At 33.7% G+C, this 56,424-nt stretch carries 62 protein-coding genes, 2 tRNA genes, 1 other RNA gene and 3 pseudogenes (1 of these 68 only partly in view); 51 read left to right on the top strand and 17 right to left on the bottom strand.

The genetic code is table 11. The features are described 5' to 3' along the window. From HFD15_RS11620 to HFD15_RS11610, 3 genes are all read left to right on the top strand, one after another. Positions 1 to 123 carry the final stretch of a cytidine deaminase gene (locus HFD15_RS11620; RefSeq protein ID WP_003130469.1) on the top strand. It extends 270 nt beyond the left edge of the window, so 123 of the gene's 393 nt are visible here — the last part of the coding sequence; the start codon falls outside the window, past its left edge; the stop codon is at positions 121 to 123. Between the two features lie 258 nt (positions 124 to 381). Beyond that, positions 382 to 1,434, top strand: a complete 1,053-nt coding sequence (locus HFD15_RS11615) for a BMP family protein (RefSeq protein ID WP_012898057.1) — start codon at positions 382 to 384, stop codon at positions 1,432 to 1,434. A 191-nt stretch (positions 1,435 to 1,625) separates the two neighbouring features. Then, positions 1,626 to 2,333 (top strand): GntR family transcriptional regulator, encoded by a 708-nt coding sequence (locus tag HFD15_RS11610; protein ID WP_058208171.1) that lies wholly within the window; start codon positions 1,626 to 1,628, stop codon positions 2,331 to 2,333. Between the two features lie 7 nt (positions 2,334 to 2,340). On the opposite strand, the gene HFD15_RS11605 is transcribed toward HFD15_RS11610, so the two are convergent. The 3 genes from HFD15_RS11605 to HFD15_RS11595 form a co-directional block, all read right to left on the bottom strand. Then, positions 2,341 to 2,781 carry a DUF4395 domain-containing protein gene (locus HFD15_RS11605; protein WP_025017129.1) on the bottom strand — a complete coding sequence of 147 codons (441 nt, stop codon included), beginning with the start codon at positions 2,779 to 2,781 and terminating at the stop codon, positions 2,341 to 2,343. Between the two features lie 99 nt (positions 2,782 to 2,880). Further along, positions 2,881 to 4,434: a cell wall metabolism sensor histidine kinase WalK gene (locus tag HFD15_RS11600; RefSeq protein WP_017864667.1), complete on the bottom strand. Its 1,554-nt coding sequence runs from the start codon at positions 4,432 to 4,434 to the stop codon at positions 2,881 to 2,883. Beyond that, on the bottom strand, positions 4,424 to 5,134 hold the full coding sequence (locus HFD15_RS11595; protein ID WP_167593171.1) for a response regulator transcription factor: 711 nt from the start codon (positions 5,132 to 5,134) through the stop codon (positions 4,424 to 4,426). Before HFD15_RS11595 ends, HFD15_RS11600 begins: the two co-directional genes overlap by 11 nt. A gap of 184 nt (positions 5,135 to 5,318) precedes the next feature. Between HFD15_RS11595 and HFD15_RS11590 the strand changes: the two genes are divergently transcribed. Together HFD15_RS11590 and ssrA are read left to right on the top strand one after the other, a co-directional pair. Beyond that, positions 5,319 to 5,654, top strand: coding sequence for a putative DNA-binding protein (locus HFD15_RS11590; protein ID WP_003130477.1), 336 nt, complete (start codon positions 5,319 to 5,321; stop codon positions 5,652 to 5,654). A 96-nt stretch (positions 5,655 to 5,750) separates the two neighbouring features. Then, positions 5,751 to 6,109: a transfer-messenger RNA gene (gene ssrA, locus HFD15_RS11585) on the top strand. A gap of 147 nt (positions 6,110 to 6,256) precedes the next feature. Here the strand turns inward: ssrA and HFD15_RS14595 are convergent. After that, a pseudogene (locus tag HFD15_RS14595) lies at positions 6,257 to 6,373 on the bottom strand (site-specific integrase); the annotation flags it as partial. Between the two features lie 14 nt (positions 6,374 to 6,387). Here HFD15_RS14595 and HFD15_RS11580 point away from each other — a divergent pair. From HFD15_RS11580 to HFD15_RS11535, 10 genes are all read left to right on the top strand, one after another. After that, on the top strand, positions 6,388 to 6,561 hold the full coding sequence (locus HFD15_RS11580) for a hypothetical protein (protein WP_225210360.1): 174 nt from the start codon (positions 6,388 to 6,390) through the stop codon (positions 6,559 to 6,561). A 235-nt stretch (positions 6,562 to 6,796) separates the two neighbouring features. Continuing rightward, positions 6,797 to 7,150 carry a YxeA family protein gene (locus tag HFD15_RS11575; protein WP_029344033.1) on the top strand — a complete coding sequence of 118 codons (354 nt, stop codon included), beginning with the start codon at positions 6,797 to 6,799 and terminating at the stop codon, positions 7,148 to 7,150. Positions 7,151 to 7,393: 243 nt separating this feature from the next. Further along, entirely contained in the window at positions 7,394 to 7,903 is a 510-nt protein-coding gene (locus tag HFD15_RS11570; protein ID WP_058208026.1) for a hypothetical protein, read from the top strand. A gap of 128 nt (positions 7,904 to 8,031) precedes the next feature. Next, the gene (locus tag HFD15_RS11565; RefSeq protein WP_032941784.1) at positions 8,032 to 8,481 is read left to right on the top strand and encodes a hypothetical protein; all 450 of its coding nucleotides are present in this window, start codon (positions 8,032 to 8,034) and stop codon (positions 8,479 to 8,481) included. A gap of 114 nt (positions 8,482 to 8,595) precedes the next feature. Next, positions 8,596 to 8,871 carry a DUF2089 family protein gene (locus HFD15_RS11560; RefSeq protein ID WP_029344031.1) on the top strand — a complete coding sequence of 92 codons (276 nt, stop codon included), beginning with the start codon at positions 8,596 to 8,598 and terminating at the stop codon, positions 8,869 to 8,871. Continuing rightward, complete coding sequence (locus tag HFD15_RS11555; protein ID WP_029344030.1) at positions 8,864 to 9,157, top strand: hypothetical protein; 294 nt, start codon at positions 8,864 to 8,866, stop codon at positions 9,155 to 9,157. The genes HFD15_RS11560 and HFD15_RS11555 overlap by 8 nt, the downstream gene beginning before the upstream one ends. A gap of 144 nt (positions 9,158 to 9,301) precedes the next feature. Next, the gene (locus HFD15_RS11550; protein ID WP_155266163.1) at positions 9,302 to 9,439 is read left to right on the top strand and encodes a hypothetical protein; all 138 of its coding nucleotides are present in this window, start codon (positions 9,302 to 9,304) and stop codon (positions 9,437 to 9,439) included. A gap of 302 nt (positions 9,440 to 9,741) precedes the next feature. Next, positions 9,742 to 10,509 carry a DUF1828 domain-containing protein gene (locus tag HFD15_RS11545; protein ID WP_167593170.1) on the top strand — a complete coding sequence of 256 codons (768 nt, stop codon included), beginning with the start codon at positions 9,742 to 9,744 and terminating at the stop codon, positions 10,507 to 10,509. Positions 10,510 to 11,186: 677 nt separating this feature from the next. Beyond that, positions 11,187 to 11,978, top strand: a complete 792-nt coding sequence (locus HFD15_RS11540) for a hypothetical protein (RefSeq protein WP_029344028.1) — start codon at positions 11,187 to 11,189, stop codon at positions 11,976 to 11,978. 53 nt (positions 11,979 to 12,031) lie between these two features. Continuing rightward, positions 12,032 to 12,111 (top strand) — tRNA-Ile (locus HFD15_RS11535). Positions 12,112 to 12,347: 236 nt separating this feature from the next. Here HFD15_RS11535 and HFD15_RS14395 read toward each other — a convergent pair. Next, a pseudogene (locus tag HFD15_RS14395) lies at positions 12,348 to 12,530 on the bottom strand (site-specific integrase); the annotation flags it as partial. Positions 12,531 to 12,886: 356 nt separating this feature from the next. Here HFD15_RS14395 and HFD15_RS11525 point away from each other — a divergent pair. The 6 genes from HFD15_RS11525 (at position 12,887) to HFD15_RS11500 (ending at position 16,976) form a co-directional block, all read left to right on the top strand. Beyond that, positions 12,887 to 13,417: a hypothetical protein gene (locus tag HFD15_RS11525; RefSeq protein WP_029344027.1), complete on the top strand. Its 531-nt coding sequence runs from the start codon at positions 12,887 to 12,889 to the stop codon at positions 13,415 to 13,417. A gap of 1,675 nt (positions 13,418 to 15,092) precedes the next feature. Further along, positions 15,093 to 15,182, top strand: a tRNA-Ser gene (locus HFD15_RS11520). 203 nt (positions 15,183 to 15,385) lie between these two features. Beyond that, entirely contained in the window at positions 15,386 to 15,787 is a 402-nt protein-coding gene (gene arsC / locus HFD15_RS11515; RefSeq protein ID WP_021722800.1) for an arsenate reductase (thioredoxin), read from the top strand. A 29-nt stretch (positions 15,788 to 15,816) separates the two neighbouring features. After that, a complete protein-coding gene (locus tag HFD15_RS11510) occupies positions 15,817 to 15,978 on the top strand; it encodes a hypothetical protein (protein ID WP_167593169.1) in 162 nt (53 codons plus the stop codon). Positions 15,979 to 16,097: 119 nt separating this feature from the next. After that, complete coding sequence (locus HFD15_RS11505) at positions 16,098 to 16,526, top strand: universal stress protein (protein ID WP_003130484.1); 429 nt, start codon at positions 16,098 to 16,100, stop codon at positions 16,524 to 16,526. A 96-nt stretch (positions 16,527 to 16,622) separates the two neighbouring features. Beyond that, positions 16,623 to 16,976, top strand: coding sequence for a DUF1304 domain-containing protein (locus HFD15_RS11500; protein WP_058208024.1), 354 nt, complete (start codon positions 16,623 to 16,625; stop codon positions 16,974 to 16,976). Between the two features lie 66 nt (positions 16,977 to 17,042). Here the strand turns inward: HFD15_RS11500 and HFD15_RS11495 are convergent, their stop codons facing one another. Further along, positions 17,043 to 17,801 carry a TraX family protein gene (locus HFD15_RS11495; RefSeq protein WP_058208023.1) on the bottom strand — a complete coding sequence of 253 codons (759 nt, stop codon included), beginning with the start codon at positions 17,799 to 17,801 and terminating at the stop codon, positions 17,043 to 17,045. Between the two features lie 308 nt (positions 17,802 to 18,109). Further along, the gene (locus tag HFD15_RS11490; RefSeq protein WP_225210361.1) at positions 18,110 to 18,538 is read right to left on the bottom strand and encodes a TMEM175 family protein; all 429 of its coding nucleotides are present in this window, start codon (positions 18,536 to 18,538) and stop codon (positions 18,110 to 18,112) included. A gap of 510 nt (positions 18,539 to 19,048) precedes the next feature. Between HFD15_RS11490 and HFD15_RS11485 the strand changes: the two genes are divergently transcribed. The 4 genes from HFD15_RS11485 to yoaB all read left to right on the top strand — a co-directional run bounded on the left by HFD15_RS11485 (position 19,049) and on the right by yoaB (position 24,451). Next, positions 19,049 to 19,903 (top strand): hypothetical protein, encoded by an 855-nt coding sequence (locus HFD15_RS11485; RefSeq protein WP_058208022.1) that lies wholly within the window; start codon positions 19,049 to 19,051, stop codon positions 19,901 to 19,903. Between the two features lie 140 nt (positions 19,904 to 20,043). Beyond that, positions 20,044 to 20,613, top strand: a complete 570-nt coding sequence (locus HFD15_RS11480) for a hypothetical protein (RefSeq protein WP_167593168.1) — start codon at positions 20,044 to 20,046, stop codon at positions 20,611 to 20,613. Between the two features lie 220 nt (positions 20,614 to 20,833). Next, positions 20,834 to 21,556 carry an epoxyqueuosine reductase QueH gene (locus tag HFD15_RS11475; protein WP_167593167.1) on the top strand — a complete coding sequence of 241 codons (723 nt, stop codon included), beginning with the start codon at positions 20,834 to 20,836 and terminating at the stop codon, positions 21,554 to 21,556. A gap of 258 nt (positions 21,557 to 21,814) precedes the next feature. Continuing rightward, positions 21,815 to 24,451, top strand: coding sequence for a cation-translocating P-type ATPase (gene yoaB / locus HFD15_RS11470; RefSeq protein ID WP_058208019.1), 2,637 nt, complete (start codon positions 21,815 to 21,817; stop codon positions 24,449 to 24,451). A 41-nt stretch (positions 24,452 to 24,492) separates the two neighbouring features. Here the strand turns inward: yoaB and HFD15_RS11465 are convergent, their stop codons facing one another. Continuing rightward, on the bottom strand, positions 24,493 to 25,122 hold the full coding sequence (locus HFD15_RS11465) for a glycoside hydrolase family 73 protein (protein ID WP_012897981.1): 630 nt from the start codon (positions 25,120 to 25,122) through the stop codon (positions 24,493 to 24,495). Between the two features lie 182 nt (positions 25,123 to 25,304). On the opposite strand from HFD15_RS11465, the gene HFD15_RS11460 reads away from it, so the two are divergent. From HFD15_RS11460 to HFD15_RS11450, 3 genes are all read left to right on the top strand, one after another. Continuing rightward, the gene (locus tag HFD15_RS11460; RefSeq protein ID WP_023189147.1) at positions 25,305 to 25,778 is read left to right on the top strand and encodes a glutathione peroxidase; all 474 of its coding nucleotides are present in this window, start codon (positions 25,305 to 25,307) and stop codon (positions 25,776 to 25,778) included. Positions 25,779 to 26,089: 311 nt separating this feature from the next. Next, a complete protein-coding gene (gene carB / locus HFD15_RS11455; protein WP_058208018.1) occupies positions 26,090 to 29,284 on the top strand; it encodes a carbamoyl-phosphate synthase large subunit in 3,195 nt (1,064 codons plus the stop codon). A gap of 434 nt (positions 29,285 to 29,718) precedes the next feature. After that, entirely contained in the window at positions 29,719 to 30,255 is a 537-nt protein-coding gene (locus HFD15_RS11450) for an rRNA large subunit pseudouridine synthase E (RefSeq protein WP_025017118.1), read from the top strand. A 29-nt stretch (positions 30,256 to 30,284) separates the two neighbouring features. On the opposite strand, the gene HFD15_RS11445 is transcribed toward HFD15_RS11450, so the two are convergent. From HFD15_RS11445 to HFD15_RS11430, 4 genes are all read right to left on the bottom strand, one after another. Next, positions 30,285 to 31,070: a TPM domain-containing protein gene (locus HFD15_RS11445; RefSeq protein WP_057720879.1), complete on the bottom strand. Its 786-nt coding sequence runs from the start codon at positions 31,068 to 31,070 to the stop codon at positions 30,285 to 30,287. Continuing rightward, on the bottom strand, positions 31,067 to 32,206 hold the full coding sequence (locus HFD15_RS11440; RefSeq protein WP_058208017.1) for a hypothetical protein: 1,140 nt from the start codon (positions 32,204 to 32,206) through the stop codon (positions 31,067 to 31,069). Before HFD15_RS11440 ends, HFD15_RS11445 begins: the two co-directional genes overlap by 4 nt. A gap of 159 nt (positions 32,207 to 32,365) precedes the next feature. Then, positions 32,366 to 33,577, bottom strand: coding sequence for an SPFH domain-containing protein (locus HFD15_RS11435; RefSeq protein WP_029344016.1), 1,212 nt, complete (start codon positions 33,575 to 33,577; stop codon positions 32,366 to 32,368). 166 nt (positions 33,578 to 33,743) lie between these two features. Further along, positions 33,744 to 34,682, bottom strand: coding sequence for an acetylxylan esterase (locus tag HFD15_RS11430; protein WP_058208016.1), 939 nt, complete (start codon positions 34,680 to 34,682; stop codon positions 33,744 to 33,746). Between the two features lie 99 nt (positions 34,683 to 34,781). Between HFD15_RS11430 and HFD15_RS11425 the strand changes: the two genes are divergently transcribed. From HFD15_RS11425 to pyrF, 11 genes are all read left to right on the top strand, one after another. Beyond that, entirely contained in the window at positions 34,782 to 35,699 is a 918-nt protein-coding gene (locus HFD15_RS11425; RefSeq protein WP_167593166.1) for a 1,4-beta-xylanase, read from the top strand. Between the two features lie 114 nt (positions 35,700 to 35,813). Beyond that, positions 35,814 to 37,133 (top strand): ABC transporter substrate-binding protein, encoded by a 1,320-nt coding sequence (locus HFD15_RS11420; RefSeq protein WP_029344014.1) that lies wholly within the window; start codon positions 35,814 to 35,816, stop codon positions 37,131 to 37,133. A 91-nt stretch (positions 37,134 to 37,224) separates the two neighbouring features. After that, the gene (locus HFD15_RS11415; RefSeq protein WP_080703342.1) at positions 37,225 to 38,118 is read left to right on the top strand and encodes a carbohydrate ABC transporter permease; all 894 of its coding nucleotides are present in this window, start codon (positions 37,225 to 37,227) and stop codon (positions 38,116 to 38,118) included. Continuing rightward, a complete protein-coding gene (locus tag HFD15_RS11410) occupies positions 38,118 to 38,954 on the top strand; it encodes a carbohydrate ABC transporter permease (RefSeq protein WP_058208015.1) in 837 nt (278 codons plus the stop codon). Before HFD15_RS11415 ends, HFD15_RS11410 begins: the two co-directional genes overlap by 1 nt. Further along, positions 38,951 to 39,505, top strand: coding sequence for a hypothetical protein (locus tag HFD15_RS11405; protein WP_029344012.1), 555 nt, complete (start codon positions 38,951 to 38,953; stop codon positions 39,503 to 39,505). Before HFD15_RS11410 ends, HFD15_RS11405 begins: the two co-directional genes overlap by 4 nt. After that, complete coding sequence (locus HFD15_RS11400; protein ID WP_029344011.1) at positions 39,498 to 40,925, top strand: glycoside hydrolase family 1 protein; 1,428 nt, start codon at positions 39,498 to 39,500, stop codon at positions 40,923 to 40,925. Before HFD15_RS11405 ends, HFD15_RS11400 begins: the two co-directional genes overlap by 8 nt. A gap of 71 nt (positions 40,926 to 40,996) precedes the next feature. Beyond that, complete coding sequence (locus HFD15_RS11395; protein ID WP_029344010.1) at positions 40,997 to 41,713, top strand: GntR family transcriptional regulator; 717 nt, start codon at positions 40,997 to 40,999, stop codon at positions 41,711 to 41,713. 162 nt (positions 41,714 to 41,875) lie between these two features. Beyond that, positions 41,876 to 43,240, top strand: coding sequence for an MDR family MFS transporter (locus HFD15_RS11390; RefSeq protein ID WP_058208013.1), 1,365 nt, complete (start codon positions 41,876 to 41,878; stop codon positions 43,238 to 43,240). Positions 43,241 to 43,706: 466 nt separating this feature from the next. Continuing rightward, the gene (locus HFD15_RS11385) at positions 43,707 to 44,495 is read left to right on the top strand and encodes a dihydroorotate dehydrogenase electron transfer subunit (RefSeq protein ID WP_058208812.1); all 789 of its coding nucleotides are present in this window, start codon (positions 43,707 to 43,709) and stop codon (positions 44,493 to 44,495) included. A 72-nt stretch (positions 44,496 to 44,567) separates the two neighbouring features. Continuing rightward, positions 44,568 to 45,503, top strand: coding sequence for a dihydroorotate dehydrogenase (locus HFD15_RS11380; RefSeq protein WP_058208813.1), 936 nt, complete (start codon positions 44,568 to 44,570; stop codon positions 45,501 to 45,503). 220 nt (positions 45,504 to 45,723) lie between these two features. Continuing rightward, the gene (gene pyrF / locus HFD15_RS11375; protein ID WP_058224540.1) at positions 45,724 to 46,434 is read left to right on the top strand and encodes an orotidine-5'-phosphate decarboxylase; all 711 of its coding nucleotides are present in this window, start codon (positions 45,724 to 45,726) and stop codon (positions 46,432 to 46,434) included. A gap of 19 nt (positions 46,435 to 46,453) precedes the next feature. Here pyrF and HFD15_RS11370 read toward each other — a convergent pair whose 3' ends face one another. The 4 genes and pseudogenes from HFD15_RS11370 to HFD15_RS11355 form a co-directional block, all read right to left on the bottom strand. After that, the gene (locus tag HFD15_RS11370; protein ID WP_167593165.1) at positions 46,454 to 47,893 is read right to left on the bottom strand and encodes a recombinase family protein; all 1,440 of its coding nucleotides are present in this window, start codon (positions 47,891 to 47,893) and stop codon (positions 46,454 to 46,456) included. A gap of 876 nt (positions 47,894 to 48,769) precedes the next feature. Continuing rightward, a pseudogene (locus tag HFD15_RS14590) lies at positions 48,770 to 48,949 on the bottom strand (hypothetical protein); the annotation flags it as partial. Between the two features lie 52 nt (positions 48,950 to 49,001). Further along, complete coding sequence (locus HFD15_RS11360; protein ID WP_167593164.1) at positions 49,002 to 49,454, bottom strand: hypothetical protein; 453 nt, start codon at positions 49,452 to 49,454, stop codon at positions 49,002 to 49,004. A gap of 11 nt (positions 49,455 to 49,465) precedes the next feature. Beyond that, complete coding sequence (locus tag HFD15_RS11355) at positions 49,466 to 49,795, bottom strand: helix-turn-helix domain-containing protein (RefSeq protein ID WP_058207979.1); 330 nt, start codon at positions 49,793 to 49,795, stop codon at positions 49,466 to 49,468. Positions 49,796 to 50,209: 414 nt separating this feature from the next. Here HFD15_RS11355 and HFD15_RS11350 point away from each other — a divergent pair, with 414 nt between their 5' ends. The 3 genes from HFD15_RS11350 to HFD15_RS11340 all read left to right on the top strand — a co-directional run bounded on the left by HFD15_RS11350 (position 50,210) and on the right by HFD15_RS11340 (position 50,838). Beyond that, on the top strand, positions 50,210 to 50,440 hold the full coding sequence (locus tag HFD15_RS11350; protein ID WP_058221518.1) for a hypothetical protein: 231 nt from the start codon (positions 50,210 to 50,212) through the stop codon (positions 50,438 to 50,440). A 9-nt stretch (positions 50,441 to 50,449) separates the two neighbouring features. Next, complete coding sequence (locus HFD15_RS11345) at positions 50,450 to 50,599, top strand: hypothetical protein (RefSeq protein ID WP_167593163.1); 150 nt, start codon at positions 50,450 to 50,452, stop codon at positions 50,597 to 50,599. A 65-nt stretch (positions 50,600 to 50,664) separates the two neighbouring features. Next, entirely contained in the window at positions 50,665 to 50,838 is a 174-nt protein-coding gene (locus tag HFD15_RS11340) for a hypothetical protein (RefSeq protein ID WP_167593162.1), read from the top strand. On the opposite strand, the gene HFD15_RS11335 is transcribed toward HFD15_RS11340, so the two are convergent. Next, a complete protein-coding gene (locus HFD15_RS11335) occupies positions 50,822 to 51,088 on the bottom strand; it encodes a CRISPR-associated protein Cas2 (RefSeq protein WP_167593161.1) in 267 nt (88 codons plus the stop codon). The genes HFD15_RS11340 and HFD15_RS11335 overlap by 17 nt on opposite strands. Positions 51,089 to 51,192: 104 nt before the next feature. Between HFD15_RS11335 and HFD15_RS11330 the strand changes: the two genes are divergently transcribed. From HFD15_RS11330 to HFD15_RS11290, 9 genes are all read left to right on the top strand, one after another. Beyond that, the gene (locus HFD15_RS11330; protein WP_181952279.1) at positions 51,193 to 51,381 is read left to right on the top strand and encodes a helix-turn-helix transcriptional regulator; all 189 of its coding nucleotides are present in this window, start codon (positions 51,193 to 51,195) and stop codon (positions 51,379 to 51,381) included. 11 nt (positions 51,382 to 51,392) lie between these two features. Continuing rightward, entirely contained in the window at positions 51,393 to 51,608 is a 216-nt protein-coding gene (locus HFD15_RS11325; protein WP_043735394.1) for a DUF1408 domain-containing protein, read from the top strand. Between the two features lie 124 nt (positions 51,609 to 51,732). Further along, positions 51,733 to 52,629 carry a recombinase RecT gene (locus tag HFD15_RS11320; protein WP_153496241.1) on the top strand — a complete coding sequence of 299 codons (897 nt, stop codon included), beginning with the start codon at positions 51,733 to 51,735 and terminating at the stop codon, positions 52,627 to 52,629. After that, complete coding sequence (locus tag HFD15_RS11315) at positions 52,629 to 53,405, top strand: PD-(D/E)XK nuclease-like domain-containing protein (protein WP_167593160.1); 777 nt, start codon at positions 52,629 to 52,631, stop codon at positions 53,403 to 53,405. Before HFD15_RS11320 ends, HFD15_RS11315 begins: the two co-directional genes overlap by 1 nt. 227 nt (positions 53,406 to 53,632) lie before the next feature. Continuing rightward, entirely contained in the window at positions 53,633 to 53,959 is a 327-nt protein-coding gene (locus tag HFD15_RS11310) for an HNH endonuclease (RefSeq protein WP_167593159.1), read from the top strand. After that, entirely contained in the window at positions 53,959 to 54,741 is a 783-nt protein-coding gene (locus HFD15_RS11305; RefSeq protein WP_023189114.1) for a phage replisome organiser protein, read from the top strand. Before HFD15_RS11310 ends, HFD15_RS11305 begins: the two co-directional genes overlap by 1 nt. Then, positions 54,741 to 55,466 (top strand): hypothetical protein, encoded by a 726-nt coding sequence (locus HFD15_RS11300; RefSeq protein WP_167593158.1) that lies wholly within the window; start codon positions 54,741 to 54,743, stop codon positions 55,464 to 55,466. Before HFD15_RS11305 ends, HFD15_RS11300 begins: the two co-directional genes overlap by 1 nt. Further along, complete coding sequence (locus HFD15_RS11295; RefSeq protein ID WP_029344336.1) at positions 55,463 to 55,873, top strand: hypothetical protein; 411 nt, start codon at positions 55,463 to 55,465, stop codon at positions 55,871 to 55,873. The genes HFD15_RS11300 and HFD15_RS11295 overlap by 4 nt, the downstream gene beginning before the upstream one ends. Positions 55,874 to 55,979: 106 nt before the next feature. Continuing rightward, positions 55,980 to 56,243, top strand: a complete 264-nt coding sequence (locus HFD15_RS11290) for a hypothetical protein (protein WP_167593157.1) — start codon at positions 55,980 to 55,982, stop codon at positions 56,241 to 56,243. The last annotated feature ends 181 nt before the right edge of the window (positions 56,244 to 56,424 follow it).

The raw sequence follows: 56,424 nt of genomic DNA, 5'->3' as shown, positions 1-56,424 counted from the left end.
AGACAAGTTATTGCAGAATTTTGTCCAGCAGATATGCCAGTTTTTTTGATTTCTAAAAATGATAATGTAAAAGAAACTTCAGTTGAGGAACTTTTACCATATTCTTTCAAAAATCTTGATTAAAATAAAATTGATATGCTATCAACAGGTAGCATATTAATTTGTAACTAAAGTAAGCGCTTTATCTTTTTTCTTTTAAAAAATGTAAAAATGGTAATTACTGATAAATATGAATAATTCTTAGTAATTGATAGGTTATTTCCGAACATTTAGCGAGAAAAAGGGATATTCAGCTTATTTGGACTTGCAAAAAGGCTAAATATATCTTAAAATAGTCTTAAGCTATATTTAGCCAAACAAAACTCGGAGGATACCCTTTCCATGAAAAAACGTGTAATCGCAGTTAGTGCTCTCGCACTTGCATCAGTCGCAGTCCTTGCAGGATGCCGTTCACATGACGCAGCCGGATCAGGTAAAGCAAAAACTGACCTTAAAGCAGCAATCGTCACCGATACTGGTGGTGTAAACGACCGTTCATTTAACCAATCCGCTTGGGAAGGTCTTCAAAGCTGGGGGAAAGAAAATAACCTGAAAAAAGGTACAGGATACACTTATTTCCAATCTAACTCTGCTTCAGATTATACAACTAACTATAACTCTGCGGAACAACAAGGCTACAAACTTTTGTTTGGTATCGGATTCTCTTTACAAGATGCAACATCAGCTGCAGCAAAAAATAATCCTAAATCTAACTTTGTAATCGTTGACTCAGTCATCAAAGACCAAAAAAATGTGGCATCAGCAACTTTTGCTGATAACGAAAGTGCCTACCTTGCTGGTGTAGCTGCCGCAAAAGCAACTAAGACTAACAAAATTGGTTTCATCGGTGGAATGCAATCAGATGTTATTACACGTTTTGAAAAAGGTTATGAAGCTGGAGCTAAATCTGTAAACCCAGATATTAAAGTTGATGTTCAATATGCGGGATCTTTCTCTGACGCGGCCAAGGGTAAAACAATTGCTGCAGCTATGTACGGTGCTGGTGATGACGTAGTTTATCAATGTGCTGGTGGTGTAGGAACTGGTGTCTTCAGTGAAGCTAAAGCATTGAACTCAACTAAAAATGAGGCTGACAAAGTTTGGGTTATCGGTGTTGACCAAGACCAAGAATATCTTGGAAAATACAAATCTAAAGACGGTAAAGATTCTAACTTTGTACTTGTATCAACAATCAAAGAAGTTGGTAATGTTGTAAAAGATATCGCTGACAAGACTAAAGATGGTAAATTCCCTGGTGGAACAATCGTTACTTATGACCTTAAAAATGGTGGGGTTAACTTAGGACTTGACAGTGCAAATTCAGAAATCAAAGATGCAGTTGCTAAAGCAAAAGCAGATATTATTGATGGAAAAATCACTGTTCCTTCAAAATAATTGAATACTGATAAAAGATAAAAAAGAGTTAGTTATATTAACTAATTCTTTTTTTATAAATTAAAAGCTAATAGAAGATAGGATTTGCGATTATTTTAAATGTTCTTTATTTGTAAGTCATATGAACTGTGATATAATGGTAGACAGATATTAAAGTGGTATATATTGTTATTATTTAGTTAGGGGGAACTATGGCAAGAAAATCAGTACCGAATTATGTAAAAATACATGATGCCTTAAAAGATGAAGTTGAAAAAGGCATCTGGAAAATTGGACAACGTCTTCCAAGCGAACGTGATTTGGCCGAGCGTTTTACTGTCAGTCGAATGACAGCAAGACAAGCGGTAACAGCTTTGGTTGATGAAGGAATTCTTGACCGTCGTGTGGGTTCTGGAACTTATGTTGCTAGCCGACGTGTTCGCGAAAAAATGCGTGGAACAACTTCCTTTACAGAAATTATCAGCTCACAAGGTAAAGTTCCTTCAACAGAAGTTTTGAGTTATATTAGAACGGCGCCAAATGAGGTTGAATGTGAAAAACTAAATATCACCAAAAAGGATTCCATCATCCGAATGGAGCGGATTCGTTATTCGGATAATGTTCCAATTTGTTATGAAGTGGCAAGCATTCCTTTCAAATTGGTCAAATCTTTTGATAAAAAAGAAATTACGAGTAACTTCTTTAAAACTTTAGAAAGTCACGGACATGTGATTGGTCGTAGTGAACAGATTGTTTCAGCTAAAAGAGTCAGTACAGAGGTTTCAGAGTATTTAAAAACAAGAGTTGGAGCTGCTATTCTTGGTTTAACTCAGGTTTCTTATTTAACAGATGGTACAGCTTTTGAATATGTCTTATCTCAATATGTTGGTGACCGTTTTGAATTTTATTTGGAAAGATAAAAAGGACTTAGTGAAGTCCTTTTTTTGCTTGCCGACGATATTTGTACTGACGAAGTTGAAAATGAATCCAACATCCTATACAAAAACCACTTAAAGCAATAGAAGCGGCTAGAAAAACAAAAGCTGCAAAGATTATTGCTAAGATAGGATGATTAGTGATTGAGGAAATCAAACTAGCACTTAATAGAACAGTAGCGATAATCTGATTGAAGCGAAGGTCTGATTTATCTTCGAGCACGTATTCTGAAGTTTTCTTTTTTAGAAATCTTTTGGCGATTAAAATAATAAAATTTCTCTCGAAAAGAATGCCAGATAGTCCAGCGAGAATAGGAAGTAGGAGAATCCAATAGAAGTGAGTGACAACTGCCAAAATAACACTGAGAACAATAAAAGTTTGATTAGTACGAACGAGTGGGCGAGGAATGCCCTGAAATGTATATTTAGCCATAAAAACTCTCCAATCTTGATAAATTGATTTTATCTTAATTGGAGAGTTTTGGTTATAAGATTTTTTTAATTTGATAAGTAAATTTGTTGAAGGCTTCGATTAAAGATTGACGGTGAAAGTTGTTCCTTTTCCAAGAATGGATACAACGTCAATTGTTCCGTGAAGCTCTTGAACATTTTTCTCAACGATAGCAAGTCCTAAACCTGTTCCACTAACTTCTGCACGACTTTCATCAACCCGGTAGAAGCGGTCGAAAATTCGCTCTTTTTGAATTTCACTAAGACCAGGACCATTGTCAGTTACACTGAAGATAACTTTATTTTGTTCAAGATGTAAGCTGACAAAAATTTGTCCATTTGCTGGAGTGTATTTAATTGCATTTTCAATCAAATTCTCAAAAATGCTGTGAACCATTGGTTCGTTGGTTTTAAAAGTGATTTCTTCAATTTGAGATTCTAAATGAAGTGATTTTTCATTAATTTGTGGTCCTGAGCTTTGGAGAATATTTTGTATCAAAGCTGTAAGATTAATTTTCTTTTTATCAATTCGATGATTTTGTTTGGTCAAAAGCAGTGTATCCTGAACTAAATTCATCAGGCGTGAACTTTCCTTATTGATAATAGATGCGAAATTTTTTGTGTCAGAACTTGAAATTGAATCTGTTTCCAGAAGTTCAGCGAAGCCTTTGATAGAAGTAAGGGGAGTTTTTAATTCATGAGAAACGTTAGCAATAAAAGCATTGTGGGCATCCACTGTTCGACGATAAGAGCTAACATCCATCATAGTCACCATAAATCGACTATCCAAATCAGGTAAAGGAGTGATACGGACTTGATAATAAGCCCCAAGTTTTTCAAAATAGAAAAGTTTTTCTTGAATATCAGGATGTAAAATTTTATCAACAAGAAAATTTAAGAAATCAGCATAGGGGCTGAAAATATCTAGATTTTCAGTATCTGAAAATTCATTTTTGAAAGAAGCATTGGTCCGACGAATTTTTCCTTTATTATTATAAATGAAAATCGGAAATTGGAAAAATTCAATAAATTCGTAGAGATTTTCTTTCTTTTCAGTATGAGAGAGCGCTTGTTTCTGAATTTTTTCGCCCAATTTATTGAGCTCAGTTGTAATTTTATCGTCGTTCTCATTCATCAAATAGCTTTGAGTCAATGGGCTGCGCTCGATATTTTTAATTTTAGCAACGGTATTTTCTCGAAAAACATAAGCTCTCTGAGCAGAACGTAAAACTTGGATGGCGACAGCCAAGTAAAATAAAATTGCAAAAATGATAATGGCAAAATCTGTAAAGAAAGTAGAGGTACGATTTTCTGTAACCTTTAGATAACCGTTAATTTGACCCTCGCTAAATATGGGACTAGTCACGGTTATTTCTTGAGAATCTAAACTACGTGCGTAAGTCGCACCCTTTTTAATTTTTTTAGTATCCGAATTTACTGTATTCTTTGGAAGATGTTCAAAATTATCTGGCAGAGGATTATCAGGATGTTTTTCTAAAAAGAGTTGTATTTTATCTATTGTTTTTAATACTCGATTTGTATCATTTTCTAAGATATTTTGGTTCGATAGAATCACCAAACTTAAGGTCGCAATAATATATAGGACCGTCATAAGCATGATGTGTTTAAGTTTCATTTTCTTCAAAATAGTATCCGAATCCTCGTTTTGTTTTGATATAATGATTATTTAATTTTTTACGAATTTTAGAAATGAGCACATCAATGGTGCGGGTTTCAGCAGTGTCTGAAATTCCCCAAAAATGTTGCAGGAGTTCTTCACGACTGACAATTTTTCCCTCTCTTTTAGCTAAGAGTTCAAGGATTTCAAATTCTCGTTTGGTTAAATTTAAAACTTTTTCGTCAAAAGTGACTTCTTTTTTTATAAAATCAATGACCAATCTGTCAGTAACTAATGATGAAGGACTTTCATCTAAAGATTCACTGACAGTTTCGGAGGGTGCTTGGTTATACATTTGATTTCTGCGAATGAGCGCATCAGCTCTGACAATGATTTCTTTCATTGGAGTCGTTTTATCTAAATACTCATCAGAACCTGCTGACAGCCCTGTCAGTTTCATTTCATCATCATCTCGAGCAGTTAAAATTAAAATTGGTGTAAAATTACCTTCTTTACGAAGTTTTTGGGTGACTTCAATTCCGGAATATTCGGGCATCATTAAATCAAGTAGAAGTAAATCAAAGGGATTTTTACGAGCTTTGTCATAAGCTTTTTTCCCGTCTGATACAATAGTTACTTCGTAATCATTTTGCCGAAAATTATAAGATAAAAGGGTCAAAATTGCCCGATCATCATCAGCAATTAAAATTTTTTTCATACTTTTAATTATAACGAAAACAGGGAGTTTTGTATAGAATAAATTATTATTTTTAGCTAAAAAAATAATGGATACTTGGACCTTTGATAAAGATAAAAAAATTACATTTTATTATTTTAAATCATCAATTAGAAAATAATGAATAAACATAAAAAATGATATAAATTTTGTTATAATAGAGCTTATGGAAATCGAAAAAACGAATCGAATGAATACTCTTTTTGAGTTTTATGCGACACTCTTGACTGATAAACAAATGAATTACATTGAACTTTATTATGCCGATGATTATAGTTTGGCAGAGATTGCTGAAGAATTTAATATCAGTCGTCAAGCTGTTTATGACAATATCAAGAGAACAGAAAAAGTACTTGAAAGCTACGAAGAAAAATTACATCTTTTTAGTAATTATGTGGTTCGTAATCAATTATTAGAAGAGCTAATGAAAAAATATTCTACTGACCAATATTTAATCACTAAACTACAAGAAATTCAACAAATTGATGAAGAAGAGTTTTAAAGAATTTACTGACAAAAAAGTTAAAATATGCTATAATTAGATTTCAAGGTTCAAAGAATTACTGACAGAATAATCAGTAGGTCTCTCCTTAAATTTGGGGGCGTTACGGATTCGACAGGCATTGTCGCGCATGAACTGCAACTGCTGAGGGATCAGGATAATCATCCGCAGATAAATATAACTGCTAAAAATAATACACAAACTTACGCAATGGCAGCCTAAACAGCACCATGCGTGCCTGATTTTTGCTCACTGATGGCAATTTGATGGCCTAAACTTTTAGTCAGATACGTTGTTGTGGAGGCTTGACGCAGCAAAAGAGATTTAAAGTCCCGCAAAATGTCGCTGTTTGAGACTGGCTTTGGCATTTTGTTAAATTTGAGAAAGTCCTATGGTTGTAGACGTTGATGTAGCAAGGTGTTTGGACAGGGGTTCGACTCCCCTCGCCTCCATTGAATGGATTTTATAGAATCTAATAGTATTAGAAATCGCTCAACAGAGCGATTTTTGTTTTTCATAATCCGATATGATATGATACAATCTGATAAAAGGGAGGGAGAAAAAGAGGGAGAAAAAATAAAAAACCAGTTTATTAATACTGGTTAAAAATCAATATAATCAGAAAATTGTTGTCCAATTTTATCTTTAGCAAATTTAGTAATGTGAGTATAAATGTTCATAGTAGTTTTTAAATCTGCATGTCCTAAACGATATAGAATATGAGGAAGAAGAAATGCACTTTATTCAAACAGTTGATACAAAACGAATTTATATGATTAATGCTGGTATGTATTCATGGATTACAGATACAGGGATGTGGACAAACTATCAAAAAGCTTTTCCCAAAGCGCCTATTATTCCACTATATCAAGCACAGATGGAAAAACTATATCGTAAAAATGTGTAAACTATGGTAGAATTTTTCTAAAGGATTATAGAATTGCCTGATATGAAACTACTATTAGATTTCTGGTGGGTTTGGCCGATTATTGTTGTCATTCTGATTCTCTTGTATGAATTGAATAGTAGAAAATAAATCAACCCTGACCTCGGCCAGAGCTTTTTTCTTACAAAATTGTAAGGAAAATACTTATAAGATAAGGTTATGCTTTAAATATCAAAACATTTTGAGAGGTAAAATAATGAAAAAAATATTATTGGGATTAGCGGTAGTATTATTAATTCTTATCGGATCTGGCTATGCTTGGTATAAAGTAAGCTATGGTGGTACTTCATACTATGTTCAGATTACAAAAGATGGAGCAGAAAAAGAATTAAAAGATGACTCGGGGCAAAAATTTAAACAGTATGTTTATGATATATACTCTTACCAAAAAGATGGGAAGGTAAAAAAAGTTGAATTCAATGCAGACCACAATCTTCGAAAGGAAGCATATTTGAAATTAACAGTTATTCCCGATAAAGGGGTAACTTCTTGGGAAGAGGTCAAAAAAAGCGAGGTACCAAAAGCAGCTTTGGAAAAATTAAAAGAATAAACTATAAAAATTAACCCTGGCTTCGGTCAGGTTTTTTTTGTTCATTCATGGAAATTGGTATATTGAATAATAATTGATATATTCAATTTCGCTTATAAGTAAATATGATAATAACAGTAAATATAGGTTATAGTTTTTTTCTATAACTAAAAAATACAGGTTTTTCAATAATTGGTATTGATTAAATGTAATGTATGTGCTACAATACGTTTTGTGCAAAATCGAAAAAGGAAGATTTTTAAAATGAAAATCAAAAAAATCATTATTGCGGCTGCAACGTTTGCAATAGTATTTAGTGCTTGTGTTGGAGTAAAAACTTTAGCAGACAATTATTGGTCTGGACACGGCGAAATTCAAGCAATCAATAATAATATTGATACACTTTCAAATAGAGTTAAGACAAAAAATCAAACAATTTCTGATTTGAATAATACAATTACAAACTTAAAAAATTCAGTTGATTCTCAAAATTCGCAAGTAACTACACTTCAGACCCAATTAGCACAAGCAAATGTGGATAAACAAAATGAAATTCAAGCTAAGATTAATGAAATCAATGCTAAAATTGCAGAAGGCGATCAAAAAGTAGCTGATAAACAAAAAGAAGTTGACGCAGCCAACCAAACGATTGCTCAATTAAACCAACAACTTAATGATTTGCGTCAAAAGTCAGGTCAAAGTAATGACCAAGCTTTGCGTGAAGTACAAGATACTCGAGCAAAGTCAGACCAAGCTGTTAAAGATGTACAATAAAACATAAAATTAACCCTGACTTCAGTCAGGATTTTTTTGTTCAATATTGTTGCTATTTAAATTTTAAGTGGTATAATAAGTTTGAGGTCGGAAGTCCGACATAAGACTATAACTATAGGAGGATATTTTTGGATATTAAAGATGTAATGACAACCAGGGAACTAGCTGAAGCATTAAACCTGAATCAAGCTTATGTTTTGAGAAGAGCAAAGGAGGAATTGGAAATAGGAGTTGATTATAGAAGTACTGGTAAACGTAGTTATATATTTGCACCATCAGCCTATGATAAAATGAAAGTAAAAACAATACCAAAATTGATAAAAGCAGAGATGCTTCCTAACATGCGTATACACTTAGAATTTGACAATGGAGAGAGTCGGTTCTTAAGTTCTCAATTAGAGCAAGACTATTTTGAAAAAGTTAAAAAGTTAAGAAATTGGGCGGTTGGAATCAATATGCTTCCAACAGTTGCATGGCAAGGTAATGAATCTTCAATTGATGAGGAAGGTAATTTAAAAATGGGAGGTATAAAATATACTAGCCAAGAACTTTATGAGAAGAGTACTCGTCACATATGATAAGTATGCCTGACTTCGGTCAGGAATTTTTTTATTTAAATATAAATAAAGTATCTTGTGTTTTTATTTTAATAATGTTAAAATAAGTTAAATAAAATTAAAGAAAGGGATTGGATGGATTGGTTTTTTAATTTAGAAAAAGAAGAACAAGAATTTTTAAAGAGGTTTATTCTTGCTTCGGGTTCACTTAAACAATTGGCAAAAGAGTATGAAGTAAGTTATCCTACTGTTAGAATTAGAGTAAATAAAATTATTGAAAAGATAAAACTATCAGATAATAACAAGGATACTTTCGAAATTAATATAATGCAGATGGTAATTGATGAAAAAATTTCTTTAGACTCTGCTAAAGAAATAATTAGAAAACATAAGGAGAGTATTGATGGGTAATTTAATAGAAATTTTAATAATAATAGCTGTTATAGCTATTCAAACATTTTCTGGGTATATTGGAAATAAATATCTAGGGTCTATCCTTCCTATAATATTTCTTGGCTTTGTAGGTTTCTTTTTATATAAGGGAGCATTAGGATTTAATTTTAAAGATATAATTATGCCATTCTTAGGATTTTTTGTACTTGTTATGATATATGAAGGAGGAAAGGAAACCAAAAAGAATAAAATAAAAAAAGAGCTAGAGAAGATGAAAGCAAAAGATATCTCTAATAAAAAGTAGTAGATGTTATTCGATCTCGCTTCGGCGGGTATTTTTTGTTTTCATTAACAGCATAATATTTTTAATTTGTCAATTGATTATTTAACTTTTAACCAACTTTCGAGTAAAGTAAAAGCAGGACTAAATTTAAATTGAAGAACGGTTATGGAAAATAGAGAATTATACTTTGAAGATCTTTTTAATATTTTGAAAAATATTATGGGAACAGAATTTAATTTACCGACTTTTGGCAGTGCAACGAGATACAAAATGATAGCGCCGGATAATCAAGAAAATTTTTAGATGATTATTAATAGGAAAGGGCATATTAGAAAAGATAATCTTACTTATATTATGTTCTCTAAAAAAAATTGGGCAAATGATCAGATTGGATGTTTCTGGTAGTGCACATTTTGATGCCATTGAAGGTACTAATACTACATATTTTTGATTCTCATGATTCATCAACAAATAGAGTTCTACACATTTCAGAAATTGATAAGGAATTTCGTTCAGAATTACGAGATAGTATAATATTTTTCTTAGACTATAACAATGTAGAGTGGAATGATTTTGAAATTCCAATGATATAGAGAGGAGAGGTCATGACTGAAAAAAATTTATTAGATGGATTGATGGATGATTATTTAAAATGGTATAAAGATGGCACCATATTGTCAAAAATAGATGAAATTCAAGTTATTTCCACTCCCTATACTAATCATATTGGGGATAGAATTAATTTATATGTAGAAAAAATATCAGATTATGATATCAGGGTATCTGATGATGGTGAAACCTTAAATGAACTTTCTATGGTCAATTATGAATTCAATTCTCAGACGAGACAAAAACACTTAAATACGATAATCTATTCAAATGGATTACGCATCGATAAAAATACAAATTCCATATACATTGAAATAACTCGAAAAGATTTTGGTAAAGGTAAACATAAGTTAATAGAAGGCATTAATAAAGTATATGAACTCTTGTTTACCAAAAAAGAGAACGTTAAAAAAATGTTTTTAGAAGATGTTCTTGATTTTTTCAAAGAAGAAGATTTTGGTGGAGTGTCTGCAGTGCGAAAGCAAGGGGCATCGGGAATTGATCATGGAGTTGATTACATTCTAGGCGTCACATCTAAAAGAAAAGAAACGCTCATGCAAGCAGTAAATAATTCTGATTTCGACTCCTTTGCTAGACAATATTATATTTTTGATGATATTTTAAAACTTTATATGGATGAAATAAACTATGTAGTGGTAATAAATAAACCAATACCAGAAAAAGTTCAAAAGGCACTGGCATCCAGTCCGCTTCAAATAATTCAATGGACAAGTAAGAAGAGGTTATTAGACTTTCAAGGATAGATAATACTCATGCCCTCCGGGGCGTTTTTCTTTCGCCGAGCATATTGCTTTATCAGAAAACGTTTACAGTGTATAATATAATTATAGATTGTTTCGAAAGCGCTCCAACCGTCATTGGAGCGTTTTATTATACAAGAAACCACCAGCGACGTTAGACTGGTGGTTTTAGCTAAATGAATGTAAGGTACGAGAGCTAGTGTAACATTTGAATAGTACCATAAATTGGTATAGATAGTCAATTAAATGCATGTTATCAGAAGTAGTTAACAAATAATGGATTCTACAACTGAATGAACAGTTATACTAATAATGTCCATATCCTTTTAACGAGTAGATATTGATATAATAATCAGAAATGCCTCAGCCATGATGGCATTTTTTATTATTCATTTAAGAAAATAAGCATATAATAAGTACATTCCCAAAAATAAACTTTTTCATAAATACTCCTAAGCGCCTATTACTCTGGGCGCTTTTTTATATGTTGACAAGTATAGTGTGATGTAGTATAATGTAACCACTTACATAAGTGCCGTGAAGTTCTCACAGTCCTGTCAGTGCTTTACAAGGTTGAGCTTCGGTTGGCTCATCCTGCTTATTCATATTAGTCACTCTTTGGAGTGGCTTTTTATTTTGTTTTATATGATATAATGAAATAAATTAAAGGAGAAATATTTATGAAAAAGCTTGCAATTACAATAATTTCCCTGTTATTACTTTTGACGTTGGGAGCATGTAACTCAAAAAAATCAAATACAAGCAATAGTTCTAAAGCGGGGACATCATCAAAAATTACGAAAAGAAGTACACAAGGTGAGAATTCTACTCAATCCAGCAGTTCACATCAAAGCCATTCCACACAATCATCGCAACAAAGCAAAATAGTTGATACAAAAAATCTATCTGACTTGCAATTCAAACAATGGATTGCAATGTATGAAGGAGAGCATCCTCTTGATAGTAGACCAGAAAGAATTATTATTAAAAGGAACGATGCTGGTGAAAGAATTGCAAGAACTGACATTACACAAGGTCATCTTGATTCAAGGGATTATTTTGCAATAGATAATAATGGTTTTTTAAAAAGTCTAGACTTTGCAAATTATCCAGACTTAAAGGTATCTTCAAAAAATTTTCCTATAATCAATCATAAAAAATTAAATGAAAAAGAAGTATTATACTGGGTAGTAGCTGTTCAAGATGCACTTTTTGAGAGTGAAGGTATCAATCCAATAATAGATATATTTTATGATGTAAATGTTCATTTAGAAAATAACATTGTTTATGCGGATATTTTTAAAATAGATTACTCAGATAATCCAAATGGTGGTGTAGCAATTGCAAATAAAACTAAAATTAATGAGTTCATGGTTAATGCTGATGGAGATTTAGAGATGATGGATAAAAATGATAGTTCTAAATACACAATTATTTCCAAAATATTTATGGACACATCAATGATTAAATAAAGTAAATAGTATTAATTTTTTTCATAAGTTATTTTGAAAAATTAAAAATCTCTGTTTATTTAGTAGTTAGCTCAGTTGGTCAAACTAACGGCTCATAACCGTTCGGTCGCTGGTTCGAGTCCAGCAAGAACCATAAAATAAAAGGAGAGTGGGTAAAGAAGGGGTAAATCTTGTATGTTCTTTTATATCAATGTTTGAAAAACTCCCCTCGCCTCCATTGAATGGATTTTATAGAATCCAAAAGTATTAGTAATCGTTCAATAGAGCGGTTTTTGTTTTTTGAAAATAGTTGTAGATAGTTAAAATACAAAAAAAGGCAGACCCAAAAGCAGACCCAAAAAATATAAAAAACTAGCTATTTTTAGCTAGTTAAAAGTCAATGTATGCAGAGAATTTATCTCGATATTATCTTTAGTGAATTCTGTGATATGCGTATAAACATTCATAGTAGTTTTTTAATCATCTATATTAAACTTGTTTAAAAGTCATACCTGAATCAAATAGTAAGCTAGCATGGATGTGTCTAAATGCGTCAATTCTGATAGGTTCAATGTTTTTTCTTTGAATATCTTAAACCGAAATTTGATGAATTAAAACAAATGGAAAAGATTACTTTAAAAGTAACGAGTATAGTTTTTATCGTGATATTATTTTGGTTCTTATAAAAAAAATCTATAAAGAATTTATTCAAAAGAAATTCTTTCAGAAATACTTCCAAGCACCACCTGTGGTGCTTTTTATGTACGGCTTTTGAGTCTTTGTATTGGTTTGGTTACGAAATGGGTTTGTTTTTGTAATGCTTAGCTTAAAGTGATATACTCTAATCGTTGAATTATTAAAGGACTCACAATATTTTTGAGGATTCTTGTTTTATTTATATATATAAATGTGATGTCTAGGAGGATATTATGAAAAAAATAGGTTTAGTAATTTTAGCAGCAATGGCATTTATAATGGGAGGGGTTATTAATGCACACCAAGTTTCTGCAGATACAGATCCACTTCACGAAAGATTATATAGAGTTTATAATCCAAATTCAGGTGAACATTTACTTACACCTGCTGGTTGGGAGATTCTAACTTTAGAAAAAGCGGGATGGAAATCTGAAGGAGTCGCATTTTATATCCCATTAACTGAACCTCCATACTCAGGATATCCAGTTGTGCAACGTTTATATAACCCCAATGCAGGTGACCACCATTATACAACAAGTGATTTTGAAGCTGCTAGCCTTGTTTCTATTGGGTGGAATAATGATGGAACAGCATTTAGATTCCCAGTTGCTAAAGCGAATACTGGAGTCCCTGTTTATCGTCTTTATAATCCAAATGCAAAAGTAGGTTCGCATCACTTTACAATGAGCTCTTTTGAAAGAGATTCTTTGATAAAAGCCGGCTGGAAAAATGAAGGAATAGCATTTAACGCTTATACTAAATAAAAAAATTATTAAAAATAACCCTGACTTTGGTCAGGGTTTTATTTTATTTTTTTTATAACAATGTGGCGAAAGCAATAACTAATATTCAAATGATTGTGCAAGTTAAGTTATCTAGCGATTTATTAGATATCATCGTGTAAACAAAAAGTACGATAATAATTGGGCTTATACTTGCTATAATCAAATATAGCTGCTGTACTTCACCAATATTTCTGTGCAGTTTATTCCGTGTTACCTATGAAATACACTAATTCATATTAAAACAACAATAAATAAGTAATAATGAACAGATAAAATTATACCTACAAAGTTTGATTTAATCTAAATAAAATTAAAATTCTGAATATAATGTCAGTCATCTGCTGCCATTTTTATTTTTATAATCGACCATTTTACTTGAAAATATCTATACAACTTCATATAATTGAATTATCTATACACCAATTTCTGTCTTATAAAGTAATTTATTCTATAAGTTTTTTATTCTATAAGATATTTCAGTGTGTAGCAAGACCTTTAAATTAATTAGACGTCTTTTTATTATTCATTAAGAAAAGAAGTGTGTAATGAATTTATTCCAGTCGCCTATCACTTTAGACGCTTTTTTATAAAAAAACCGCTAGAATTTTAAAAACTAGTGGAATTGATGTGTACCAGATCTTTTAAGTTAAAAATAAATCATGATTTCTATATTTTAGAATGGTACATTATAATTCTATCAATTTTAGCTTAAACGAATAATAAGTTTTATAAAATTAGTATGATATGATACATCTTCTTAGACACTATTTCTAATTTATTGATTGAGATTTTTTAAGCATTGTAATTACAAAATAATTGGAATTATAAGAAGGATAGGGAAATTCAAATACTAGTCATCAAAATATAAATTTAGTTCACAATATATTGATGAAGAAAATAAAAAACCTCTACTAGACAACAAATAGTAGAAGAAATTATTTCAAAATTGGCCGGATTCTGATTATAAAAAGATAATGTGTAAATAGCAAATATAGTCAATAAAATAGTTTTCTTTGGCCATGATTATTATAACACTAGATAAAATATTTTGTCGTTAACAAAAGCTAACAAAAAAACTTAAACTTACTAAGAATGAGAGGCCAGTAAATGAGTAACAATAAAACTAACTCGACTAGCTTTATTAAACTAAAAAATATTTTAGCACTAATATTATTACCTATTATTAACTAATAATAGCATTCCTTACGCTCATAATTTGATATTAGGGTTCCACATTGAACGAATGATAAACTTAAAACAAGAAATTTTCTCGATTAGTAAAAACTGGTTCATGGGAAAAGCTGATATGATAGAAGAGGAGCCTAAGAATTTGATAGTAAAAATTTACAGAGTATTAGATAAATATATTAAAAACTCCTCATTACAACAAGGAGTTTTATTTTTTTGAATTAAATATATCTTTAATCACAAAATTTAGAAGTAGCTATTTTATGCTGGAAGATTATTTACTGCATATTGAGCTTCTTTAGCCGTAAATTTTCGCCAGCTGCAGAATATTAGCTAAAGATTTACCGATTGAAAATAGGAAGTCAAAAGATTTTTATGTACAGATAAAATTTCTTTGTATGTATTGGGTGCCTAATTGGTTTGTTTTTGTAACAATAGATAAAAACGATATACTTTATTAATCAATGGAGGATTACCCAAGCCTGGCTGAAGGGAACGGTCTTGAAAACCGTCAGGCGTGTAAAAGCGTGCGTGGGTTCGAATCCCACATCCTCCTTAGACAGCCAATGTATATTGGTTATCTTATCCATCATCTTCCTATATGAAGATTTCTTTAAATGGCCCGCCAATGGTGGGTTTTTCATGTTATTATTGCCCCTCGCCTTCTCATCGTTGAAAGGTGGAATAGTCAACTGTCAACTAAGAGAAAAAATATAAATTATTATATAATATGTTAATAAAAATAAGTGGAGTATTATTATGAAAAAAGTATATTTTCTTTGTACAGGTAACTCTTGTCGTTCTCAAATTGCCGAAGGTTATGGACATAAAAATTTGGAAGGGTGGGAGGTTCGGTCCGCAGGGATAGAAACGCATGGTTTAAATCCCCGTGCAGTTAAAGTAATGGCAGAAGAGGGAATAGATATTTCTTCTCAGAAATCTGAGCTAATTGATTTAGATTATTTTAATGAATGTGATTTGATAATTACTTTATGTGGAGATGCTCTTGATAAATGTCCGATGATTCCTAAAGGAGTTAATCACGAACACTGGGACTTACAAGACCCTGCTTGTGCGATAGGGACAGAAACAGAAATTTTGGCTGAGTTTAGAAAAACAAGAGATTTAATAAAAGAAAAAGTTAAAATGATTGAAAAATGATTTATTTTATCTATTAAAAAGGAGTAAAAATGAAGTATAAAATCGGACAATTAGTAAATTTACCAGAAACAAGATATAAAGGAATTATCGGTACAGTAATCGCTGAAAACAAAGCAGGAATCTTAGTTAGGTTTAACGGAAGTCAACAATTGTATTTTAAAGAAAAAGAACTTAAAGCATATAAAAAATAAATAAGTTTTAACTGATTTCGGTCAGTTTTTTATTTTCATTTATTATATAATGTTTATCGCTTTCATTTTGTTAGTGATAGTATTATAATAAAATTATAAGAATAGGTGGAGGTATTATTATGGCGAAACAGTATAAAAAAATATTAGTTCCTGTCGATGGTTCTGACCAAGCTTATAATGCGGTTCGAGAAGGAGTAATGTTAGCACAATGGTCTGAAGCAGAGTTAATTGTATTGACCGTTAAAGATTTAGTGCGATATTATGGCATTGCTAACTATGGTATTGTTGAGACTCCAGGATTGGATAAGTTGGCAAATGATATTTTACTCAAAGTAGGCTCTATTATTCCAGCAGAATCTAAATTCAAAACGCAAATTTTATCGGGTTCTCCAAAACGAGAAATTGTTCAATATGCTAAGGAAAACGATATTGATTTAATTGTCATGGGGGCAACAGGAGCAGGAGCGTTTGATAGATTACTTGCAGGATCTACGACGAATTATGTTGTCAATCATGCACCTTGTGGTGTAACTATCGTTCAAGGATAAGAATCAGTTTATAATAAAAAGACCTATCATTAGTGATAGTTCTTTTTATTTTTTATATCTAATTTATACTGATATAATCTAGGTGAGGAGAAATTTATGATATCACTTATTTTAATAATTATTGTAGGAGTAGAGCATTTATTGTTTGGATTTATTGAGATGTTTGGAGGAACAAAGTTGCAAGCTGACGCTTTTGGTTTTGATGAATCTGAATTAAAAAATAAGACATTACAGGTTGCGCTCTCCAACCAAGGGATTTATAACCTTGGTTTTGGTTTGATGATTATAGTACTAGCCATAATGAATGCAGCTACTTCCGTTTTTATTATTGCGATGCTTTTTGTCATCTTAGTTGGAATCTATGGTGCTTTGACAGTGACGAAAAAAATATTATTTGTCCAAGCTTTACCGGCACTTGTAACTTTAATAGTTCTTTTGCTATCGCTTTGAACCTAAAATTAACTTCTTTAAGAATAAAAAAACGCTGCGATTAGCGTTTTTTTATTTCAAATTTATTTAGTGGTTTAGTAAGTGACCAATAATAAATAAAATCCAGATATGAATTGGATAAAAACCATAGAAAAAATATTTTTCAAAGGCTGAAGAGCGACCACCCTTTTTGCCATTGTATAGGTAAATAAAAGGAAGAACGGTGATGATTAGGAATTCTGGGTTAAGAGAAATACTTTGCCAAAGCGACATGGAAGTGTCAAAAGAAAAGGCCTGTAGAAGAAATAAGATTGATAAAAGTAGTGTACCAATATAAAGAATCCAATCTTTTCCACTTTTACGTGATGCGTACATTAAATATGGAAGGATTAGAGCAACTAAACTTGCTTCTGTAAATATTGAAAGAGCTGAAACGAAAATGAGCGGAAAAATCAGCAATATTTTCTTCTTTTCTATAATAGTATCAAGGAGCCATACAGCACCAAAACCACAGGCTAAACTCAGAAAGATATTTGGATTAAGGATAGTAAAAAAGCTTATGGAGACATTCATGAGATAATGTATGACTAAATTTCCGAGAGCCATGAATGCTCCAGCAATTAGAAGGCGTGTTAGATATTTTTTTCGATTTCGGGTATAAAAGAACCCTTCAATCATTAGAAAAAAGAAGAGAGGAGAGACGAATCGGGATGCCATATCTAAGATAGAAAAATCGGGTATCCCAGGAAGTCCTAGAAGAACTTCTAGGTAAATATGGTCAAGTAGCATGAAGATGATTGCTACTATTTTAAGTTGATAGCCAGATAAACCAAAACGTTGTTTCAAAAAAGTACCTCACAAAAATATATTTTACTTATCTATTTTAATATGGAAAATAGAAGGTATAACTTACGTTTATGTAAGGTCAGTTTTGAGGAAATACTCATTTATATTTCAGAAATAAATTGTTTGGAGTCAAGAAATCTATAAATCGCAAAACGGTAATAAAAAAAGCGTTGTTTAGACGCTTAATCAAAATTGCTATGTCTTCCCCAATTTATTGCCATTAAGATAGTCACTATTGGCAGAGCGTACAACCAAACAAGTGATATCAGAGCTCCAGGTAGTAAAAAGACTAGAAAGATTTTAATTCTTTACAGATTTCTCTTTCGAAGAGTAGCACTCCCATTGTATTGTTTATAAATTATTTGACTGAGAACAATCAAACTAATCCAAGGAATTAAATAGGTTGAAACATAGGCTAAACTTGCAGTCAAAGAGTTTGGATGTTCTGCGTGTGCAACAGTTGAAAAGGGAAAGAGACAAACAATAAGTAGAATCCAATGATTAGACCAGAGAATTAACTCATCAATTTTATTTGATTTGATAAATGTCATTACATGGTGCAGTGAGTTCCAAATGGAAGCAAGAGCAACAAAAGTAGTGACATAAATAAGGAGCATAAGTAATACATTGGGTGAAAAAAGATTTCCGTCTTCTGGGACTTTAAATTCTAAAACTGTTAGGGTCATTACTACGGCAAATATTCCGTCAGTAAGCGCCTCTATTCTGCTTTTATTCATACTTATAATTATAGCAAAAAAAGCTAATAAACTCTGTTATAGAAAGAGCTTATTAGCTTTTTATTAATATCTTATATAGGTGTTGTTAGTTGAATCACGAGTGACTAGATAGAAAGACCCATCTGGCAAAACTTGATAAAGTCCCACTGTTCCACTTCCACCACTTGCAAGTATTTTATTGGAAATTACACTAATTATGCAAGTATCTCCATCTTTATCAGGAAGGAAACTATAGTTTTCTGCGTCTGCACCAAAGAAAGCTTTAAAATAGGTGAGTACAGATGATTCTGTAAAGTTATTTGGATCTAATTTGGCTATAAACGTGATGTGCTATTAGTGTCAATTATACGAATGTCATTAATTTTATTTGCTTCATTATTAAAATTAAAGATAATTTTCCTTGATTGAATTCATAAGTTTGGCTAAATGGAGCAGATTCTGTTTTAGATTATGAAAAGAATACAAAGAAATATATCTAAATAATAGATATTTAGATTAATTTAAGCTAGAATGATTTTAGGAGGAGTATCAGATGAAAAAGTTAACAAAAGGCAATTTGCTGCTATTGGAGCGGTGGCAGTTTTACTTATTGGTGGAGTAAGCTTTGCATTAGTAAAACATAATGAAACTGGTGGAGTAAAGACAAATGCTTCAAGTTTAAAAAGTAGCTCAAAAAAGGAAATGACTTCAAAAACTAGTGAAATAAAAGAAAGTCAGAAAAGTTCAAGCAGCCAAACATCAAGTAGCAGTCAAGAAGAAACAACTCAAAGTCAGTTGAGTGTGGATACAAAAAATTTAACTGAAAATCAATTTGAGCAATGGGTAGCAATCACGCAGAGCAATCAAATGCAAGATACTCATCCTCTTCGAATTACTGTTTCTAAAAGTGATAATAATTTGTATCAAGCAAAAATAGATTATACTGCGACACAAATTGATTCCGTTAACTCTTATAAAGTTAATAGCTCAGGAGAACTTGAAGCGATTGACTTTGAACATTATCCGGGAATGAAAGTTGTATCACAAAGTTTTCCAGAAATTAAACAGAATCAATTAACAACGAATCAAATAAATATGTGGGTAGTAGCTGTTCAAGATGTTTTATTTGAACAAAAGGGGTTGAAACCTGGGATTGATGTGATTTATGATTTAGAAACGGCTACTGATGGTAGTATCGCAAATGTGAAGGCTTTTAAAATCGATTATACACCTTCCGCTAATGGGGGTGCCGATAATGCTAACAAAACATTAATTAACGAATTTAGAATTAATTCTGATGGTAATTTAGAGATTAAAGAGGTAAATTGTGAGACTGGTTACAGAATTATATCTAAAGTTTATATGGATACTTCCATGGTTCAATAAATGACAGTTTTTAAAATGATCTAAACAATTTTTGATCTTATCAGGAATTTGTTTAAGGTCATTTTTTTATGAAAATCATTCAAAAGTTTGAGAATCATTTTGAATTTTATAATATAATATAGAATGCAGAAGGAGTATTTATGTTAAAAATTGGATCTTATATCCTATTATTTTATTTGACTTTTAGGTTATCAAAACATTCGTTCGAATTTGAAAAAATTAGCAGGCTTGAATTAATTATTTTGCCTTTGTATTCAACGCTGATGTTTTTTATCACGATGACTTGGGGTGAAGAAAATATAATGGTGGCTATTATATTACTCTTTTTATCATTTTTGGTGGGATGGCTGCAAGCTTCAAAAGTTGAATTTAAAGATGAGGGAAAAGAGGATAAATATCAACGTCCGATTGTTTTGATGAAAAAGAATTGGTCTTATATAATTGGTTGGGGTATTTTGTTTTTATTAATAATTGGTGCTCATTTTTATTCAAATTCACACATGGAAGTGGAAGAAGTAGTGACGGAATTCTGGAAAGAAATAGTTAAAGAAATTTCAATATTTGCTAGATTTAATGCTAAAGATGGTTGGGAAACTTGTTTAATAACAGGGGTTTCAAGTTTAACTTTTACGGCTTTTATAAAAAGTAAAAATAAAAAATTGGAAAAAAGTTTAGCGAGAAAAAGAAAAAATAGTTCTTTTAGTGAGTAGATATTTTTGTGATTAACAAAAGTTACCAATAAATGGTATTGAAAGCGAACTCGAAAATGGGTAGAATTATCTTATCCAATATCTCTTAGATTTTTCAAATTTCCAAGAATTTGATTTAACAGATATAATAACCAATAGTGACCTCTTGAAAGAGGTCATTTTTTATTTCAAAATGTGATATAATAATTGACAGAAATAGAGAGAATTTAAGGATATAATGATGGAAAATAGTTTAAATATCATTGAAAAAATGAATCCTAATCAAAAAATAAATTATGATCGTGTTTTTCAAAAAGTTCGTGAAAGTTGGGAAAGAGATTCTGTTCGTCCCAAAATTTTGCTTCATTCTTGTTGTGCCCCTTGTAGTACTTATTCATTAGAATACCTTACGCAATCAGCCGATGTGACGATTTATTTTGCTAATTCAAATATTCATCCGTCAACTGAATATACAAGAAGAAAAATGGTTCAAGAACAATTTGTAAAAGATTTTAATGAACGGACAGGAAATAATGTTCAATTTATTGCTGCCGAATATGAACCAAATTTCTTTTTACAAATGGTTCGTCAAAAACATTTAGAAAATGAACCTGAGGGTGGGAAACGTTGCACCTCTTGTTTTGAAATGCGATTGGATATAGTTGCTGAGAAGGCTTTAGAACTTGGTTTTGATTATTTTGGTAGTGCTTTGACTTTATCACCAAAGAAGAATAGCCAATTAATTAATGAAATTGGTCTTGATATTCAAAAGATTTATGATGTGAATTATCTTCCAAGTGATTTTAAGAAGAATAATGGTTATAAACGTTCAGTAGAGATGTGTAAAGAATACGATGTTTATCGTCAATGTTATTGTGGATGTATTTTTGCGGCTAAAGCACAAGGGATTGATTTAAAAGAACAGAATCGAGAAGCTATTAAATTTATTAGAAATCAATCATAATCATAGATTTGTATTTAAAAAATAAGAAAATAACTTGACAAAAAAGCCCATTTTTAATAAAATGAGGGTAACTTAAATATTCCAAAGGGGAGTAGCGTCGGTAAGACCGAAACAAAGTCGTCAATTCGTGAGATTCTCACCGGCTTTGTTGACATACTTATGTATGTTTAGCAAGACCTTTGCCAGTTTTGATATCTGGCAGAGGTCTTTTTTTGTAAAACCTCTCATGATATCAGTTAGAAATAAAGGAGAATCATTATGCAGCCTTACAATCAATCCGTCAATGAAGTTTTAGAGGAAACTAAAAGTCAATTCGAAGGTTTGAGCCCAAAAGAAGTTGAAAATCGTCAAGCTAAAGATGGTTTCAATGAATTGAAAGAAAAGAAAAAAACTTCAACTTGGGAACTTTTTATTGATACTTTGAAAGACCCAATGGTTATCATCTTACTTTTAGTTGCTTTTGTCCAACTTTTCTTGGGGGAATTTGTTGAATCACTTGTTATTTTCATTGTTTTGATGATTAATTCAGTGGTTGCGGTCGTGCAAACCAAACGAGCAGAAAGTTCTTTAGATGCTTTGAGACAGATGTCGGCACCCTCAGCTAAAGTTTTACGTAATGGAGAGAAAACATCAATTCCTGCGCGTGAGCTTGTTGTTGGCGATATTGTTTCACTTGAGGCCGGTGATTTTATTCCAGCAGATGGACGTTTAATTGATGTTCAAAACTTACGTGTCGAAGAAGGAATGCTGACAGGTGAGTCTGAACCGGTTGAAAAATTTTCAGATGTCATTGAGGGAGAAGTTGCACTTGGTGACCGCAAGAATATGGTCTTCAGTTCAAGTCTTGTTGTTTATGGACGAGCAGATTTTCTTGTAACAGCAATTGCTGAGCAAACCGAGATTGGTAAAATTGCTCAAATGTTGGAAACTGCGGAAGCTAAACAAACGCCACTTCAACAAAAATTGGAAAAATTTGGGAAACAATTAGGTTGGGCAATTTTAGCGCTCTGTGCTTTAATTTTTGCTGTTCAAATTTTGAGACTCTTTACGACAAATCAAACGGCTGATATGCAAAAGGCTGTTCTTGATTCATTCATGTTTGCAGTTGCGGTTGCGGTTGCTGCAATTCCTGAAGCTCTTTCATCTGTTGTTACAATCGTTTTATCTGTTGGAACAAATAAAATGGCAAAACAGCATGCGATTATGCGTAATTTGCCAGCTGTAGAAACATTGGGTTCAACTTCAGTCATTTGTACTGACAAAACCGGAACTTTGACTCAAAACAAAATGACCGTTGTTGATTCTTTCTTGCCAACGCAAGGCAGTAAAGAACTGACAGATTTAACACAGGCAGACCAAAAATTGTTACTTAATGCAATGGTGCTTTGTAATGATTCATCATTTTCACAAGAAGGTCAGCTACTTGGTGACCCTACTGAAGTGGCTTTAATTGCTTACAGTGATAAAATCGGTTATCCATATCAAGATTTAAGAGAAAAATCACCACGTCTGGCTGAATTTCCATTTGATTCAGAACGTAAATTGATGAGTACAATCAATGATTTTGAAGGTCAGAAAACAATTTTTGTTAAAGGTGGCCCAGATGTACTCTTTAATCGCTGTAATCAAGTTTTCTTGGATGGAAAAGTGCAAGAATTTACTCCTGAATTGAAAGAGAAATTTCAAGCTCAAAATGAAGCTTTCAGTCAAAAAGCGCTTCGTGTATTAGCTTATGCTTACAAACCTGTCAGTGATAATAAGACTGAACTCACACTTACTGACGAAAATGATTTGATTCTGATTGGTCTGTCAGCAATGATTGACCCACCTCGTGAGGCTGTTTATGATTCTATTGCTGAAGCAAAAAAAGCCGGCATTAAAACGATTATGATTACGGGTGACCACAAAACGACAGCACAAGCCATTGCCAAAGATATTGGTTTGATGAACGAAGGAGATATGGCGCTCACTGGTCAAGAACTTGACGCACTGACTGAGGATGAACTTCGTGAAAATTTAGAAAAGATTTCGGTTTATGCTCGTGTGTCTCCTGAAAATAAAATTCGGATTGTTCGTGCTTGGCAAAATGAGCATCAAGTAACCGCGATGACTGGTGATGGTGTAAATGATGCTCCAGCCCTGAAACAAGCTAATATTGGGATTGCAATGGGTTCAGGAACAGATGTAGCAAAAGATGCGTCAAGTATGATTTTGACTGATGATAATTTCGTATCAATTGTTTCTGCTGTATCAATTGGTCGTGTGGTTTATGATAATATCAAAAAATCAATTAGTTACCTTTTCTCTGGAAACTTAGGAGCGATTATTGCGATTGTCTTTGCTTTGGTCGTGGGCTGGGTCAATCCATTCACTGCTTTGCAACTTTTATTTATTAACTTGGTCAATGACTCTGTCCCAGCAATTGCCTTAGGGATGGAAAAAGCAGAACCAGATGTTATGGAAAAAGCTCCTCGTCAGTTAAATGAAGGAATCTTTGCCAATGGGTTAATGCGGGTTATTTTGATTCGGGGTTCATTGATTGGGATTGCGGCGATTATTTCACAATATGTTGGACAAAAAACATCACCTGAAATGGGTGTGGCTATGGCCTTTACAACTTTGATTTTGGCACGTACTTTGCAAACTTTTGCTGCACGTTCAAATTCACAAAATATTTTAAAACTTGGTTTTACAACGAATAAGTACGTTTTGATGGCTGTGACTTTCTGTCTTGCTTTATACAGCTTGACTACTCTTCCATTCCTCAGAGAAATTTTCTCAATTCCAGCTGCTTTTGGTTGGTCTCAATGGATTGTAGCAGCAGGGCTTGCCGTAATTGCTGTAATCGGTATGGAAATTCTCAAGTCAATTAAAGGCGTTTTTGAAAAACATTAAAATTTTAAAAAAAATCACTGACAAAAATCTGTCAGTGATTTTTAAATACTTGAACTTTTATCATATTGATTTAAATGATAAGTTTCAATCATATTGATAAGTTTGTCAGCATAAGTGGGGTCTGTTGCATAGCCAGAATTTTGAACGGCTTTAGCAGCAGTTTTATAATCAGTTGCACTAAGAACCGAAGCGTATTGTTTAGAATTCCAAGTTGTTCCGTAAAGGAAAAGCTGGGTGTGTGCCGAAACTGAGTCAGCAAAATTTGGATAAACACGGAAAACACCTTGGACAGTGACCCACTGACCATTTTCATATTCTTGCGTAGCAAGCGAAACCTTTGGCACATCACCAGATGCTTTGACACCAAAAAGGTTATGATATTTGCTTGCAAGTTCGCTTTTGCCAAAATTAGACTCAAGACAGGCCTGAGCGATGGTGATAGAAGCGAGTACCTGACTTTCTTTTTGTGATTTTTGAGCGAGTGGAGCAATTTCTTTGATGAATTTATGTTCATTAATTTCTTGAAGTTGTGCTTCAGACGGCTTTTGTGCTTGGTTATTAAAAATTTTATTATAGACTAAGATTCCTAAAATAACTAGGAAAATAAAGATGAGCTGTTTTAACAAGGATTGACGTCGATTTGGTTTTCTTCGTCGAGTTTTATATTTCATAAAAATAGTTTAACATAAAATTCAAGTTCTTGGCTTAAAAATCAATATTTGTTATACTAAAATTAGTTAAGAAGTAAGCGATAAAATTTCTGTCAGTAAAATTTTACTGACAGCCATAAATTTTTACTGACAGAATCGGTATTGTCAATAAATAATTAAATAAAAGTCATGGAGGCAATCAAATGAATTTTTATGATTTTAGTGCCGTTAAAATGAACGGCGAAACTGTTTCAATGTCTAATTTTAAAGGCAAAGTTGTAATTGTGGTCAACACTGCAAGTAAATGTGGCTTTACACCGCAATTTGAAGGACTTGAAAAGTTGTATGAAAACTATAAAGACCAAGGATTGGAAATTTTAGGTTTTCCCTGTAATCAATTTGCTAATCAAGACGCTGGCGAAAATTCGGAGATCAATGAATTTTGTCAGTTAAATTATGGAGTCACTTTCCCCATGTTTCAAAAAATTAAAGTCAATGGTAAAGAAGCACATCCCCTTTATCAATTTTTGAAAAAAGAAGCAAAAGGGGCACTTAGCGGGACCATTAAATGGAATTTCACAAAATTTTTAATTGACCGAGAAGGAAATGTTATTGAACGTTTTGCGCCAAAAACGGAACCTAAAGAAATGGAAGAAGAAATCCAAAAATTACTTTAATTAATTTCTTAAGGAAAAGTGTTTTAAAACTTGTAAAAGCTCAATTATTTTGCTAAACTAATAAACAATAAAACTTTTAATCTAGTCCAGAGAGGCTAGCAAGGTTGTGAACAAGAAATATTATCCTTAAAAGTTACTGACAGAACTGTCAGTAAGTTGCTAAGGCATTTTAGGACACATCTGCTAGGTTTCTGGCAGATGTTTTTGCTTTATTTATGACATTTTAATGTTGAAAATAAAGTGCGCAAGGAGCGAAGCGGGTTGTGAATCATTTGCAACGAAGTTATGCTTTACTACAAAGGAGAAAACAAATGCCAAAACGCAATGATATCAAAAAAATCATGATTATCGGTTCTGGACCAATCATTATTGGTCAAGCCGCAGAATTTGATTATGCAGGAACACAAGCCTGTCTTGCACTTAAAGAAGAAGGCTACGAAGTTGTTTTAGTCAATTCAAATCCGGCAACAATCATGACTGACAGAGAAATAGCTGACACTGTCTATATTGAACCAATTACTTTAGAGTTTGTCAGTAAAATTTTGCGTAAGGAACGTCCTGATGCCTTATTGCCAACACTTGGTGGACAAACAGGACTTAACATGGCAATGGAATTATCCAAAATAGGAATTCTTGAAGAGCTTAATGTTGAACTTCTTGGAACAAAATTAAGCGCCATTGACCAAGCAGAAGACCGTGAGCTCTTTAAAGAATTATGTGAAAGAATTGGTGAGCCACTCTGTGCCAGTGATATTGCAACAACGGTTGATGAAGCAGTTGAAATAGCTGACAAAATTGGTTATCCTATCATCGTCCGTCCAGCATTTACCATGGGTGGAACAGGTGGAGGAATTTGTGATACCGAAGAAGAACTTCGTGAGATTGTGGCAAATGGACTAAAACTTTCTCCAGTAACACAATGCCTAATTGAAGAATCAATTGCTGGTTATAAAGAAATCGAATATGAAGTTATGCGTGATTCTGCTGACAATGCGATTGTTGTCTGCAATATGGAAAATTTTGACCCAGTTGGAGTTCACACAGGTGACTCAATCGTTTTCGCACCAAGCCAAACGCTCTCAGATAACGAATATCAAATGCTTCGTGACGCTTCACTAAATATTATTCGTGCCCTAAAAATTGAAGGGGGATGTAATGTTCAACTTGCCCTTGACCCATATTCTTATGAATATCGAGTAATCGAAGTTAACCCACGGGTAAGTCGTTCATCAGCCTTAGCCTCTAAAGCAACAGGATATCCAATTGCAAAAATGTCTGCTAAAATTGCGATTGGGATGACGTTAGATGAAATCATTAATCCAGTCACTAATAAAACTTATGCCATGTTTGAACCAGCACTTGACTACGTTGTAGCAAAAATAGCTCGCTTCCCATTTGATAAATTTGAAAATGGTGACCGCCACCTAGGAACACAAATGAAAGCAACAGGCGAAGTCATGGCAATTGGACGTAACATCGAAGAAAGTCTACTAAAAGCTGTACGCTCACTTGAAATTGGTGTTTTTCATAATGATTTACAAGAAGCACAAGAAGCAGATGATGAAATCCTCTATGAAAAAATGGTTAAAACACAAGATGACCGACTTTTCTATGTTTCAGAAGCGATTCGTCGTGGAATTCCGATTGAAGAAATTGCTGATTTAACCAAGATTGATATTTTCTTTCTTGATAAATTACTCCATATCGTCGAAATTGAAGACCAATTAAAAGTAAATATATTTGAACCAGAACTCTTAAAAACGGCTAAGAAAAATGGATTTTCTGACCGTCAGATTGCCAAATTATGGAACGTTAGTCCAGAAGAAGTAAGACGTCGTAGACAAGAAAATCAAATTATTCCAGTTTACAAAATGGTTGATACTTGCGCGGCTGAATTTGAAAGCTCAACACCTTACTTCTATTCAACTTATGAATGGGAAAATGAATCTAAACGTTCAAGCAAAGAGAAAATAATTGTACTCGGCTCAGGTCCCATCCGAATTGGACAAGGAGTTGAATTTGATTATGCGACAGTTCACTGTGTAAAAGCACTTCAAGCCCTTGGAAAAGAAGCAATTGTCATCAACTCTAATCCAGAAACCGTTTCGACAGATTTCTCAATTTCAGATAAGCTCTATTTTGAACCACTAACTTTTGAAGATGTGATGAATATCATTGACTTAGAACAACCAGAAGGCGTGATTGTTCAATTTGGCGGACAAACAGCTATCAATTTAGCGGAACCTCTCTCTAAAGCTGGCGTTAAAATTTTAGGAACACAAGTTGAAGATTTAGACCGTGCTGAGGACAGAGATTTATTTGAAAAAGCATTACAAGATTTAGAGATTCCACAACCACCAGGAGCTACAGCAACAAATGAAGAAGAAGCTGTTGCTAACGCCAATAAAATTGGTTATCCAGTCCTTATTCGCCCATCTTTTGTTTTAGGCGGTCGAGCAATGGAAATCATTAATAATGAAAAAGACCTGCGTGATTACATGAATCGTGCGGTAAAAGCTTCACCTGAACATCCAGTACTCGTTGATTCTTATTTACAAGGACGTGAATGTGAAGTCGATGCAATCTGTGATGGCACGGAAGTTCTTCTTCCAGGAATTATGGAACATATTGAACGAGCAGGGGTTCACTCAGGTGACTCAATGGCTGTCTATCCACCACAAACTTTTTCACAAGAAATTATTGATACAATTGTTGATTACACTAAACGATTAGCAATTGGTTTGAACTGCATCGGAATGATGAACATTCAATTTGTTATTTTTGAAGAACAAGTTTATGTCATTGAGGTAAATCCACGCGCGTCACGGACTGTTCCCTTTTTATCTAAAGTGACAAACATTCCAATGGCACAATTGGCGACACAAATGATTTTAGGGAAAAACTTGAAGGATTTAGGCTACACAGAGGGCTTAGCAGAAACTCCTGATATGGTTCACGTGAAAGCACCAGTCTTTAGCTTTACAAAACTAGCAAAAGTTGACAGTTTACTTGGTCCAGAAATGAAATCAACAGGTGAAGCAATGGGTTCAGATGTGACCCTTGAAAAAGCACTTTATAAATCATTTGAAGCCGCTAAACTGCACATGGCAGATTATGGTTCGGTCTTATTCACAGTTGCTGATGAAGATAAAGAAGAAACGCTAGCACTTGCTAAAGATTTCGCAGAAATAGGTTATTCATTAGTTGCAACTCAAGGAACTGCTGCATTCTTTAAGGAAAATGGACTTTATGTCCGTGAAGTTGAAAAACTAGCTGGTGGAGAAGATGAAGAAGGAACATTAGTTGAAGATATCCGTCATGGACGCGTTCAAGCAGTTGTGAATACAATGGGAAATACTCGTGCCTCATTAACAACGGCTACCGATGGTTTCCGTATTCGTCAAGAAGCAATTAGTCGCGGTATTCCACTTTTCACATCACTAGATACTGTTGCTGCAATTTTAAAAGTGATGCAAAGTCGTAGCTTTACAACTAAAAATATTTAATAAATAAAAAGTTTCAAAATTTAATTTGTCTATAACAAAACCATTATAAGAAAGAATGTTCTAAGGATTACTATCCCTGAACAAGGATATTATTAGTCGTCAGTTTATTACTACTTGTCTTATTTTCATTATTTTGTTATGGAAACATAAAAAACTCAAAAAGAGAAGAAACGAATGCTTAGTAAAAAACTTCCTTTTACTCTAAAATAAAAAACTTTCATTTTAAACGGGAGTTTTTTATTATTTTATTAGGGGCTTATACTAATATTAAATATTCTAATATTTTATTCTATTATTGGTCTTAAAGCAGTAAATCAATTAAAATTCCTCCACCAGTCTTAGCTATGACTCTGTTTGTAAGCTAATAATAATTTTTTTTGGTAAAATAATTAATAGAAATAGATTTGAGAAAGATGAACTTTTGCAAAAAAATTATGATTATATTATTTAATAAACCTTATGATGTACTAACAAAATTTACTGACGGAGAGGGTCGGAAAACTTTAAAAGATTATATTAAAATACCAAATGTTTATGCTGCTGGAAGATTGGATAAAGATAGTGAAGGTCTACTTTTACTGACAGATGATGGAAAGCTCAATCATTTACTGACAGACCCAAAATCAAAATCTTACAAGACTTATTTGGTTCAAGTAGAGGGAGAATTTTCGTCAGAAGCAGCGCAAAAGTTGCAAAAAGGTCTTCTATTAAAAGATGGAAAAACATTGCCTGCTAAAGTAAAATTAATTGATGAACCTGATTGGCTTTGGGAACGAACTCCACCAATTCGTGAACGAAAGGCAATTCCGACAAGCTGGGTTGAAATTTCAATCAAAGAAGGAAAAAATCGGCAAATTAGAAGAATGACGGCAGCGGTTGGTTTCCCAACGCTTCGATTAATTCGTTGGTCAATTGGTCAATATTCACTGGGAAATCTAAAATCTGGGGAATATAAAATTATTCAAAAATAAAAAGGAATCATTTTGTGATTCCTTTTTATTTAGAAAGAACGTCCGCCACCAGAACCGTCACTGAAATTATTGTTATCAGAAGAAGGACGAGGGATAATTCTTGTAGTTATAAATGTATTGACTAAAATATCTTCACGTTGATGGAGTTCTAAATTACCATTTCGACCGTAATCATAGCGCCATACGGCATGAGCGTCTTTCATTTGATAACGACGATAGATGGTCCAAACGAAGCCACCAGCTGCAATCAAAGAAATGATAAGAGCAATCAAAATTGATAAGGGTTGAAAGCTGCGATGGAAAGTTACAGCTCCTGTTTCGGAATTGATAGAATACTTTCTTGATGTTGGAATTCCTGCTTGGTAATATTTAGAAACTTGGTCAAAAAATCCACTGACAGCCTGATAATAATTATTGTCAGTCAATTCGGGTTGGACAATGTCTAAGGTTTTTTCAATTCGACTTGAAGGCAGGTAGTATTTAAGATTTCCTGTTGCCCAAATATAAACTTTACGTAAGTTCATATTAATGACCAAAACGACACCGTTGTTTTTAGCGCCTACTTTATCAGCTAGATAAGTTTTTGCCATTTGACTAGCAGGGGTAGAGCTATCTGTCGTGACAACATAGACACCCGCTTTTGTTTCATTGGCCAATTTCTGAGCTTCTTGTTCAAGGAGGGTTACATTTCCACCTAAAAGTTGAAGATTATCTTCAAGACCTGACGAGAACGTCGCCGCTGATGTTTTTGGTGCAATGAGTAAAAAGAAGAAGCTTAAGAAAAATAAAGAAAGAATGACTAATTTTTTTCTCATGATAGCAAATACCCCACAATAATTCCAAGAAGAAGCACTAGAATAAAGATTCCAATGGCAACTGTCCAAAGTTTTTTCTTATCAATGGGTAGAAGTCCGGCTACTTTACCAGTTTGACCATTCATCGCGTAATAAAAGAGACGGTCATTGCCAGCTTCTTTATAAGTAACCAGCCAGATTGGGAGTAAAACGTAATCTTCATCGATATTTTTAATCTGCTGATTACTTTGTAAATTACTGACAGAAGTATAACCGACAATTGTTGATTCCATTAATCCGTCAGCATATTGACGAAATTCCCGCTCAACATTTTCTTTCATATCAGGGAATTCAATATCTCGTTTTTCAGTTAAAAAGCCAGAAAGATATTGATTTTTAAAAGGAATAGCAGCAGTCATATCAAAAGGCTGAACGGCGCCAACCATCTTGTCTGACAGATTTTTTTTCAAGGCATTTTTGATTAAATCCTTAAATTTTGTCTCTCCACCCCGCTGAATCTCATATTGAGAATGCTCAGTGTACTCGGTATCGCCAACTATCCAAACGCGTAAATTGGTGGCTTGCGCCGAAATACCGCCAGATAATTCAGCATCAACAGCCCAATAGGGGAAATAAACGCCTGACAGATTTTGAATTTGTTTTTTGTCAAAAAAGGCCTTGGGAACAAATTTTTTCTTGCCAACCCAGTCTAAAAATTGTTCTTCAGCCGCTTTTCTCTCAATTTGAAAAGGGAGAATTTTTTCGGGAAGAAATTTACCAGATAATCGCTCGGTCAGAACAACTGGATTATGACAATAATAGCACCAAGTTGAAGCAGTTGTCGCATCAGTGACAATTTCTGCACCACAAGATGGACAGAGAAATAGTCCGATTTCTTCATCAGTGTTTTCGTCAGCTCTTTTTTCGTCGCTGTCAGTAATTTTTTCCTTTTCGTCAGTCGTTTCAGCGTTACTGACAGAGCTGATAGGACTGTCAGTAACTTTTGCTGCCTCTTGCTTGGCCTCGAAATCAGAAACTTCTTGTTCCGTAAATGTTGAACCACAATATTCACAGTGAAATTTTTGATTTTTGGGTTCAAAAAGCAGTGGACCTCCACAATTGGGACATTTATGTGTAAGAACTTGGCTTTCGCTCATCGTTACTCCTTACTTTTAAGTTATGAAACCTGCTTATTTAGCAGGGGAAATTCAGTTAGAAACTAAAAGAATTTTCATCAGAAATAAATTCTTAAAAATACGCAAAGACAAGCAGCCCTAATTTAGAACTACTTTATCTTAAATCATTATTTACATGTCTTAGAGCGCTTTGGCAACAAAAGGCTTACCACATTCAGGACAGAATTTAGGAACACCATTCGCCAAATTAACGACTGCTCCACACTCGTTACAAGCCATATTTAATTCAGGCATATCAGGAGTTGCTGAGGGTTTCGCTTGCCCACAATTTGAACAGAACTTACCGGTATTTTTAGTATTACACTCAGGACAAGTCCAAGTATCGGCCTTGTTCTCTGCTTGGGCTTGCATTTGAGCTTGGTTAGTTTGTGAAAAACCAGCTAGATTTTGTCCACCCATATTCATTCCCATAAAGGCATTTGTCGCACCACCAGTGTTTGAACCAGCGGCTTCAAGACCACGAGCAACAGCTCCTTGGACAAAACCTTCACGGATAGAAGGGTCACCAAGCATTGCGCCTTGATTACGCATGTTAATCAATTTTTGACTGTCATCAGTGTAAGAAATGCTAGCGACAGCAACAGAAACAATTTCCATTCCTCGCAACTGTTTCCAGTCTTCATCAAGAACAGAGGCCATGTATTTGCTGAGCTCCATACTTTTTGAAGTTAAGAATGAAACCCGTTCGCCCTGAGCAGAATATTGATTAATTGATGTATTTAAAGCCGTTAAAAATTCAGCCAAATATTGGTCATTAATTTCTTGAATTTCGACATGATCAGCATTTTTAGGAATGACGTTTGCGTAAAAAGCAAGAGGATCGGTGATTTTTATTGAATAAGTTCCATGTGTGCGCAAGAAAAGTTCCGCATTATAAAAATTATCAAAGTATTGTAGAGGTGTTGCTGTTCCAAATTTAATGCCTTTAATTTCTTGAAGATTGACATAATAAACTTCTTGTTTTTGAGGAGTTGTTCCACCAAATTTGAAACGGAAGAAGCTTTCTTGAATTGAATCACGCAAATCACCATTAAAAAGACTTGGCGCAGTGTCGTTTTTGACAGTATAATATCCAGGTTCAGCGGTGTAATCAATAATTTTACCACCATCCACAAGAATCATCATCATGTTTTCATAAACGTGAACGATAGAACCGTCAGTAATTACGTCTTCGGTTCCTTTACGATTAGAACCACGTTTTGCATCTTTTCTTACTTTAATTCCCTTAGTGAAAACCGTTTGGTCTGACATTTCATTTGGCTCAATGACCTCAAGCCATTGGTCAGCCAACGCCCCACCGAGTGAACCTGTTGCAGCTTTAATAATTCCCATGTATTCTTTTACAAACAAATTCAATTCAAAACAAAATTTTAGAGAATGAATTTGCCTTCCTTTCCTTTAGTGAATAGCTCAGCTATTTGACTTAATTATATCAAATTTCTCTGACGAAACCTATCAATTATTTGAAAATTTACTAAAATCAGACTAAAGTCGGAATTTATTGATTCTCTCTTAACCAGTCGCTAATTTTAGGAAGATATTCATGGCCGTATTCAGGTAAGACATAGAGAGATTTTTTACTTTGTATTTTATTGTAAGCCGCCATTTGCGTAATCGGAGGAACAACAGTATCTTTGCCGCCTAGAATCCAAATGACCTCAGCCTTAATTCTTGGTGCTAAATTTTGAATATCAATGTATTCCAACTGATTAAAAAACCAGTCTTCTTTTAGATGAAGTGGATCTTTAAACTGAAACCAATATGGAAGTTCTTCGAAAGCAGATGCCTCGGCACCAAGCTCATAAGCTTTGCGATAATCTGAAAGAAAGGGGTAAGTGGCAGTCACCTTTTTTATAAGAGGAGAAAGTGCGGCGCAAGCAACGGCAAGCGCTCCACCTTGAGAAGCACCTTGTGCACTTATATTTGTTTCATCAACAAAATCAAACTCGGATAAAATTTTGGTTGCAGTTATTAAGTCCATAAATTGGCGAACGTAATAGAGATTTTCATACCCTTCATCAATTCCTCGAACAATGAGTCCCTTCATTGTCATCCCCATAGTTTGAATATTATCTTGACTTAAACCACCTTGTCCTCGACAATCAAGCGCAAGAACTACATTCCCTTCGGCAACTATCCCTATTTTATCGACCCAATCCCCACTATCGCAATGATAACCATGAAATTGTAAGATGGCTGGGTATTTCTCTTTCAAATTCTTGGGAACAATTAACTGAGCATGAATTTTAGCTCCATCAATAGCTGTAAACCACAAATGATAAAAGTTAACTACCTTAGAAGAAAGATTTTTTTCTATTAATTCAAATTCAAATTGATGATTTGAAACCAAATTAATTTTTTCATCCCAAAATTTATCAAAATCCTCTGGTTTAAGTGAACTTCCTTGATAATCTTGCCAATTGTTTATTTTTGTCATAATACTCTCCGATTTATTCTTGCAATTCTTTTTGAGAAGGTTTACAATTGTTCTGTTTATGATAAGTATATACTTTTGTAAAAGGAAAGGCAAGAAAAAATGAAAGCAGCAAGTTTTGGATACTATGCTAAATCAGGAGAGTTAAATAATGACTATGCCCAGTGGTCTATGAAAACTCTAAAAGAACGAACAAATATAAATACGATTGTTTTAACCATCGTAGCTGAACAAGCAAATGCTCACGCAACAAGCATTAATTGGCAGACCATGCCACCAAAAGACGAGGAAGTAAAAGCGACAATTCGCTATGCTCAAAGTCTGGGACTAGACGTCATTTTAAAACCAATGATTAATTGTACTGATGGCACTTGGCGAGCTTATATTAATTTTTTTGATATTGATGTCGTCTGTGAACCAAAATGGTCAGATTGGTTTGCAGTTTATACTGAATTTCAGCTTCATTATGCTAAAATAGCTCAAGAATGTGAAGCTACAATGTTTGTAGTAGGCTGTGAGCTCGTTAGTTCAGACCATCGAGAAAAAGAATGGCGGAAGTTGATTGACGATGTTCGTGAGATTTATAAAGGTTTGATTACTTATAATTGTGACAAATACCAAGAAAATCATTTGACTTGGTGGGATGCAGTTGACGTCATTTCAAGTTCTGGATATTATCCCTTTGATCAATGGGATAAAGAGCTAAGGCGAATCGAAAAAGTCATAAAAAAATATGATAAACCATTTTTCTTCTGTGAAGCAGGTGCTCCCAGTATTGATGGTGGAGATTTATTGCCAAATGATTGGACCATCAAAGGAGAAGTAAATCTTGAAGCTCAAACTCGGTATTATAAAGGAATGCTCACCGCTTGTGCCAAGGTAGATTTTGTCTTAGGTTTTGGTCTCTGGGATTGGAAAGCTCAAGTTTATTCTGAGGATCAGGCAAGATTTGACAAAGATTATGCTTTTTACAACAAACCAGCTGAAAAATTAATCAAAGATTATTATGATAAACCTTAATGAACGTATAGTGTAATAAAATCAAAAAAAGTGTTGACAAAAATATTTTAAAAGTATATACTTATTCCATAAAATAAAAACGCTTACAAAAAAGCGGATAAGGAGAAAATCATCATGAAAAAACGGTATATTTTTGGTTCACTCGCTATTACGGGTTTGGCAGCACTAACGCTTGCAGCTTGCGGTAGCAAAACCTCCTCGTCGGGGACTGGAAAGAATATCAAGGCAACCATTACCTTTGTTAACCAAAAAACTGACATGCACTCCAATGGAATGTGGAAAAAGTATATTGCTGAGTTTAATAAAGAATACCCTAACATCACTATTAAAGAACAAGCCTTAAATAACTATGACCAAACAGAGCAAACACGGATGTCATCGAAAAATTTTGGTGATGTCGTTGCGATTCCAGCAGCAGTTGCACCAAAAGACTATCCTAATTTCTTTAGCTCACTAGGTAAAACCAAGGATTTAGAAAAGAAATATACTAGTCTACAAGACCGTACTTACAAAGGAGAACAATACGGACTTCCTTCAGAAGTCAATGCAAATGGTTTTGTCGTTAATTGGAATGTTTTCAAAAAAGCTGGTATTGATAAATGGCCCACGACTACGGATGAATTTATCCAAGATTTAAAAACAATTAAAGCAAAATTACCTGATGTTACTCCTTTGTACACCAACTATGCTTGTGGTTGGGCATTAGTTGATTGGGACTTCCAACGTTCATCAGTAGCTGGAGATCCAAACTTTGATTTAGCGCTTGCCAAAACAGATAAACCTTTCACAGAAGGCCAGCCCATGTATACTATTTACAATACACTTTACACCGCTGCTAAAGATGGCTTGATTAATCATGATCCAACGACAGATGATTGGAATACTTCAGTTTCGCAAATGGCTAAAAATAAAGTTGCAGTGATGATGCTTGCGACATGGGCTGTTCCTCAAGTTCAATCTCAAATGTCATCAAATAAAGATGCGATTAACGTTGAACCCTTCCCACAAACCGCTCCTGATGGAAAAACTTATATGCTTGTTGGTGGCGACTATAACTGGGGAGTTAATAAAAACAGTAAAAATCAAGAAGCCGCTAAGGATTGGGTTAATTGGCTGGTAGATAAATCTGATTTCGCTAAAGATAATGGTGGAATGACAGCTATGAAAAATCAACCTTACCCAACAGATTTAAATGATGCTAAGAAAAATGGAGTCGTATTCTTTGAAGCAGGTTCTACACCAGCAGATAAAGCAGACTTATTCTCAAATATTAATAATGGTTCGCAAGTTGGAATTGGTACAACTCAAACTGTTAAACAACAAATTATTGATTCAGGAGTTGGCTCATCTAAGAAGTCTTTTGCCTCTATTATGGATGGATTAAATACTGCTTGGTCACAAAATGTAAAACAATATAATCCGGATAAAAAGTAGAAAATTTCATAATTTAAATATATTTTTAGAAAAAAGAAAGGTGCTGGGTTGGAAATTTATTTTCCAACCTTTCATTTTGGAGGTTCTTATCTTGAGTAAGTTATCGCAAAAAGCGCAGAAAAGATTAATTATTTTTTCATTTACTATTGTCCCTATTGTCTTGCTTTTAATGTTTTCCTACTATCCCTTGGTGAAAATGGTTCAATATTCGCTGACCGATTGGAACGGAATTTCGCCAAGCTCAAACTATGTCGGATTTGCTAATTATGAAAAAGTTTTTTCAAATCCCAATTATTTTGGTGTTTTTAAGACAAGTTTATATTATTTTTTATCAAGTTTTCCGCAACTTGGACTTGCCCTACTTTTTGCGACAATTTTATCTTTCAAAGTTAAATTTGCAAATTTTTGGAAAGGAATTTTATTTTTCCCTTACTTACTTAATGGGGTAGCGATTGGTTTTATGTTCTTATATTTTTATAAAACTGGTGGAACATTAGATTCTCTTTTACATCTGTTTGGAATCCATCACCTTCCGCTCTGGTTAGGAAATCAATCAATCAATAATATTTCTTTATCATTTGTATCTATTTGGCGTTATATGGGATTTAATTTTTTAATTTTTCTTGGTGCCATTCAATCAGTTGACCCTGAAATTTATGAAGCAGCAGAAATTGATGGTGCGAATCGTTGGAATCAATTTCGATATATCATTATTCCAGCAATCAGAAATATCTTATTTTTGAATATTATTTTATCTGTTTCGGGATCACTTTCAGTATTTGAAGTGCCATACATCATGACAGGAGGTGCAAATGGAACAATGACATTCGTCATTCAAACGGTACAAACAGCTTTTAATTATAATCAAGTGGGACTAGCTTCAGCAATGGCTGTTATTCTTTTGATTATTGTCGTCCTCGTTTCGGCAGCTCAGTTTATTTTAACGCAAGACAGAAGTGATGCTAAAAAGAAAGCAGGTGCATGATGAATAAAACGAACAAGAAAGTCTTTCATATTGGTGACGTTCTAAAATATATTCCATTAGTTTTAGCTGCTATTGTAGCAGTTTTACCGCTTTTAGTCGTGTTTATAGGGTCATTTAAATCAATGACAGAATTTACTAATTCTGGTGTATTGACCTTGCCAAAACATTTTTCAATAGATAATTATACTAAAGCTTTCACCGAAGGGAATATGTTGACTGGCTTTAAGAATACTGTGTTTATTTTCGTGGTATCAATGGTTGGACAACTTTTGATTTCCTCATCATTTGCTTATGTGATGAATCGGTTTGAATTTCGGCTGAAAAGGCTCATTTTAGCTTTATTTACAATCGCTATGTTGATTCCAGCGATTACTTCGCAAGTTGCAGTCTTTCAATTGGTTAATAAACTTGGCTTAGTAGGGACGCGTTGGTCAGTGATTATCCTTTATATTGGAACAAATGTGATTGCACTTTACATTTTTCTCCAATTTTTACAAGAAATTCCTTATTCTTTAGATGAATCTGCTTTGCTAGATGGGGCATCATACTTTAGAATCTTTTGGTCAATCATTTTGCCAAATCTGAAAGCACCGATTGTAACTATGGTCATTATTTCTGGTGTTGGTGTATATAATGATTTTTATAATCCATATCTTTATATGCCAGACCCTAGTTTACAGGTCATTTCGACGGCACTTTTTGCTTTCAAAGGTTCATCGGTTGTGCAATGGCCGGTCATCTTGGCTGGGGTTATGATTGTGATTATTCCGATTTTGATTGTCTTTATCGTTTTACAAAAATATATTTATAATGGGGTAACAGGAGCGGTTAAATGAAAGTATCAGGTTTTATTTGGTTTGTTCAACAGGTTTATATGATAATCATAGCCTCTTTAATGTTCTGGTTAAATTTTCTGCTTGGTTTTGTTTTTTTAGGGACAACTTTTTCTTTTAAAAGGACTTTTGCTTACATTGAAGGGACTTACTATGATAAATATCACGAAAGAACAAAAGAGGTTAAGTTGAAATTTGAATGGAGCAATTTGATTCTTCTTTTTACAGTCGGAGTTTTCATTTTGGCTAGCCATTTTCCTTTAAGTAATTTAAGTACATTTTTGATTTTGGTTAGTTTGGCTTATTTTGTTCTGACTTTGATATATATTATTTTCAAGACCTATTATAGACTTGAAAAGTTTACAGATGTCATGCAAAAACTAATGGGAAATTGGGCAATGGCAATTTATAGCTTAATGCTCATTATTTTAGCTATTTTCTTGACTGGTTTTAATCGAGTTTGGTTCTTATTTTTTATTCCTGGATTATTCTGTAAAATGATTGATATTTCCTTTAAACACTTAGATAAAAAGAAAGTGAAAATAAATGACTAAATTAATATTTCCAAAAGAGTTTTGGTGGGGGGCGGCGACAAGTGGTCCACAAACTGAAGGCCGGTTTAAAAAGAAAGGCGCCAATATTTTTGATTATGATTTTGAAAAATTTCCTGAACATTTTTGGCAGGGTATTGGTCCTGATATGGCTAGTAATTTTTATAATGATTTTCGAGAAGATATTAAGTTGATGAAAAAAGCGGGTTTAAATTCGGTGAGGACAAGCATTCAATGGTCACGTTTAATTGATGATTTAGAAGAGGGGACAGTAAATCAAGATGCAGTCGACTTTTATAATGCTGTCATTGATGAGTTTATAGCCAATGGAATTCGCCCAGTCATCAATCTACATCATTTTGATTTACCAGTTGATTTACTTCATAAATATGGAGGATGGACAAATAAACATGTGATTACATTGTATGTAAAATTTGCTGAGCAATGTTTTAAACTCTTTAGCGATCGAGTGAGTGACTGGTTTACCCATAATGAGCCAATGGTAGTGGTTGAAGGGGGTTATCTCTATCAATTTCATTATCCAGATTTGGTTGATGGAAAACTTGCAGTACAAGTAGCCTATAATTTGCAATTAGCTTCAAGTTTAGCAATTCAAAAATTTCATGAAATCAATCAAAATCCTAATGGTAAAATAGGAATTGTATTAAATCTAAGCCCAAATTATCCAGCGTCAGAGGATAAAAAAGATATAGCTGCGGCTCATATTGCGGATTTATGGCAAAATCAGCTATTCATGGATGCTTCTGTCAAAGGAGAATTTCCTAAGGAATTGGTTGAAATCTTAACTAAAGATAAAGTAATTTGGCAATCAACTAAAGAAGAATTAGCAATTATAAAAAATAATAAAGTCGATAGACTTGGAGTTAACTATTATCATCCAAATCGAGCACAAAAGCCCTATTATTCACCAGATAGCTTAGCTGTAGATTGGTTACCAAATAAATATTTTGCTAATTATCAAATGCTGGGTGCTCGAATGAATGTTGATAAGGGTTGGGAAATTTATCCTCGAGCATTATATGAAATTGCAAAAAATATCCAAGAAAATTATGATAATATTCCTTGGTTTGTGTCAGAATGTGGTATGGGAGTTAGCAATGAGGAACGTTATTTGAATGAAGAGGGACAGATTGATGATGATTATCGGATTCAATTTATTCAAGAACATTTGTATTGGTTGCATCAAGCAATCGAGGAGGGAAGTTCTTGTTTTGGCTTTCATCTATGGACACCGATTGATTGTTTTAGTTGGCGTAATTCTTATCGTAATCGTTATGGCTTGATTTCGGTGAATATCCATACACAAGAAAAGACTTTGAAAAAATCGGCTTATTACTTTAAAAATTTAGCAGAACATTCGGTATTAGAGCTTTCTGAGGAATTCTTTGATAAATTTAATTAAACATTTCTTTTTTGAGGTAAATAGTGCTATAATTCGGATAATAATAGAGAAGGTTTTGAAAGGAGAGGTATTTGAATAAATACGCAAAAATCCGAAATGATGTAAGAAATAAAATTATTTCGGGAAAATATAAACCTGGAACTTTACTCCCTAAAGAATCGGAAATGATTATGAAATATAGTGCTTCCAAATTAACAATAAAAAAAGCAATGGATGAGCTTGTCAATGAAGGTTTAATTGTTAAGCGAAGAGGAAGTGGAACATTTGTTAAAGGATTAAGTACTGAGGACATTGAAAAATTAAAGGTGGTCAATCAGTTTCAGGGTTCAAGTGCATTCTTTGCTGATAAAGTGGTTGAAAGCCGAATTTTAGTATTTGAGGTAGTAAAGTCTGAGCCAGAAATAATGGAACGATTGGGACTAGGTGAAGTTAGTGATTTATACCATGTTGTCCGTACTCGTTTGATAGATGGAGAACCTTATGTTATTGAGAGTACTTATATGCCCGTTGATTTAATCAAAAATTTAACTTTTGAAATCTGTTCAGGGTCAATTTATGAGTATATTGAAGATGAACTTGGTTTAACGATTGGAAGTGCTCATCGTAGAATTGAAGCTCGAAAAGGGACTGATGAAGAATTGACAGAGTTAGGTGGAGAGTTTGGAGATCCAATTGTTTTAGTCTCACAAGTTGGTTATCTATCAGATGGGAGAACTTTTGAATTTTCGACGAATGTTCATCGTTATGATAAATATGCTTTTGAAACAGTTCTAATGCATAAAAACTAAATTAAAGTTAAGGCTTGCATTTTATCAGATTTATAGATATAATAGACAAGTTATAACTTTCGTACAGATAACATAAATTATGTTGAATTATACAGAGGCGAAATTATTATTTTAGGATAATAATTTCGCCTCTTTTTGTTTAGTTTTAGGAGATTTTATTGCATGAATAAAAACAACCATTTCCACTTATTAGGGGCAGTGATTGCTACAGGGATTTTGTCATTTTCTGGCGTTTTGATTGAAACGGCGATGAATGTGACTTTTCCAACGCTGATTAATGAGTTTGGACTTTCTACCTCAAAAATACAATGGGTAACGACGATTTATCTGCTTGTGATTGCGATTACGATTCCGCTCTCTTCTTATTTTAATGAGCGATTTTCAGCAAGAAAACTTTTCTTGGTCGCTAATCTTATCTTTTTAGTTGGGGTTTTGACCAACTGTTTCTCACCAAATTTTGCCATGCTATTATTTGGCCGACTTTTACAAGGGGTGGGAACCGGGATTGGTTTACCTCTGATGTTCCACCTGATTTTGACTAAAGCACCACTTCATAAAAGAGGAATGATGATGGGGATTGGGACTTTAACGACTTCCATCGCTCCGGCTATTGGCCCAACTTATGGAGGAATTATTTCTAATTCGCTTGATTGGCGTTATATCTATATTTTCCTTTTACCTTTGGTGGTAATTTCTTTAGTGCTTGGCTTGGCTTGTCTTCCAAGAGAAGGGGCAAAAACGCCCAAGAAATTGGCGCTTTGTCCAGTTATTGCATTATCAATCATGTTCTTTGCTTTCATTTCGGCTCTAAGTGCAGAGCATTTAATGACTTTCGCCTTAATCTTTATTGTAGGATTGGTTGGAGCTTTCTTGTTTGTTCGATTCAACCGCAAAGAAAGTTTAATTGATTTAGGAATTTTGAAAAATCACCGATTTGTGGCGCTAATTTTCAGTCTTTTAGTATATCAAGCTTTGCTATTAGGTCTATCTTTTGTTTTACCAAGTTTTATTCAAGTTTCTGCTGGATTTAGTTCATCAGTGGCGGGACTGTTTATGTTTCCTGGAGCTTTGATTGGCGCAGTTTTAGCACCAATTTCTGGGAAAGTTTTGGACCAAATTGGTGCCAGAAAACCAATTACGACTGGTTTGATTTTAGCAGCCCTTGGTCTTGCATTGCTCTTCGCCTTTTTACCAACAAAAAGCCTTGTTTTACTCTTGGTGGCACACATTGTCTTGATGTTAGGTCTTGGGATTTCATATAGTAACTTAATGACTTGTAGCTTGAGCACTTTAGCTACTGACCAACTTTCTGATGGAAATGCTTTGGTCAATACTTTGCAACAATTTATTGGTGCGGTGGCAACAGCGGTTGTCGCAACGACACTTTCAATTTTCCAAGGACTCAATGGCTTCAAAGTTGGAACAAGTCATGGAACTTCAATTATTTTAGCTCTATTTTTCATCTTGATTATCGTGAGTTTAATTGTCAGTTTCCCAAATTTGAAAAAAATTAGAGCCAATCATTAAAAAAATCTTTGACGAATGACACTTTTTTCGTTATAATATTTTAAAACCTTTAACTAAGTCCAGAGAGGCTTGCAAGGATACGGAAAATTTAATTTGGTTTACTGACAGCTTAAAGATGAACTTTTTTAGCCCATTTATTCTGTCAGTAAATTACCAGTTTTTTAGTACACTTGTAAGTTCTCTTACAAGTGTTTTTTTGTGTCAATTAAGGAGTTGTCAGTAAATCTGCACTTTCTGTCAGTAAAATGCGATTAACATGAGCATTTTATCGATAAATAAAAGAAGGTTCAGTAAGCTGAACTTTCTGTCAGCAATGCGATTAACATGAGCATTTTATCGATGAATAAAAGAAGGTTCAGTAAGCTGAACTTTCTGTCAGTAATGCGATTAACATGAGCATTTTATCGATAAATAAAAGAAGGTTCAGCAAGCTGTTGCTTCTGTCCGAATAAAGAATGGAGAAATAATGCCTAAGTTACAAGAGATGATGACGATTGTCAGCCAACGTGAGGTTGCTTCTAATATTTTCGAGATGGTTCTTAAAGGAGAGCTAGTAGAAGAGATGGATTTGCCGGGACAATTTTTACATCTTGCGGTGCCTAATGCTAGTATGCTTTTACGTCGCCCAATCTCTATTTCCAGTTGGGATAAAGTCGCAAAAACTTGTACGATTCTTTATCGAATTGGTGACGAAACAAGTGGAACTTATGAAATTTCAAAATTACAAACAGATGCAAAAATTGATGTAATGGGCCCACTGGGAAATGGTTTTCCAGTAGATGAAGTAGTTTCGACTGATAAAATTTTAATTGTCGGCGGAGGAATTGGGGTCCCCCCTCTCTATGAATTGGCTAAACAACTTGAAGAAAAAAACTGCCAAATGACCATTTTGCTAGGTTTCGCTTCTGAAAAGGTCAAGATTTTAGAGAAGGAATTTGATGAACTAAAAAATGTAAGCTTGAAAATTGCAACTGACGATGGCTCTTATGGAACAAAAGGTCATATTGGGATGTTACTGGAAGAAGTTGATTTTGAAGTTGACGCTCTTTATACTTGTGGTGCGCCAGCCATGCTCAAAGCTGTTGCAAAAAAATATGACCAGTTGGAACGACTTTATATTTCAATGGAAAGCCGGATGGCTTGTGGAATCGGAGCATGTTATGCTTGCGTTGAACATGATAAAGAAGATGAGAATCATGCCCTTAAAGTCTGTGAAGATGGCCCTGTATTTTTAGGAAAACAACTATTACTATAATTGGACTACTCTATCAGCATAAAAAAATCATCAGTAGAGCTGATGATTGCCACAAAAAAATTAGGAGAAAAAATGACCAAAAATAATCGTCTGTCAGTAAAATTACCCGGACTTGATTTAAAAAATCCAATCATTCCAGCTTCAGGTTGTTTTGGCTTTGGTGAAGAATATGCCAAATATTATGATTTGAACAAATTAGGGTCAATCATGGTCAAAGCAACAACCCTTCATCCTCGTTTTGGCAATCCGACACCCCGTGTGGCTGAAACAGCGAGTGGCATGCTTAATGCAATTGGACTACAAAATCCAGGATTAGAAGTTATAATGGCCGAAAAATTGCCTTGGCTCAATGAAAATTTTCCAGACCTTCCGATTATTGCTAATGTAGCTGGTTCTGAAGAAGATGATTATGTGGCTGTTTGTGCAAAAATTGGAGATGCACCCAATGTGAAAGCCATTGAATTAAATATCTCATGCCCTAATGTTAAACACGGCGGACAAGCTTTTGGGACAGATCCAGATGTTGCAGCTGCGCTAGTCAAAGCTTGTAAAGCGGTCAGTAAGGTGCCTTTGTATGTGAAACTTTCACCCAACGTGACCGACATTGTTCCGATTGCAAAAGCAGTTGAGCATGCTTGCGCAGATGGATTGACAATGATAAATACACTGATGGGTGTACGTTTTGATTTGAAAACACGAAAACCTGTTTTAGCAAATATCACAGGTGGATTGTCGGGTCCTGCAATTAAACCAGTTGCACTCAAACTCATTCATCAAGTGGCTCAAGTGGTTGACATTCCAATCATTGGAATGGGCGGGGTTGAAAGTGCTCAAGACGTTTTAGAAATGTATATGGCAGGAGCTTCAGCCGTTGCCGTTGGCACTGCCAATTTTGCTGACCCATTTGTCTGTCCAAAAATCATTGAAAAATTACCAGAGGTAATGGATCAATATGGAATTGATAGCTTAGAAAACTTGATTCAAGAAGTTAAAAACTCAAAAAAATGATTTTATTATTAGCTAAAATTACTGACAGCCTGTTTAATCATTCTGTCAGTAAAATGCGACCAAAGCGAGCATTTTATCCATAGCTAAAAGAATTGTCAGCGGAGCTGATAATTCTTTCGTTCGTTAGCGACCAAAGCGAGCATTTTATCGATAGTTAAAAGAATTGTCAGTGGAGCTGATAATTCTGTCATTAAATATTTAGAAAAAGGAAGTAGAAAAAATGCAAGAAAATAGACCTGTCATTGCCCTTGATTTCCCTGAATTCTCAGACGTAAAAGATTTTCTCGAAAAATTTGATCCGTCAGAACAATTGTATATTAAACTAGGAATGGAACTTTTTTACACGGCTGGACCCCAAGTTGTTTACTATGTAAAATCGCTCGGTCACAGTGTATTCCTTGATTTAAAACTCCATGATATTCCAAATACTGTTGAATCCTCAATGCGTGTTTTAGCACGTTTAGGAGTGGATATGGTTAATGTTCACGCCGCTGGTGGTGTTGAAATGATGGTCGCGGCTAAACGTGGTTTAGAGGCTGGAACGCCAGTTGGACGGCAAAGACCAAAATTAATTGCGGTCACACAATTAACCTCAACTTCTGAGGAAATTATGCAAAATGACCAAAAAATTATGACTAGTCTTGAAGAATCGGTTATTAATTACGCACAAAAAACCGCTCAAGCAGGACTTGACGGTGTCGTTTGTTCGGCACATGAAGTTGAAAAAATTAAAGCAGCGACATCGAAAGAATTCATTTGTCTCACACCAGGAATCCGCCCAGAAGGTGCAAGTAAAGGCGACCAAAAACGAGTAATGACACCTAAAGAAGCAAGAACAATTGGTTCAGATTATATTGTTGTCGGCCGTCCAATTACCCAAGCAAAAGATCCAGTAGCTAGCTATCATGCGATAAAAGCAGAATGGACTTAATACATAGTTTTTTAGAAAATTAAAAATTAAGTATGATAGTAATTTCATCAGAAGTTAGTAAAATCTTGCTGATGCATGTTTTTACTATCTTTTTTTGTTGTTCATAATCCATTGTTCTTATATCCCCTGATTTCAGTAATTCTAAAACTCGATTATTTTTATCGTGATTTATTTTACCTTCTTTGTTTTCATTCAATTGATTTTCTAACTGTTTTTTTACCCCTAAAAGATTTTTAACATTCTTTTGAAGTTCAACTTCATCAATATAATCATTTCTAAAAAGATAGTTTTCTTTATCAATTTTCTTATTTACAGATTGTAGCTCTTTTTTAACCGCTTCAAAATTAAATGCCTCTGATTTATCAAGCGATAAGAATTTTTTCAACTCAGTTTCTTTAGTTGGTAAATTAGCAAGATATTCAATAACATGCTCTTCTAAATCTAATCTATGATAATATCCAGAGTCACATTTTTTCTGATTATCAGACAGGCGCTTTCTATAATCCTTTCTCCTTACACATTCATATCTTACAGCTGAAGTCCCATCTAAACGCTTGGGACCAGTTAAAGATGTGATATGCCCGCCACAATATCCGCATTTAAGTAGACCAGATAGCATATATTTAGCACGGAATGGTCGAGCTACATTGGTTAGTTCAACTTGCTTAATTTGGCGCTTTTCCAACTCATCTTGTACAGCCCAAAAAAGTTCTTCGCTTATTATTTTTTCATGCTCTTGTTCATAGGCTTTACCTTTAAATTTACCCTTAGCAATATAAACCGTATTTTCAAGCATATTTCTAATTGTACTGAAGGGCCACTTTCCTTTTCTTGAAGAATATCCTTTTTCATTTAATTCTTGACGGATTGTAGCCACACTTTTTCCACCCATATAATCAGTAAATATCTTTTGAACAATTTTGGCTTCTTGGGGTACAATTTCAAGGATGTCTTGACCAGGAGTTCTTTTGTATCCATAAGGAGGGGTTGAGAATGCCATAGTTTTTCCTGATTTTGCACGTCCGAGCCTTCCTAATGCCATACGCTCTGTTATTGTTTTTCGTTCCATTTCAGCAACCGCAGCAAGAAGAGTGAAGAAGAACTCTCCCATAGCGTCAGATGTATCTATTTTTTCGTTTAGTGATACAAATTCAATGTCATTCTTTTTGAAAACTTCTTTGATTAAATATAAATTATCACTTGTACTTCGAGAAAGGCGATCTAGTTTATAAACTAAAATAGTGTTAAAAGTGTGATTTTCGGCATCTCTAAGTAATTTTTTCATAGCTGGCCGTTCTATGGTACTTCCAGAAAAACCTGCATCAGTATAGACTTCTGAGACTTCCCATCCCATTATTTCGCAATATTTATTAAGCTTATCTTGTTGTTCTCCGATGGAATAACCATCTTCAGCTTGGCTTAGTGTGCTGACTCGGCAATAGATTGCTACTTTTTTCATTGTTTTTGTACCTCATTTTTGTTAAAATAAGTACAGTAAAAATGCTTCATTTGAAGTGTTTATACTGTATATGATGTTTAATCCGCCCGGTACTCGCCAAAGTTTGGGCGGGTTTTTTTATATATTATTTATTGTCCAATTTGTTATATATTCAAGTTGGTGTTGATTTAAATAAGCTGAGTAAGAAAGAAGTTCATCTTTCAATTTATTTAACCTATTTTCTTTACCTCGCTCAGTTTTTAAAGTCGCCATTCCTATCTTAGTTTTAAGCTTTACACGCTCAATAAATTTGTTAGAAATTTTATCTTTATTAGATATCAGCTTTTGCTTAACTTGTGTAAAATCACTTTTCGCACTTAATAATCGAGGATCCTCAGCGATAGAAATTAGTTTATCTAGTCTATCTAAAAGAAGTTTATAACGATAAAAGTATGTTTCTGGATTTACTGTTGTTTCTATTATTTGAGAAGATTCAAGGGCTTGTTTGATATATGAATTGTATAGATCCAGTTGACTGCTTAGCGGTATCTTTGAATATTTAACCTTCTGTTCTTTGTATTCCTCTTCCAAAATTGAAAACTGGATTTTAGAAATAGTAGATTTCTCACCAGTCTTTTTATCTAAAACTGTTATTTGTGTTCTAGTTACTAATCTTGCTATAAAAGCGATAATTGCTCCAATAAAGAGAATTGCAATTACAGGTATAAAAAAGGAAATAAAGAAAACAAAAATCAATATAACGGCTAATCTGCTTTCTTTATCAGAAAGGACACGAACATATCTCTTTGGTATCTTTGGAAAATCCGAGATATTTTTTATAGTTGAAGTATCAAACCCTCCTTTTGGTGATGGTAAATCAAATAGAGATGGAACGGCAGAAAAACTAGTCTTGTTATAAACTTTGTTATAGATTGCTTTTTTAGGATTCTTATAAATTCCAGTACCTTTTTTACCATACATAGGTATGACAGACTTTTTTACTGATCTTTTGATTTTACCTGTTGTTCTAGCTTTAAAACTTTTTGTAAGGCTAGGTTTTCTCATTCCAAATTTCATGAGGCTCTCCTATTCGATATTTAAATGAAATTCAAGACACTGCTCGTAAATTTCAAAAAATTAATTGAGATTGATTATCAATAGCGATTTGTTCCATTTCCTGAGCTGCCATATCATAAAATTCTTTTACAGATAATTTGAAGCGTGTTAGAAATCGTTCAGGAGTGTAGTAACATGCATGATAGTCTATTTCTTCTAAAAAATCAATTGCTTTGCAATGTATCATGAATCTGTTCGCTTTAGCTTCATTAATAACATGTAGCTGTGAGGAACTTAGCTTAGTCAAAGTAGTCCCTTTTATTTTATGGCCACATTCATGTAGGGTAATGATTTCCATTTGCTCGTCAGATTCAATAGTACCATCAACAATAATCGCACCGTTCTCTCCGTATTCAAAAGCATAAGGGAGATAGTAGCCTCCACCGTCGAGAGGAGAGGTCGAAAATACCAAAGGTATTCCTATCTCGTCAAGTATTTCTTTATAATTCATAAAATCTCCTGTCATGATTTTATATTTTAGTCTTTAGGTTTAGCTTCCATGTATCCTTTAATCATAGCTTTGATTACTTCTTTATCATGATCAGTCATAGGTTGTCCATTATACGCTTCGGCGCTTCCTAACATCCGGTCAACATCTTTTTCGTTGAACGGAGAGTCAGAGAGTCCAATAAGATAGTCAGTTGAAGTTCCAAAGAAAGTAGCTAATTTTTCAAGGGTTGCCCCATTAGGAATATTTTTCTTCCACCTGTAAGTTGTGTTTGTTGAAAGTCCAAATTTTTCTTCAAATTCTCCAACAGTCATTTTCCTTTTATCCAAAAGGAATTTTACTCGGTCATAAACCGTCATTTTGCACCTCCAAAAAGATACAAGAAAAATTATTAATGTTTTTTAATAGAAAAAACTTGACATTATTAAAAAACATTAGTATAATAAATCTTGTAGAAATGAGTTAAGTTTCTAGTTAAGTTTTCAGTTAATAAAAACACTTCACAAATACAATGAACCGAGCCGCCAAGCAAGTTTATAAAGTAATTGTTAAGGCTTTTAACTATGCTATCATTCTAATGTTTTTTAATAAAAAAGTCAAGAATTAAAGCATAAATTATTAATAAAAAATATTTAACTAGATTCTTAATTGAATTCTATATCAAAAATAACAGCAGAGACAACTACTCGGACGGTGTTAGTACGGCAGACGGAAATCTAAGTCAAAGAGTGAAGCAACTTGTTATTAATTATTTTATAGAGAGGAGTAGTTAAATGCCACAATCAAGTAATGCAGGTGAACTAATTCTTGAATGGTTGGAACTTACAGGAATTCGACAAGATTCTCTAGGTTCTGAGTATGGACAGAAGAAAGTTCAATTTCATCAAATGCTTCATAACAAAACTCCAAAACATGAAGCGAGCGTGCTTATGTCAAAGATTATGAGTGACAAAGGAATCACTTTGGATAAACTAGATGAACTTCGTGAATTAAAAGGAGCTTAGAAAGATTAAATGGATAAAAGACCGAAAATCTATGGCAAGTTTAAAGATGGAGCAGTTGTTGAGCTTGCCGACATAAAAGAAAGTGGAAAAGGATTTAATGAATATCCCCCATTTTACATGGTTCTAGCTGCTATCAATCGGGAAGAGGGTAGAGCATGACCTACACATACATAGTCAACCCAGCAAAATTAAATGCGGTGCTCCGCTAGAAAAGAGAACGAATCATGAAAACAAAAACATTATTTATAGATGAAGAAGTTCAAGGCGAAAAAATTGTAGATTTGAACACAGAACAACTTATTAAACTGGTCGTAAAAAATATTGATGAGAATGTAATCTCAGTAGAAATAAAAAAACGCCACAAAAGTGACGAATTTACTTCTAAAGATTTTCTTTGAGGTAATAGTTACCACATTCTACATTGAACCATGCTGCTTCGCCGCTAAGATCTCCAACGAATAAACTATCATCATTATCAATTGCAGGTAACAAATTATCTCTAACTTGTTCACATGAATCATCAGTATTTATATGCCAAACAGATTCATTTATTTTACCATGATTTGGATATGATTCAATCTTTTGGATTAAATCTTTATAATTCTTTCCAGAATTATTCAAATCATACGAGATAATAATACTTTTCATCACTTACCCCTCCTTTCCATAAAACTAAGCAAATACCGCAAATATCTGCTCACAGTAATTATAGCACTCGGAGGATTAAAACGCATACATAGAAAGGAAACTAAATGTTGTGGTCAAAGATAAAAATTAAACTTGTTGAGAAAAATATGACCGAGTATGAACTTGGGAAAGTTACAGGACTTGGCGCTCAACAAATTCATCAATTTAAAAAAAGAAATTCTGAAAATCCTCGTTGGCTAACAATGGTCAAAATAGCGGATGCATTAGACATCAGCTTAGATGAATTCAGATAGAAAGGAAAATAATGCACACACAAATTATGAATGGACGAGAAGTCCTAACAGTTCCAACAGTTATTGGATATAAGCATTATGACTTAGAAAAAAGAGAAGTAGTTGGAGAAGTTATTGAATCTACTTATCGAAGAAAAGACGGAACAATGTACATTATCCGCAGATCACGAACAGAACAAGAAAAAGCCGCTATGCTCAATTCGTGCTTGTCTGACTGGGGATATTAGTATGAGCAAACAACAAAAAAGCCCGCACTGGAATGCGGACTAAGACGTGATATACATCTTTATATATTTTTATAACTAGATTATATCACGTTTCAACAAAAATTTGAAATGGAGAAGTTCAAACATGACTAATCAAATAACAATACAAAATAATCCTGAAAGTACAGAACCTAAAAAACAAAATGTTAACAATTTTATGAAGTCAGAGGCTGTCCAACATCGCTTTAAAGAAGTTTTAGGCAAAAAGGCGAATGGTTTTATTTCGAGCCTATTAACAATTGTAAGCAACAATAACTTATTAAAGGAAGCTGATCCAAATAGCATCATGACTGCGGCAATGAAAGCTGCTGCTCTTGATTTACCAATTGAACCAAGTTTAGGCTTTGCGTATGTTGTTCCGTACAACCGAAGCGAGAAGGTAGGAAATCAATGGATTAAACATAAAGAAGCACAGTTCCAAATTGGATACAAAGGATTAATTCAACTGGCGCTAAGAAGTGGACAATTAAAGAATATTAATTCTGGAATTGTTTATGAAGAGCAATTTGTGAGTTATGATCCACTTTTCGAGGAATTAGAAATTGACTTTACTAAGCCTCAAGGAACTGAAGTTAAAGGGTATTTTGCGAGTGTTAAATTAATCAATGGGTTTGAAAAAGTAACATTTTGGACCAAAGAACAAGTTATAAATCACGGGAAACGATTCAGTAAATCCTATGGAAACGGACCATGGAAAACTGATTTTGATGCTATGGCGCAAAAAACTGTGATGAAAGCAATGATTTCTAAATATGTTCCGTTGAGTCAAGAAATGCAAATGGGTATCATTGCAGATAATCAAGATGAGGATATGACCCGGCCACCAACGGATGTTACAGAAAGCGAGCCATTAATTAGTATTGAAGATTCAATACCAGAAGAACAAAACGCTATTGAAGGACCTGATGCTCAAACTCAAGAAACAACTGAACGAAAAGGTGAAGAAGTAATTGAAGAACTCTTTCCAGTGGGTAAAAGCTGATGAAAAAAAGATTAAGTTTTTCAAGTTTAAAAGCATTCTCTGATTGTGAAGCCGAAGCTGTTGCGGTTATGGCTGAAGAGTGGGATAGACAAGCCACTTTCTCTCCATCGACAATTGAAGCTATGAATGCCGGAAGCTATGTCCATAAATATTTCGAAAGCAATAAGGCTTTAGAAGAGTTTAAGTTAGAACATGAATCAGATATGTTCACTAAAAAAGGAAGTCTGAAGTCTCAATTTCAAATTGCTGAGAAAATGGTTCAAACGCTTGATAAGGATCCATTATTTAAAACAATCTACCAAGGAGTTAAAGAACTTGAAATCTTCGGAAAAATTCAAGGAATTGAATTTCACGGCTTCCTAGATTGTTTGAATCTCGAGCGAAATATATTTATTGATATCAAAACAATCAGAGGTTCTATCAGAGATAAGGAATGGTCAGAAGCTGAATACCGAAGAGTGAGCTGGATTAAAGCAAGAAAATATCTATGGCAAATGGCTATCTATCAAGAAATACTAAGGCAGTCTGACGATGAAAAAATTGGAAAGAATATTAGTCCAGTAATTTATGCGGTAACTAAAGAAACTTTTCCAGATAGTGCTGGAATTACTATTCCGCAAGATTGGTTAGATAATTCGCTTGATGAGGTTTGCGAATTTACTGACAAATATATTGAAGTATTGAACGGAAGAAGCCCAGTAAGGTGCGAAAAATGTAACTATTGCAAAGCAACAAAACGAAATATACAAACGATTTCGTACTCAGATTTAATTTAAACCTATGAGCAAACTGTAGTCCTCACTAATCCTGAGCAGTAGAATTAGAAATAATTCAACTTTAAGCAATACTACCTTGGGCGGTAGTTTCGTATTTAGTCAAAGCTGGAGGGTGGCGGAACGAGCCGTAAAGTCAATGAGTATTTAGTGTTTACACATAACCACTCATCGCCAGCTTTTAATTTGAAATGAAAACTTGAAATAAAAATAGAAGAAAGGAAGAATACATGGAATTTGAAACGTGGAAAAAAATTGAGTTTATTAACTCTCCAAAAATTGTTGGTATTCCAGTAGGGGAATATGAGATTAGCAGCCATGGAAATCTAAGACAAGTTATAAGTGACAATATTCGTAAGAAAGTAAAAATAAATACCACATCAGACCAGCGGCCAAGATATGGTTTTACACTCGATAACGGAAAACGAGTAATGCCATTTATACATCAATTAGTAGCGCAATCATTCATTCCAAACCCTGAAGGACTACCAAACGTTAAACATATTGATGGTAATAAATCAAATAATTATGTTGGAAATCTACGGTGGTCGAAGTAATGGCACAAAGAAGAATGTTTAGTAAAGAAGTAACAACGAGTGATTTATTCGTTGATATGCCGTCATCGAGTCAACTTTTATACTTTCATTTAGGAATGGAAGCTGATGACGAGGGGTTTATTGGAAACGCAAAAATGTTAAGCAGAGCATACGGTTCAAATAATGATGATTTGAAACTTTTGGAAGCAAAAGGATTTATCATTGCATTTCCGAGTGGAGTCACAGTTGTTAAAGATTGGAATTTGAACAACAAAATAAGAAAAGATAGACAAAAACCAACGATATATACAGAAGAAAAAACACTGTTATCTCTTGATAGCAAAGGGTCTTATCTACTTGGCAACCAAGTGTCAACCATTCCGCAACCAAATGACAACCAAATGTCCGCACAGGATAGGATAGGAGAGGTTAGGTTAGGTAAGGATAGTATAGGTAAGGATAGTATAGACGCTTCGCAACCAAATGCCTTCCAAGAAAAAAGTTCAGGAGAGGATATAAACTCACTTCTTTCTGAATATCTTGATTCGTTTATTGAATTCTCTAGTAAAAATATTGCAAAAAGAGCAATGGCACAAGTTGAATTCATGAAACTCTCATCAGAAGAAAAGAAACAAGCAGTAATCGGAGCTAAAAATTATTTTGAATGGTACAAACAAGAAAATCCAGAAGATAAAACTAAAAAATTTAGTATAAATTCCTATGCGTTTTTAGAAAGTGCAACTTTCAAATCATTCCAGCAAAAAGTAAAAGTTAAAAAAGAAACTCTTGGAGGTCTTATCTAATGGCTTTTGATACATGGAGAGATGACGGAGAGTTTGCTATCAAAGCAACTGATGTTTTAAAAAACTATCAAGAAGGTGGGGAACTTGGAACTTGTGAAGTTCACGGCTGTGAGATTATCGGCTCTAAGAAATCTGTGCTTTCTTATCCTAAGAACGAAAAAGGCGAAGTGATCGGAGAACCTTACTTATATGATGTAAGAGTTTGCCCGATGTGTCATGCTGAAGGAATAAAGACAGTTGCTACTAAATCTGTCAATGATTTCTTAGGAGAATTCAAAGCTAAAAAAGGTATTGATTTGACTAAAAATGTCATTGTTAAATATGATTTCGCTGATGAATTAAGTGTTGTATCTTGTGACAATATGGTCAAGTGGATTGTTACCAATGTTGGTAGACAGAAAAAAGTAAAACGATTAAAGGTCAGAAAGTACATACAGATTGCTGAAAATAGATTTTCTAGTGATGAAGCAAGAGAAAAATATTTGAAAATATTACATGATATTGAAGAAGCAGAAATTCTTATTTTCGATTCATTGGCAGATTTCACAGCAAATCAAGCTGAAAAAGCATTAACCCCTTTATTAAGCGCAAGTGATAACTGCTCAATTATTATACTAACAATTCCAGAAAGTGATGAAAGGCTTGAACAATTGCCAGCAAGATTGAAATTTAAACTCAATAATGCGCAAGTAATGAATTTCTCAAGTACAGGACACCAAAGATGAAATTTGAATTTAACTTTCTCAGAAAAGAAATGATAAATGAGAATGATAATAAGGGTACAACTTATGGTTCAAGAATTGCTGCCAATAATACTAAACAGCGTTTAAGACGGATTGCATGTAGAACAGCTCATGAATGGCTAGACCAATCAGAAGAAGTATTTGAGCAATTCCATGAGAAGCACCGTTGCGATGTGTTCGTAGTAATTTATCCACCTAAACGCTTTAAATATGATCCACCAAATTATGAACCAACTTCTAAGGCATTAATTGATGGACTGACAGATGCTGGAATTTGGAATGATGATAATTATAACGTTATTCGCAGAACAAGCTTTGAGCATGGTGGGCTTTCTGGAGATACAAAGATGTGGAAAGTTGAGTTAGTAGTGAAAGAACTGACAGAATAGCATTAAATCATGAAAAATACGGTTACATTGAGCGCTTAAACCATTTCGTGGATAATTTATCACGAACAAGCTAAAAGCGCTTAGAAGCTAAAATATGAGGTGGATTATGGAATTAATCAACTTATCAGATAAAAAACTTGAATCCAAAAAAGACGGAAGATTTCAAGTGACAATTAAGACAATTGAACCCACCGATTCCATCTTAGTAAGTTATGAGATAAAAGTTAAGGATTACGGAGAAGAAGATGGATACGTTTCTATTTATCAGAAATCATACTCTGGAAGTAATCCTGAAAAAATAGCCCAACAGATGGTTGATGGAATAAAAAGAAAAAAAGTAACTAAAATAAAAGTCTATTATTTGGATTGACTAAATTATGAGGTGTTATTATGACAACGCAAAAAGAAAAGAATGTCCTAGATTTTAAAGATAAGGATATTTTAAAAAAACATAAAGTCGCTGACAAAGACGACGAATGGTTTCATGAGCAATGGAAAAATAAACTAAGTGGATTGAAAGAGGCAGGAGATGGCAAGGTTAGAAAAAATTT

It is taken from the genome of Lactococcus sp. EKM203L (assembly GCF_011800585.1).
Lineage (GTDB): Bacteria > Bacillota > Bacilli > Lactobacillales > Streptococcaceae > Lactococcus > Lactococcus lactis.
Note: the sequence above shows the minus strand (reverse complement) of the source record. Positions and strands in the feature narration are given on the sequence as shown.

Bases quoted from the DNA above. Each gene is read 5' to 3' on its own strand.
- HFD15_RS11410 (WP_058208015.1), top strand. From the start codon at position 38,118: ATGAATAAAACGAACAAGAAAGTCTTTCATATTGGTGACGTTCTAAAA.
- HFD15_RS11325 (WP_043735394.1), top strand. From the start codon at position 51,393: ATGCACACACAAATTATGAATGGACGAGAAGTCCTAACAGTTCCAACA.
- HFD15_RS11430 (WP_058208016.1), bottom strand. From the start codon at position 34,682: ATGACAAAAATAAACAATTGGCAAGATTATCAAGGAAGTTCACTTAAA.
- HFD15_RS11555 (WP_029344030.1), top strand. From the start codon at position 8,864: ATGGGTAATTTAATAGAAATTTTAATAATAATAGCTGTTATAGCTATT.
- HFD15_RS11575 (WP_029344033.1), top strand. From the start codon at position 6,797: ATGAAAAAAATATTATTGGGATTAGCGGTAGTATTATTAATTCTTATC.
- HFD15_RS11330 (WP_181952279.1), top strand. From the start codon at position 51,193: ATGTTGTGGTCAAAGATAAAAATTAAACTTGTTGAGAAAAATATGACC.
- HFD15_RS11425 (WP_167593166.1), top strand. From the start codon at position 34,782: ATGAAAGCAGCAAGTTTTGGATACTATGCTAAATCAGGAGAGTTAAAT.
- HFD15_RS11320 (WP_153496241.1), top strand. From the start codon at position 51,733: ATGACTAATCAAATAACAATACAAAATAATCCTGAAAGTACAGAACCT.
- HFD15_RS11605 (WP_025017129.1), bottom strand. From the start codon at position 2,781: ATGGCTAAATATACATTTCAGGGCATTCCTCGCCCACTCGTTCGTACT.
- yoaB (WP_058208019.1), top strand. From the start codon at position 21,815: ATGCAGCCTTACAATCAATCCGTCAATGAAGTTTTAGAGGAAACTAAA.
- HFD15_RS11290 (WP_167593157.1), top strand. From the start codon at position 55,980: ATGGAATTAATCAACTTATCAGATAAAAAACTTGAATCCAAAAAAGAC.
- HFD15_RS11465 (WP_012897981.1), bottom strand. From the start codon at position 25,122: ATGAAATATAAAACTCGACGAAGAAAACCAAATCGACGTCAATCCTTG.
- HFD15_RS11480 (WP_167593168.1), top strand. From the start codon at position 20,044: ATGTTAAAAATTGGATCTTATATCCTATTATTTTATTTGACTTTTAGG.
- HFD15_RS11405 (WP_029344012.1), top strand. From the start codon at position 38,951: ATGAAAGTATCAGGTTTTATTTGGTTTGTTCAACAGGTTTATATGATA.
- HFD15_RS11335 (WP_167593161.1), bottom strand. From the start codon at position 51,088: ATGAAAAGTATTATTATCTCGTATGATTTGAATAATTCTGGAAAGAAT.
- HFD15_RS11540 (WP_029344028.1), top strand. From the start codon at position 11,187: ATGAAAAAGCTTGCAATTACAATAATTTCCCTGTTATTACTTTTGACG.
- HFD15_RS11485 (WP_058208022.1), top strand. From the start codon at position 19,049: ATGATTTTAGGAGGAGTATCAGATGAAAAAGTTAACAAAAGGCAATTT.
- HFD15_RS11590 (WP_003130477.1), top strand. From the start codon at position 5,319: ATGGAAATCGAAAAAACGAATCGAATGAATACTCTTTTTGAGTTTTAT.
- HFD15_RS11510 (WP_167593169.1), top strand. From the start codon at position 15,817: ATGAAGTATAAAATCGGACAATTAGTAAATTTACCAGAAACAAGATAT.
- HFD15_RS11500 (WP_058208024.1), top strand. From the start codon at position 16,623: ATGATATCACTTATTTTAATAATTATTGTAGGAGTAGAGCATTTATTG.
- HFD15_RS11545 (WP_167593170.1), top strand. From the start codon at position 9,742: ATGACTGAAAAAAATTTATTAGATGGATTGATGGATGATTATTTAAAA.
- HFD15_RS11350 (WP_058221518.1), top strand. From the start codon at position 50,210: ATGCCACAATCAAGTAATGCAGGTGAACTAATTCTTGAATGGTTGGAA.
- HFD15_RS11315 (WP_167593160.1), top strand. From the start codon at position 52,629: ATGAAAAAAAGATTAAGTTTTTCAAGTTTAAAAGCATTCTCTGATTGT.
- HFD15_RS11550 (WP_155266163.1), top strand. From the start codon at position 9,302: ATGGAAAATAGAGAATTATACTTTGAAGATCTTTTTAATATTTTGAAA.
- HFD15_RS11440 (WP_058208017.1), bottom strand. From the start codon at position 32,206: ATGAGCGAAAGCCAAGTTCTTACACATAAATGTCCCAATTGTGGAGGT.
- pyrF (WP_058224540.1), top strand. From the start codon at position 45,724: ATGCAAGAAAATAGACCTGTCATTGCCCTTGATTTCCCTGAATTCTCA.
- HFD15_RS11370 (WP_167593165.1), bottom strand. From the start codon at position 47,893: ATGAAAAAAGTAGCAATCTATTGCCGAGTCAGCACACTAAGCCAAGCT.
- HFD15_RS11435 (WP_029344016.1), bottom strand. From the start codon at position 33,577: ATGGGAATTATTAAAGCTGCAACAGGTTCACTCGGTGGGGCGTTGGCT.
- HFD15_RS11380 (WP_058208813.1), top strand. From the start codon at position 44,568: ATGACCAAAAATAATCGTCTGTCAGTAAAATTACCCGGACTTGATTTA.
- HFD15_RS11460 (WP_023189147.1), top strand. From the start codon at position 25,305: ATGAATTTTTATGATTTTAGTGCCGTTAAAATGAACGGCGAAACTGTT.
- HFD15_RS11345 (WP_167593163.1), top strand. From the start codon at position 50,450: ATGGATAAAAGACCGAAAATCTATGGCAAGTTTAAAGATGGAGCAGTT.
- HFD15_RS11340 (WP_167593162.1), top strand. From the start codon at position 50,665: ATGAAAACAAAAACATTATTTATAGATGAAGAAGTTCAAGGCGAAAAA.
- HFD15_RS11305 (WP_023189114.1), top strand. From the start codon at position 53,959: ATGGCACAAAGAAGAATGTTTAGTAAAGAAGTAACAACGAGTGATTTA.
- HFD15_RS11400 (WP_029344011.1), top strand. From the start codon at position 39,498: ATGACTAAATTAATATTTCCAAAAGAGTTTTGGTGGGGGGCGGCGACA.
- HFD15_RS11360 (WP_167593164.1), bottom strand. From the start codon at position 49,454: ATGACAGGAGATTTTATGAATTATAAAGAAATACTTGACGAGATAGGA.
- HFD15_RS11295 (WP_029344336.1), top strand. From the start codon at position 55,463: ATGAAATTTGAATTTAACTTTCTCAGAAAAGAAATGATAAATGAGAAT.
- HFD15_RS11490 (WP_225210361.1), bottom strand. From the start codon at position 18,538: ATGAATAAAAGCAGAATAGAGGCGCTTACTGACGGAATATTTGCCGTA.
- arsC (WP_021722800.1), top strand. From the start codon at position 15,386: ATGAAAAAAGTATATTTTCTTTGTACAGGTAACTCTTGTCGTTCTCAA.
- HFD15_RS11420 (WP_029344014.1), top strand. From the start codon at position 35,814: ATGAAAAAACGGTATATTTTTGGTTCACTCGCTATTACGGGTTTGGCA.
- HFD15_RS11445 (WP_057720879.1), bottom strand. From the start codon at position 31,070: ATGAGAAAAAAATTAGTCATTCTTTCTTTATTTTTCTTAAGCTTCTTC.
- HFD15_RS11355 (WP_058207979.1), bottom strand. From the start codon at position 49,795: ATGACGGTTTATGACCGAGTAAAATTCCTTTTGGATAAAAGGAAAATG.
- HFD15_RS11310 (WP_167593159.1), top strand. From the start codon at position 53,633: ATGGAATTTGAAACGTGGAAAAAAATTGAGTTTATTAACTCTCCAAAA.
- HFD15_RS11610 (WP_058208171.1), top strand. From the start codon at position 1,626: ATGGCAAGAAAATCAGTACCGAATTATGTAAAAATACATGATGCCTTA.
- HFD15_RS11525 (WP_029344027.1), top strand. From the start codon at position 12,887: ATGAAAAAAATAGGTTTAGTAATTTTAGCAGCAATGGCATTTATAATG.
- HFD15_RS11300 (WP_167593158.1), top strand. From the start codon at position 54,741: ATGGCTTTTGATACATGGAGAGATGACGGAGAGTTTGCTATCAAAGCA.
- HFD15_RS11570 (WP_058208026.1), top strand. From the start codon at position 7,394: ATGAAAATCAAAAAAATCATTATTGCGGCTGCAACGTTTGCAATAGTA.
- HFD15_RS11505 (WP_003130484.1), top strand. From the start codon at position 16,098: ATGGCGAAACAGTATAAAAAAATATTAGTTCCTGTCGATGGTTCTGAC.
- HFD15_RS11385 (WP_058208812.1), top strand. From the start codon at position 43,707: ATGCCTAAGTTACAAGAGATGATGACGATTGTCAGCCAACGTGAGGTT.
- HFD15_RS11475 (WP_167593167.1), top strand. From the start codon at position 20,834: ATGGAAAATAGTTTAAATATCATTGAAAAAATGAATCCTAATCAAAAA.
- HFD15_RS11450 (WP_025017118.1), top strand. From the start codon at position 29,719: ATGATTATATTATTTAATAAACCTTATGATGTACTAACAAAATTTACT.
- HFD15_RS11595 (WP_167593171.1), bottom strand. From the start codon at position 5,134: ATGAAAAAAATTTTAATTGCTGATGATGATCGGGCAATTTTGACCCTT.
- HFD15_RS11560 (WP_029344031.1), top strand. From the start codon at position 8,596: ATGGATTGGTTTTTTAATTTAGAAAAAGAAGAACAAGAATTTTTAAAG.
- HFD15_RS11600 (WP_017864667.1), bottom strand. From the start codon at position 4,434: ATGAAACTTAAACACATCATGCTTATGACGGTCCTATATATTATTGCG.
- carB (WP_058208018.1), top strand. From the start codon at position 26,090: ATGCCAAAACGCAATGATATCAAAAAAATCATGATTATCGGTTCTGGA.
- HFD15_RS11580 (WP_225210360.1), top strand. From the start codon at position 6,388: ATGCACTTTATTCAAACAGTTGATACAAAACGAATTTATATGATTAAT.
- HFD15_RS11615 (WP_012898057.1), top strand. From the start codon at position 382: ATGAAAAAACGTGTAATCGCAGTTAGTGCTCTCGCACTTGCATCAGTC.
- HFD15_RS11390 (WP_058208013.1), top strand. From the start codon at position 41,876: ATGAATAAAAACAACCATTTCCACTTATTAGGGGCAGTGATTGCTACA.